The organism is Mycobacterium sp. P2_H7, assembly GCF_056403275.1.
On the sequence record NZ_JBFUFU010000006.1, the window covers coordinates 1 to 54,964 of the forward strand.

58 protein-coding genes and 1 pseudogene are annotated in these 54,964 nt (G+C 68.6%); 20 read left to right on the forward strand and 39 right to left on the reverse strand.

Annotated features, from left to right (window positions below):
* Nucleotides 1-143: 143 nt before the first annotated feature.
* On the reverse strand, nt 144-2,264 hold the full coding sequence (locus AC1DY7_RS08535) for an acyl-CoA dehydrogenase family protein (RefSeq protein WP_477493492.1): 2,121 nt from the start codon (nt 2,262-2,264) through the stop codon (nt 144-146).
* A gap of 275 nt (nt 2,265-2,539) precedes the next feature.
* Here AC1DY7_RS08535 and kstR point away from each other — a divergent pair, with 275 nt between their 5' ends.
* Together kstR and otsB are read left to right on the forward strand one after the other, a co-directional pair.
* Entirely contained in the window at nt 2,540-3,145 is a 606-nt protein-coding gene (gene kstR, locus AC1DY7_RS08540; RefSeq protein WP_170847140.1) for a cholesterol catabolism transcriptional regulator KstR, read from the forward strand.
* A 3-nt stretch (nt 3,146-3,148) separates the two neighbouring features.
* Nucleotides 3,149-3,883 carry a trehalose-phosphatase gene (gene otsB / locus AC1DY7_RS08545; protein WP_477493248.1) on the forward strand — a complete coding sequence of 245 codons (735 nt, stop codon included), beginning with the start codon at nt 3,149-3,151 and terminating at the stop codon, nt 3,881-3,883.
* A 15-nt stretch (nt 3,884-3,898) separates the two neighbouring features.
* Here otsB and AC1DY7_RS08550 read toward each other — a convergent pair whose 3' ends face one another.
* Genes AC1DY7_RS08550 through AC1DY7_RS08565 form a run of 4 tightly spaced genes read right to left on the reverse strand, consistent with a single transcriptional unit; the run spans nt 3,899 to nt 7,635 of the window.
* Nucleotides 3,899-4,999, reverse strand: a complete 1,101-nt coding sequence (locus AC1DY7_RS08550; protein ID WP_477493249.1) for a LacI family DNA-binding transcriptional regulator — start codon at nt 4,997-4,999, stop codon at nt 3,899-3,901.
* Nucleotides 5,000-5,010: 11 nt separating this feature from the next.
* Complete coding sequence (locus AC1DY7_RS08555; protein ID WP_477493250.1) at nt 5,011-5,901, reverse strand: metal ABC transporter permease; 891 nt, start codon at nt 5,899-5,901, stop codon at nt 5,011-5,013.
* Nucleotides 5,901-6,674 (reverse strand): metal ABC transporter ATP-binding protein, encoded by a 774-nt coding sequence (locus AC1DY7_RS08560; RefSeq protein ID WP_477493251.1) that lies wholly within the window; start codon nt 6,672-6,674, stop codon nt 5,901-5,903. Before AC1DY7_RS08560 ends, AC1DY7_RS08555 begins: the two co-directional genes overlap by 1 nt.
* Nucleotides 6,667-7,635: a metal ABC transporter solute-binding protein, Zn/Mn family gene (locus AC1DY7_RS08565; protein ID WP_477493252.1), complete on the reverse strand. Its 969-nt coding sequence runs from the start codon at nt 7,633-7,635 to the stop codon at nt 6,667-6,669. The genes AC1DY7_RS08560 and AC1DY7_RS08565 overlap by 8 nt, the downstream gene beginning before the upstream one ends.
* Before the next feature lie 80 nt (nt 7,636-7,715).
* On the opposite strand from AC1DY7_RS08565, the gene AC1DY7_RS08570 reads away from it, so the two are divergent.
* Nucleotides 7,716-8,780, forward strand: coding sequence for a GTP-binding protein (locus AC1DY7_RS08570; protein WP_477493253.1), 1,065 nt, complete (start codon nt 7,716-7,718; stop codon nt 8,778-8,780).
* Here the strand turns inward: AC1DY7_RS08570 and AC1DY7_RS08575 are convergent, their stop codons facing one another.
* The gene (locus AC1DY7_RS08575; RefSeq protein WP_477493254.1) at nt 8,781-9,593 is read right to left on the reverse strand and encodes a sulfurtransferase; all 813 of its coding nucleotides are present in this window, start codon (nt 9,591-9,593) and stop codon (nt 8,781-8,783) included.
* A 22-nt stretch (nt 9,594-9,615) separates the two neighbouring features.
* On the opposite strand from AC1DY7_RS08575, the gene bluB reads away from it, so the two are divergent.
* Both bluB and AC1DY7_RS08585 read left to right on the forward strand, forming a co-directional pair.
* Nucleotides 9,616-10,278 carry a 5,6-dimethylbenzimidazole synthase gene (gene bluB, locus AC1DY7_RS08580; protein WP_477493255.1) on the forward strand — a complete coding sequence of 221 codons (663 nt, stop codon included), beginning with the start codon at nt 9,616-9,618 and terminating at the stop codon, nt 10,276-10,278.
* A complete protein-coding gene (locus AC1DY7_RS08585) occupies nt 10,275-11,027 on the forward strand; it encodes a LamB/YcsF family protein (RefSeq protein WP_477493256.1) in 753 nt (250 codons plus the stop codon). The genes bluB and AC1DY7_RS08585 overlap by 4 nt, the downstream gene beginning before the upstream one ends.
* Here AC1DY7_RS08585 and rpsR read toward each other — a convergent pair.
* From rpsR to rpmB, 3 genes are read right to left on the reverse strand one after another with little or no spacing between them, the layout of a single operon-like run.
* Nucleotides 11,024-11,260, reverse strand: coding sequence for a 30S ribosomal protein S18 (gene rpsR, locus AC1DY7_RS08590; protein ID WP_477493257.1), 237 nt, complete (start codon nt 11,258-11,260; stop codon nt 11,024-11,026). The two genes, AC1DY7_RS08585 and rpsR, sit on opposite strands and share 4 nt — an antisense overlap.
* Nucleotides 11,257-11,421, reverse strand: coding sequence for a 50S ribosomal protein L33 (rpmG, locus tag AC1DY7_RS08595; RefSeq protein WP_477493258.1), 165 nt, complete (start codon nt 11,419-11,421; stop codon nt 11,257-11,259). Before rpmG ends, rpsR begins: the two co-directional genes overlap by 4 nt.
* Nucleotides 11,421-11,657: a 50S ribosomal protein L28 gene (rpmB, locus tag AC1DY7_RS08600; protein WP_477493259.1), complete on the reverse strand. Its 237-nt coding sequence runs from the start codon at nt 11,655-11,657 to the stop codon at nt 11,421-11,423. The genes rpmG and rpmB overlap by 1 nt, the downstream gene beginning before the upstream one ends.
* 109 nt (nt 11,658-11,766) lie before the next feature.
* On the opposite strand from rpmB, the gene mrf reads away from it, so the two are divergent.
* From mrf to AC1DY7_RS08620, 4 genes are read left to right on the forward strand one after another with little or no spacing between them, the layout of a single operon-like run.
* Nucleotides 11,767-12,921, forward strand: a complete 1,155-nt coding sequence (mrf, locus tag AC1DY7_RS08605) for a ribosome hibernation factor-recruiting GTPase MRF (RefSeq protein ID WP_477493260.1) — start codon at nt 11,767-11,769, stop codon at nt 12,919-12,921.
* A complete protein-coding gene (locus tag AC1DY7_RS08610; RefSeq protein ID WP_477493261.1) occupies nt 12,911-13,162 on the forward strand; it encodes a type B 50S ribosomal protein L31 in 252 nt (83 codons plus the stop codon). The genes mrf and AC1DY7_RS08610 overlap by 11 nt, the downstream gene beginning before the upstream one ends.
* A gap of 9 nt (nt 13,163-13,171) precedes the next feature.
* Nucleotides 13,172-14,083: an MBL fold metallo-hydrolase gene (locus AC1DY7_RS08615; protein WP_477493262.1), complete on the forward strand. Its 912-nt coding sequence runs from the start codon at nt 13,172-13,174 to the stop codon at nt 14,081-14,083.
* Between the two features lie 53 nt (nt 14,084-14,136).
* On the forward strand, nt 14,137-15,330 hold the full coding sequence (locus AC1DY7_RS08620) for an SLC13 family permease (protein ID WP_477493493.1): 1,194 nt from the start codon (nt 14,137-14,139) through the stop codon (nt 15,328-15,330).
* Here AC1DY7_RS08620 and rlmB read toward each other — a convergent pair.
* The 4 genes from rlmB to carD are packed head-to-tail and all read right to left on the reverse strand — an operon-like array spanning nt 15,327 to nt 18,673.
* Nucleotides 15,327-16,271, reverse strand: coding sequence for a 23S rRNA (guanosine(2251)-2'-O)-methyltransferase RlmB (gene rlmB, locus AC1DY7_RS08625; protein WP_477493263.1), 945 nt, complete (start codon nt 16,269-16,271; stop codon nt 15,327-15,329). The two genes, AC1DY7_RS08620 and rlmB, sit on opposite strands and share 4 nt — an antisense overlap.
* Nucleotides 16,272-17,672: a cysteine--tRNA ligase gene (gene cysS / locus AC1DY7_RS08630; RefSeq protein ID WP_477493264.1), complete on the reverse strand. Its 1,401-nt coding sequence runs from the start codon at nt 17,670-17,672 to the stop codon at nt 16,272-16,274.
* A 22-nt stretch (nt 17,673-17,694) separates the two neighbouring features.
* The gene (ispF, locus tag AC1DY7_RS08635; RefSeq protein WP_477493265.1) at nt 17,695-18,168 is read right to left on the reverse strand and encodes a 2-C-methyl-D-erythritol 2,4-cyclodiphosphate synthase; all 474 of its coding nucleotides are present in this window, start codon (nt 18,166-18,168) and stop codon (nt 17,695-17,697) included.
* 16 nt (nt 18,169-18,184) lie between these two features.
* Nucleotides 18,185-18,673: an RNA polymerase-binding transcription factor CarD gene (gene carD / locus AC1DY7_RS08640; protein ID WP_477493266.1), complete on the reverse strand. Its 489-nt coding sequence runs from the start codon at nt 18,671-18,673 to the stop codon at nt 18,185-18,187.
* Between the two features lie 279 nt (nt 18,674-18,952).
* On the opposite strand from carD, the gene AC1DY7_RS08645 reads away from it, so the two are divergent.
* From AC1DY7_RS08645 to disA, 3 genes are read left to right on the forward strand one after another with little or no spacing between them, the layout of a single operon-like run.
* The gene (locus AC1DY7_RS08645; RefSeq protein ID WP_477493267.1) at nt 18,953-19,564 is read left to right on the forward strand and encodes a copper chaperone PCu(A)C domain-containing protein; all 612 of its coding nucleotides are present in this window, start codon (nt 18,953-18,955) and stop codon (nt 19,562-19,564) included.
* A gap of 42 nt (nt 19,565-19,606) precedes the next feature.
* A complete protein-coding gene (radA, locus tag AC1DY7_RS08650) occupies nt 19,607-21,010 on the forward strand; it encodes a DNA repair protein RadA (protein ID WP_477493268.1) in 1,404 nt (467 codons plus the stop codon).
* Nucleotides 21,011-21,042: 32 nt separating this feature from the next.
* On the forward strand, nt 21,043-22,122 hold the full coding sequence (gene disA, locus AC1DY7_RS08655) for a DNA integrity scanning diadenylate cyclase DisA (RefSeq protein WP_477493494.1): 1,080 nt from the start codon (nt 21,043-21,045) through the stop codon (nt 22,120-22,122).
* Nucleotide 22,123: 1 nt separating this feature from the next.
* Here disA and AC1DY7_RS08660 read toward each other — a convergent pair whose 3' ends face one another.
* Both AC1DY7_RS08660 and AC1DY7_RS08665 read right to left on the reverse strand, forming a co-directional pair.
* Nucleotides 22,124-22,933: a hypothetical protein gene (locus AC1DY7_RS08660; protein ID WP_477493269.1), complete on the reverse strand. Its 810-nt coding sequence runs from the start codon at nt 22,931-22,933 to the stop codon at nt 22,124-22,126.
* 69 nt (nt 22,934-23,002) lie between these two features.
* Nucleotides 23,003-23,623, reverse strand: a complete 621-nt coding sequence (locus AC1DY7_RS08665; RefSeq protein ID WP_477493270.1) for a carbonic anhydrase — start codon at nt 23,621-23,623, stop codon at nt 23,003-23,005.
* Between AC1DY7_RS08665 and AC1DY7_RS08670 the strand changes: the two genes are divergently transcribed.
* A complete protein-coding gene (locus tag AC1DY7_RS08670) occupies nt 23,622-24,551 on the forward strand; it encodes an HhH-GPD family protein (protein ID WP_477493271.1) in 930 nt (309 codons plus the stop codon). The genes AC1DY7_RS08665 and AC1DY7_RS08670 overlap by 2 nt on opposite strands.
* On the opposite strand, the gene AC1DY7_RS08675 is transcribed toward AC1DY7_RS08670, so the two are convergent.
* Entirely contained in the window at nt 24,521-25,477 is a 957-nt protein-coding gene (locus AC1DY7_RS08675; RefSeq protein WP_477493272.1) for a GlxA family transcriptional regulator, read from the reverse strand. The genes AC1DY7_RS08670 and AC1DY7_RS08675 overlap by 31 nt on opposite strands.
* A 72-nt stretch (nt 25,478-25,549) precedes the next feature.
* On the opposite strand from AC1DY7_RS08675, the gene AC1DY7_RS08680 reads away from it, so the two are divergent.
* Nucleotides 25,550-25,798, forward strand: a complete 249-nt coding sequence (locus AC1DY7_RS08680; RefSeq protein ID WP_477493273.1) for a hypothetical protein — start codon at nt 25,550-25,552, stop codon at nt 25,796-25,798.
* Here AC1DY7_RS08680 and AC1DY7_RS08685 read toward each other — a convergent pair.
* The gene (locus tag AC1DY7_RS08685; RefSeq protein WP_477493274.1) at nt 25,772-26,554 is read right to left on the reverse strand and encodes an alpha/beta fold hydrolase; all 783 of its coding nucleotides are present in this window, start codon (nt 26,552-26,554) and stop codon (nt 25,772-25,774) included. The two genes, AC1DY7_RS08680 and AC1DY7_RS08685, sit on opposite strands and share 27 nt — an antisense overlap.
* A 41-nt stretch (nt 26,555-26,595) precedes the next feature.
* On the opposite strand from AC1DY7_RS08685, the gene mhuD reads away from it, so the two are divergent.
* Both mhuD and AC1DY7_RS08695 read left to right on the forward strand, forming a co-directional pair.
* A complete protein-coding gene (mhuD, locus tag AC1DY7_RS08690) occupies nt 26,596-26,913 on the forward strand; it encodes a mycobilin-forming heme oxygenase MhuD (RefSeq protein WP_477493275.1) in 318 nt (105 codons plus the stop codon).
* Nucleotides 26,888-28,252 (forward strand): serine hydrolase, encoded by a 1,365-nt coding sequence (locus AC1DY7_RS08695; protein WP_477493276.1) that lies wholly within the window; start codon nt 26,888-26,890, stop codon nt 28,250-28,252. The genes mhuD and AC1DY7_RS08695 overlap by 26 nt, the downstream gene beginning before the upstream one ends.
* On the opposite strand, the gene AC1DY7_RS08700 is transcribed toward AC1DY7_RS08695, so the two are convergent.
* Genes AC1DY7_RS08700 through AC1DY7_RS08710 form a run of 3 tightly spaced genes read right to left on the reverse strand, consistent with a single transcriptional unit; the run spans nt 28,249 to nt 29,843 of the window.
* Complete coding sequence (locus AC1DY7_RS08700) at nt 28,249-28,800, reverse strand: histidine phosphatase family protein (RefSeq protein WP_477493277.1); 552 nt, start codon at nt 28,798-28,800, stop codon at nt 28,249-28,251. The two genes, AC1DY7_RS08695 and AC1DY7_RS08700, sit on opposite strands and share 4 nt — an antisense overlap.
* The gene (locus AC1DY7_RS08705; protein WP_477493278.1) at nt 28,797-29,603 is read right to left on the reverse strand and encodes a CbtA family protein; all 807 of its coding nucleotides are present in this window, start codon (nt 29,601-29,603) and stop codon (nt 28,797-28,799) included. The genes AC1DY7_RS08700 and AC1DY7_RS08705 overlap by 4 nt, the downstream gene beginning before the upstream one ends.
* 24 nt (nt 29,604-29,627) lie before the next feature.
* Complete coding sequence (locus AC1DY7_RS08710) at nt 29,628-29,843, reverse strand: CbtB domain-containing protein (protein WP_477493279.1); 216 nt, start codon at nt 29,841-29,843, stop codon at nt 29,628-29,630.
* A 275-nt stretch (nt 29,844-30,118) separates the two neighbouring features.
* Between AC1DY7_RS08710 and AC1DY7_RS08715 the strand changes: the two genes are divergently transcribed.
* A complete protein-coding gene (locus tag AC1DY7_RS08715) occupies nt 30,119-31,099 on the forward strand; it encodes an alpha/beta hydrolase (RefSeq protein WP_477493280.1) in 981 nt (326 codons plus the stop codon).
* A gap of 57 nt (nt 31,100-31,156) precedes the next feature.
* Here the strand turns inward: AC1DY7_RS08715 and clpC1 are convergent, their stop codons facing one another.
* The 3 genes from clpC1 to lysS form a co-directional block, all read right to left on the reverse strand.
* A complete protein-coding gene (gene clpC1, locus AC1DY7_RS08720; RefSeq protein ID WP_477493281.1) occupies nt 31,157-33,679 on the reverse strand; it encodes an ATP-dependent protease ATP-binding subunit ClpC in 2,523 nt (840 codons plus the stop codon).
* Nucleotides 33,680-33,980: 301 nt separating this feature from the next.
* Nucleotides 33,981-34,322 (reverse strand): histone-like nucleoid-structuring protein Lsr2, encoded by a 342-nt coding sequence (lsr2, locus tag AC1DY7_RS08725; RefSeq protein WP_090354136.1) that lies wholly within the window; start codon nt 34,320-34,322, stop codon nt 33,981-33,983.
* Between the two features lie 108 nt (nt 34,323-34,430).
* Nucleotides 34,431-35,951 carry a lysine--tRNA ligase gene (lysS, locus tag AC1DY7_RS08730; RefSeq protein WP_477493282.1) on the reverse strand — a complete coding sequence of 507 codons (1,521 nt, stop codon included), beginning with the start codon at nt 35,949-35,951 and terminating at the stop codon, nt 34,431-34,433.
* A 23-nt stretch (nt 35,952-35,974) separates the two neighbouring features.
* Between lysS and AC1DY7_RS08735 the strand changes: the two genes are divergently transcribed.
* Nucleotides 35,975-37,183, forward strand: a complete 1,209-nt coding sequence (locus AC1DY7_RS08735) for an alanine racemase (RefSeq protein WP_477493283.1) — start codon at nt 35,975-35,977, stop codon at nt 37,181-37,183.
* Here the strand turns inward: AC1DY7_RS08735 and AC1DY7_RS08740 are convergent.
* The 11 genes and pseudogenes from AC1DY7_RS08740 to ftsH all read right to left on the reverse strand — a co-directional run bounded on the left by AC1DY7_RS08740 (nt 37,180) and on the right by ftsH (nt 46,745).
* Nucleotides 37,180-37,986 carry a type III pantothenate kinase gene (locus tag AC1DY7_RS08740; protein ID WP_477493284.1) on the reverse strand — a complete coding sequence of 269 codons (807 nt, stop codon included), beginning with the start codon at nt 37,984-37,986 and terminating at the stop codon, nt 37,180-37,182. The genes AC1DY7_RS08735 and AC1DY7_RS08740 overlap by 4 nt on opposite strands.
* Nucleotides 37,986-38,393 (reverse strand): aspartate 1-decarboxylase, encoded by a 408-nt coding sequence (gene panD, locus AC1DY7_RS08745; protein WP_477493285.1) that lies wholly within the window; start codon nt 38,391-38,393, stop codon nt 37,986-37,988. Before panD ends, AC1DY7_RS08740 begins: the two co-directional genes overlap by 1 nt.
* Nucleotides 38,394-39,329, reverse strand: a complete 936-nt coding sequence (gene panC, locus AC1DY7_RS08750) for a pantoate--beta-alanine ligase (protein ID WP_477493286.1) — start codon at nt 39,327-39,329, stop codon at nt 38,394-38,396.
* Nucleotides 39,326-40,282: a Rossmann-like and DUF2520 domain-containing protein gene (locus AC1DY7_RS08755; RefSeq protein WP_477493287.1), complete on the reverse strand. Its 957-nt coding sequence runs from the start codon at nt 40,280-40,282 to the stop codon at nt 39,326-39,328. The genes panC and AC1DY7_RS08755 overlap by 4 nt, the downstream gene beginning before the upstream one ends.
* A 79-nt stretch (nt 40,283-40,361) precedes the next feature.
* Nucleotides 40,362-41,636 (reverse strand): DUF6779 domain-containing protein, encoded by a 1,275-nt coding sequence (locus AC1DY7_RS08760; RefSeq protein ID WP_477493288.1) that lies wholly within the window; start codon nt 41,634-41,636, stop codon nt 40,362-40,364.
* A gap of 67 nt (nt 41,637-41,703) precedes the next feature.
* Nucleotides 41,704-42,177 (reverse strand): DUF3180 domain-containing protein, encoded by a 474-nt coding sequence (locus AC1DY7_RS08765; protein WP_477493289.1) that lies wholly within the window; start codon nt 42,175-42,177, stop codon nt 41,704-41,706.
* A complete protein-coding gene (gene folK, locus AC1DY7_RS08770; RefSeq protein WP_477493290.1) occupies nt 42,177-42,692 on the reverse strand; it encodes a 2-amino-4-hydroxy-6-hydroxymethyldihydropteridine diphosphokinase in 516 nt (171 codons plus the stop codon). Before folK ends, AC1DY7_RS08765 begins: the two co-directional genes overlap by 1 nt.
* 19 nt (nt 42,693-42,711) lie before the next feature.
* Nucleotides 42,712-43,044 (reverse strand): annotated as a pseudogene (gene folB / locus AC1DY7_RS08775) (dihydroneopterin aldolase); the annotation flags it as partial.
* Complete coding sequence (folP, locus tag AC1DY7_RS08780; RefSeq protein ID WP_477493495.1) at nt 43,037-43,840, reverse strand: dihydropteroate synthase; 804 nt, start codon at nt 43,838-43,840, stop codon at nt 43,037-43,039. The gene folP and the pseudogene folB, both read right to left, overlap by 8 nt.
* 32 nt (nt 43,841-43,872) lie before the next feature.
* Entirely contained in the window at nt 43,873-44,472 is a 600-nt protein-coding gene (folE, locus tag AC1DY7_RS08785; protein ID WP_477493291.1) for a GTP cyclohydrolase I FolE, read from the reverse strand.
* Complete coding sequence (ftsH, locus tag AC1DY7_RS08790) at nt 44,469-46,745, reverse strand: ATP-dependent zinc metalloprotease FtsH (protein WP_477493292.1); 2,277 nt, start codon at nt 46,743-46,745, stop codon at nt 44,469-44,471. The genes folE and ftsH overlap by 4 nt, the downstream gene beginning before the upstream one ends.
* A 130-nt stretch (nt 46,746-46,875) precedes the next feature.
* Between ftsH and AC1DY7_RS08795 the strand changes: the two genes are divergently transcribed.
* Nucleotides 46,876-47,799: an alpha/beta fold hydrolase gene (locus tag AC1DY7_RS08795; protein WP_477493496.1), complete on the forward strand. Its 924-nt coding sequence runs from the start codon at nt 46,876-46,878 to the stop codon at nt 47,797-47,799.
* A 39-nt stretch (nt 47,800-47,838) separates the two neighbouring features.
* A complete protein-coding gene (locus AC1DY7_RS08800) occupies nt 47,839-48,582 on the forward strand; it encodes an SIMPL domain-containing protein (RefSeq protein ID WP_477493293.1) in 744 nt (247 codons plus the stop codon).
* Here the strand turns inward: AC1DY7_RS08800 and AC1DY7_RS08805 are convergent.
* From AC1DY7_RS08805 to dacB, 5 genes are read right to left on the reverse strand one after another with little or no spacing between them, the layout of a single operon-like run.
* A complete protein-coding gene (locus AC1DY7_RS08805; protein ID WP_477493294.1) occupies nt 48,579-50,801 on the reverse strand; it encodes a molybdopterin-dependent oxidoreductase in 2,223 nt (740 codons plus the stop codon). The genes AC1DY7_RS08800 and AC1DY7_RS08805 overlap by 4 nt on opposite strands.
* Before the next feature lie 18 nt (nt 50,802-50,819).
* Nucleotides 50,820-51,410: a hypoxanthine phosphoribosyltransferase gene (gene hpt, locus AC1DY7_RS08810; RefSeq protein ID WP_477493295.1), complete on the reverse strand. Its 591-nt coding sequence runs from the start codon at nt 51,408-51,410 to the stop codon at nt 50,820-50,822.
* Nucleotides 51,411-51,469: 59 nt separating this feature from the next.
* Nucleotides 51,470-52,426 carry a tRNA lysidine(34) synthetase TilS gene (gene tilS, locus AC1DY7_RS08815; protein WP_477493296.1) on the reverse strand — a complete coding sequence of 319 codons (957 nt, stop codon included), beginning with the start codon at nt 52,424-52,426 and terminating at the stop codon, nt 51,470-51,472.
* Complete coding sequence (locus AC1DY7_RS08820) at nt 52,405-53,511, reverse strand: zinc-dependent metalloprotease (protein WP_477493297.1); 1,107 nt, start codon at nt 53,509-53,511, stop codon at nt 52,405-52,407. Before AC1DY7_RS08820 ends, tilS begins: the two co-directional genes overlap by 22 nt.
* Nucleotides 53,508-54,893: a D-alanyl-D-alanine carboxypeptidase/D-alanyl-D-alanine endopeptidase gene (gene dacB, locus AC1DY7_RS08825; RefSeq protein WP_477493298.1), complete on the reverse strand. Its 1,386-nt coding sequence runs from the start codon at nt 54,891-54,893 to the stop codon at nt 53,508-53,510. The genes AC1DY7_RS08820 and dacB overlap by 4 nt, the downstream gene beginning before the upstream one ends.
* Nucleotides 54,894-54,964: the final 71 nt, after the last annotated feature.

The following is a 54,964-nucleotide window of genomic DNA, read 5'->3' on the forward strand; positions in this document are numbered from 1 at the left end:
AGCATTCTGCACAGACACAACAACACCTCCGGGGTGTGTCAGGCGAACCTGAGCGCGCCAACGCTCAGGTCCTCGAAAGGAATCTTTGACAATCCCTTCCTGACACCCCCGGAGGCGTTTGTGAAGGACTAACTCAAGTCATATCAACGCGGTAGGCCCAGTAGTCGCTCCCCCGCCAGCGTGAGCAGGATCTGCTCGGTGCCACCGGCGATGGACAGGCAGCGGGTGTTCAGGAAGTACTTCACGTCCGCCGAATCGACGATGCCCGCACCGTCCAGGGAATCCATCACCGTCTCCGAAAGGCCTTGGCGGTAGCGGACACCGATGAGTTTGCGCACGCTGGACGGCGCACCCGGATCGTGGCCGCCGACGGCCAGCCGAGCGATCAACTGGTCCAGCAGCGAACCCACCTGCGCGGCGACGATCAGCGTGCCGAGCCGGTCCGCCTCGGCGCCGTCGAGGTCGCGACCGTCGAGCACCTCCAGCAGGTGTTCCATGCCCTTGTCCAGGGCGCCGCCGGTCGCGATGGCGACCCGCTCGTTGGCCAGCGTGGTGCGAGCCAGCGGCCAGCCGCCGTCGACCGCGCCGATCACCTGATCATCGGGGACGAACAGATCGTCGAAGAACACCTCGTTGAACAAGGCATCGCCGGTGATCTCGCGCAGCGGACGGATGTCGATGCCGGGGGCACTCATCTCGACCAGGAAATAGGTGATGCCCTTGTGCTTCGGCACATCCGGGTTGGTCCGCGCCAGGCAGATACCCCAGTTGGAGCGGTGCGCGTTGGACGTCCACACCTTCTGCCCGGTGAGCTTCCAACCACCTTCGACGCGAACGGCTTTGGTGCGCAGCGCGGCAAGGTCGGAGCCGGCGCCGGGCTCGGAGAACAGCTGGCACCAGTAGATGTCACCGGTGAGCGTGCCGGGGATGAACTTCTCGATCTGCTCGGGTGTGCCCGCCGACAGGATGGTCGGCGCCGCCCACCAGCCGATCGAGATGTCAGGGCGCGCCACATGGGCCGCGGCGAGTTCCTGGTCGATGACCAATTGTTCTGCGGGCGTGGCATTTCTGCCGTAGGGCTTGGGCCAGTGCGGGGCGAGCAGGCCCGACTCGGCCAGCGCACGCTGCCGTTCTTCCTCCGACAGGGCAGCGATATCGGCTGCCGCAGTGCTGATCTCGGCCCGGAAAGACCGAGCCTCTGCTGAATCTTCCTCGATATCGACGTGCAGTTGGCGCCGCACACCTGCCCGGGTCAGCTCTGCGATGCGCCGCAACCAGCGCGACCGGCCGCCGAGGAACTGGGACAGCGCGTAGGCGCGACGCAGATACAGGTGCGCGTCGTGTTCCCAGGTGATCCCGATACCGCCGAGCACCTGGATGCAGTCGCGGGCGTTCTCCTTGGCCGCGTCGATCCCCACCGCGGCGGCCACCGCGGCAGCGATGGACAACTGGTCCCCGTCGGGATCCTCGGCGGCCGACGCGGCGTCGTCCGCGGCCACCGCGGCCTGCTGACTGCGCAGCAGCATCTCGGCGCACATGTGCTTGACGGCCTGGAAGCTGCCGATCGGCTTGCCGAACTGTTCGCGCACCTTGGCGTACTCGGTGGCGGTGTTCAGCAGCCAGCGGGCCAGTCCGGCGGCCTCGGCGGCCAGCACCGTGGCCACCAGATCCTCGACGCGCTGGGCGGGGGCGGACAGCACTTGGGCGGGGGCCGATGTCAGCGTGACGCGGGCCAGGGGCCGGGAGAAGTCGGTGGCCGCGAGAGGCTCGACGTGTACCCCGTCGGCGGCGGCGTCGACCAGGATCCATTGCCCCCTGGCGGGGAGGACGAGAACGCCCGCCGGGTCGGCGCCCAGCACCCACTTCGCCGAGCCCGAGGCGGTGCCGTCGCCGAACGTGATGCCGGATTCCAACGCCAGGCCCGCGCTGCGTTCACCCGCGGCCAGCGCCTCCAACACGGCCGGGTCATCGATGACCAAGGTGGCCAACGCTGTGGTGGCGACCGGTCCGGGGACCAGGGCGGCGGCCGCCTCATCGATCATGCCGAGCAGATCTTCGACGGTGCTGCCCGCGCCCCCATGCTCCTCGGCGACCGCGACACCGAATGCCCCTAGTTGCGCAAAAGCGTCGTACGGAGCCTTCCAGGCGTCCGGGTCTCCGAGCTCCACATCGCGCACCGCGGTGATCGAATTCGAGCCGGCGGCCCAGCTCCGGACCAGTTCCCGGGCGGCAAACTGTTCGGACGTGTCGGTCCTCGACGACATCACGGACACGGGCAACTCCTCGCCATTGGGTGAGAAGGCCACGCTTCCCACTAGAACGTGTTCTAATAGTGCCAGCGTTCGAACGTCAAGTCGACCGCCATCACGGCAGGACACGCCGCTTGGCTCAGGCTTGTTCAAGGTGCTCGGAGGTGGGAAATTAGCTGTCGACATGCGTATCTTTTTTGTCAAGAACGCACTACGAAGGAGCAGTCCACCCAATGTCGTCACCAGCACAGCCCGGATCGGGTTCTGACTCACCCCGTCAGGTGACGACGGTGGCCGTCCTCGCCGAGTCCGAACTGGGGTCAGAAGCCCAGCGTGAGCGCCGCAAGCGCATCCTGGACGCCACCCTGGCGATCGCCTCCAAGGGCGGCTACGAGGCAGTGCAGATGCGGGCGGTCGCCGAGCGTGCCGACGTCGCGGTCGGCACCCTGTACCGCTACTTCCCGTCCAAGGTGCACCTGCTGGTGTCCGCGCTGGGCCGCGAGTTCGAACGCATCGACGCCAAGACCGACCGGGCGTCACTCACCGGCGGCACCCCGTACCAGCGGCTGAACATGATGGTCGGCCGGCTCAACCGGTCGATGCAGCGCAACCCGTTGCTCACCGAGGCCATGACCCGGGCCTTCGTCTTCGCGGATGCCTCCGCCGCAGGTGAGGTCGATCACGTCGGCAAGCTGATGGACTCGATGTTCGCCCGCGCGATGAGCGACGGCGAGCCGACCGAAGACCAGTACCACATCGCCCGCGTCATCTCCGATGTGTGGCTGTCCAACCTGCTCGCCTGGCTGACCCGACGGGCCTCGGCCACCGACGTCAGCAAACGCCTCGACCTGGCGGTCCGGTTGCTCATCGGTGATGGGGATCAGCCTAAGGTTTGAGAGGTGGATGACCTCCAGCGTGCCCTGACTGCCATCGCTGAAACCCCTCGCCTTCTCGTCACCTCCGATTTCGACGGCACCCTCGCGCCGATCGTCAACAACCCGACCGACGCGCGCGCCCTGCCGGCCGCGGCCGAGGCCCTGGTGGCACTCGCCGAGTTGCCCGACACCACCGCCGCACTCATCTCCGGCCGTGCGCGCAGCGTGCTGCGAGAACTGTCCGGGATGCCCGACGCGGTGGCGTTGGTGGGCAGCCACGGGGCGGAGTTCGACACCGGTTTTGTCCGTGAGATCGACACCGCGTTGCTGGACACCATGATCGCGACGCTGCGCGACATCGCCGAGGGCAGGCCCGGGGTGACCGTCGAGACCAAACCCGCCAGCGTCGCGCTGCACGTGCGTAATGCCGTTGCCGCCGATGGGGATTCGGCTCTGGCGGCGGCCCGCGCGGCCGCGGCCGACTGGGACGCGCACCTCACCACGGGCAAGGCGGTGCTGGAATTCGCGGTGATCGTCACCGACAAGGGCGAGGCAGTCGACACCTTGCGCGAACGGCACGGCGCCACCGCGGTGGTGTTCCTCGGGGACGACGTGACCGACGAGAAGGCCTTCAGCCGGATGCGGGACACCGACATCGGCGTGAAGGTGGGACCCGGTGAGTCCTTGGCGCGGTACCGGGTTTCGGCGCCCGACGACGCCGCCGAGGTGCTGCGATTCCTCGTGCGCGCGCGGCGTTGATCAAAACCGAGCCGATCAGGATGGCGGCCCCGCGGTGCGCCCGCGGATCAGTTCGGTGGCGAGCATGTCGATGACGGGCAGCCCGGAACGCGGCGGATTGTGCAGCAGCCGCCCGGCCCGTCGGCCCTTCTCCATGCTCGGCTGGACCACGGTCGTCAGCCCGCGGCGCAGCGCCTCGGGCACCCCGTCGAAACCCGTCACGGTCATCTGCCCGGGGACATAGATCCCGCGTGCCCGAAGGGAATCCATCGCCGAGAGGGCCAGCACGTCGGCAGTGCACACCAGCGCCGTGATGCGAGGGTTGCGCGCCAGCGCCACATCCGCCGCCAGCCCGCCCGAGGTGGGCAGGTGGTCATAACTCTCGACCACCGTCACCGACGCAGGGTCCAGTCCGGCCGCCGTCATCGCGTCGAACAGACCGTGTGCCCGTTCACGCTGCACATGGAAGTGCGGCGAGTTGAGCCGCTCCCGTTCGGCGACCGCGGGCACCGGGTCCGCGTGGGGCCAGTCCCGGCCCAACCGCATGGTGAGCAACCCGATCTCGCGGTGCCCAAGTCCCACAACGTGTTCGGCGAGCTGCCGCATGGCCGCGCGGTCGTCGATGCACACCCGGGAACTGCCGGGCACATCCTTGGGCTGGTCGACGACGACGACGGGAAGGTGGCGCTGCAGTACCACCGGCAGGTACGGGTCGTCATCGGAAGCCGAGTAGATGACGAACCCGTCCACCCCGGCCGACAACACCGCAGCCGAACCGTCGGCCACGCTGCGATTCGGCCCGGCCGCGACCAGTAGCAGTCCCTGCCCGGCCTCCTCGCACGACTCGGCAAGCCCGGCAACGAAATCCAGGGCCGCCGGGTCGCTGAACGAGAAGTCGAGCGGTTCGGTGAGCATCAGCCCGACGGCGCCGGCCTTACGGGTGCGCAGCGAACGCGCCACCGGGTCGGGCCCCGGGTAACCCATCTCCTTGGCGGCGGCCAGCACCCGTTCCCGAAGTTCGGTCGAAAGCTGGTCGGGGCGGTTGTAGGCGTTGGAGATGGTGGTCCGCGAAACCTTGAGTTCGGCGGCCAACGAAGCAAGTGTTGCCCGTCGCCTGGGTGCCGGGCTTCTGGACATGCTCTCCGAGGTTAGTGGACGTGCAGCCCGGAAGGGCCGTGTGACGGTGCGATTCGCCGATCCGTTCCGGTTCGCTGCGCCACCGCCCACACCACCAACCAGATCGCGCTGACGATCGTGACGATGACAAAACTCGGCGGAACGTTGAACATCGCCGACAGTGCGAGGCCCGTCCACACCGAGAAGACCGCCAGCAGGGTCGAGACCAGCATCGCCAGACCGGGCCGTGCGACCAGCATGATCGCCGTCGCGGCCGGGGTGACGACCAGGGCGAACAGCAGCAGGGTGCCCACCGCCTGCACCGCCATCGTCACCGCGAGCCCGAGCAGCGCCATGAACACCACCGACAGCACCCGCACGGGAACGCCTTTGGCCTCGGCAACCTCTGCGTTGATCGAAGCGAACAGCAGTGGCCGGTAAACGAACGCGATCACCACGGCCAGCACCACCACCGCCGCCCCGAAGGTCACGAGTTGTTCGTGAGTCACCGCAAGCAGATTCCCGAACAGCACATTGGTGACGGTGCTGCTGCTCTTGGTGGCCTGCGAACTGAAGAACAGTCCCAGACCGGTCGCCGCCGCGAGCACCGTGCCGGTCGCCACCTCACGCTCGTCGGCGCGTTTACCCAGTGCGCCGATAACCAGGGCGCCGCCGATGCAGAACGCGGCCAGGCCGACCGTGACCGGCAAACCCAGCAGCACCGCTCCCGTCGCGCCGGGAAAGCCGATGTGCGCCAGCGCATGCGCCGCGAAGGCGCTGTTGCGCACCACGATGAAGTAGCCGATCAAGCCGGCGGCCAGCGCCACCAGCGTGCCGCCGAGCAGCGCGTTGCGCATGAAGGCAGATGTCAGGATCTGCCACCAGTTGTCCTGGTAGCCCAGTGCCAGCACCGTGGTGTGCATCAGATGCTCCGCACGTACATGTCGCCCTGCGGGGTGTGCACCACCTGGATCGAGGTGCCGTACAGGTGGCTCAGCAGGTCCGCGTCCACCACCTCGTCGGTGGTGTCGAAATGCGCATGCCCGTCGAGCAGGTAGATGGCACCGTCGAGCACCGCCAGCAGCGGATTCAGATCGTGGGCGACCACCAGGATCGTCACGCCCAATTCGTCGCGGATCTTGCCGAGCAGCCGCACGATGTCGCGCTGGTTGCGGACGTCCAGTGCGGTCAACGGCTCGTCGAGGATGAGCAGCTGGGGTTCGGCGACCAATGCCTCGGCGATCGCGATGCGCTGCCGCTGCCCGCCGGAGAGCTGGGACAGCCGCCGATGCGCGAAGTCTGCTGCGTCGACGGCGTCGAGCACCTCGGCCACCCGCTGTCGTTCCGCGGCACTCGCCCGCCCGAATCCCCACCGGTTCCCGGTCAGGCCGAGAAGGACCGCGTCACACGCCCGGATGGCGTTGCCCGCGGCGACGGCATAGTTCTGCGGCACATAGCCGATCAGTCCGGTGGCGGCGCCAGGCGGCCGGCCGAGGACCCGGATGGTGCCCGATCCCACCGGGATCGTGCCGAGCACGGCGCGCAGCAGCGTCGTCTTACCCGATCCGCTGGAGCCGATGACGGCGAAGATCCCGCCGGCGGGCACGTCGAAGGTGCCCTCCGACCAGATCAGCTGACCGCCGCGGACGACGCTGACGTCATCGAAGGAGAGCGCGGGCGGTTCAGGGTCAGACACCGAGCGCCTTGGCGAGGGCAGTGAGTTGGTCCACCTGCCAAGCCTCGAACGATTTCGCTCCCGGCGCCACCGTTTCGGTCACGTTCACCACCGGAATGCCCGCGCTCTGCGCCGCGGTGCGGATCTGTTCGGGCACCGATCCCTCGGTCTGGGTGTTGTAGATGAGCACGTCGACACCTTTGCCATTCAACAGCTTCAGGAACGCATCCAGGTCGGCCGGGGACGGGTCGGTCTCGTTGTTGGCCGCGGCCTGGTACCCGGCGGGCGTCTTGTTCTGCAGTCCGACGGCTCCCGCCAGGTAGTCGAAGACACCTTCGGTGGCGGCATAGGACTTGCCCGTCGCACCGGCCTTGATCTTCGCGACGGTGTCGGTGTAGGTCTGCATCGACGCGGTGAACGCGGCTCGCTGAGTGCCGAAATAGTCTTTGGCCGCCGGGGAGAGATCGCCCAACTCGGCAGTTACGGCGTCCGCAACGTCGGTGACCGCGGCCGGGTCGTACCAGAGGTGCGGGTTCACCTCGCCGTGGTTGTGATCGGCCTCGGCGCCGTGAGCATCGTGCGCTTCCTGGCCGCTGACCACGGAGGCGTCGATCACCGGCGCGCCAGGCGCCGAGCTCGCGGCGAGCTTGGCCGCCCACTCGTCGTAGTGCGCACCGTTGACCACGACCAGTTGGGCGCCCTGGAACGTCGCGGCATCGGCCGGCGACGGCTCGTAGTCGTGCGGATCGACCGACGAACTGGCCAACAGGGTCGTGACGTGGGCGCAGCTGCCGCCGAGTTGCGAGACGATGTCGCCCCATTGGTCGACGCTCACCACGACGTCGACCGGCGTGGTGGGGCATTCACCGGCCGCGGTCGTCGACGTCGACGTGGTGCCCCCGCCCGAGCAGCCGGCCAGGGCGAACGGAGTGACAAGCAGGACGCCGGCGGCCAGGGCGCGGGCGGACGTGGACACGATCATGGCGATAACGATAACCGTTTGCATTAACGAACGCGCAACCGGATCATGCTTATTGAAAATCATTCTCATCAAGGAGGGTCATGTCGTCTGCGGATCTACTGCCGGTGACCGTGTTGTCCGGTTTCCTCGGCGCCGGGAAGACCACGCTGCTCAACCACATCCTGGCCAACCGCGACGGCCGTCGGGTCGCGGTCATCGTCAACGACATGAGCGAGGTGAACATCGATGCCGCGCTCATCAGGACAGACGAGAAGCTCGTCGAACTCAGCAACGGCTGCATCTGCTGCACCCTGCGCGAAGACCTGGTCGAGGCGGTCGCCGCGCTGGCCCGCCTGAACCGGTTCGACCAACTGGTCATCGAATCCACCGGGGTATCCGAACCGATGCCGGTGGCGGCGACCTTCGACTGGGAGTTCGAGGACGGTTTCCGCCTCGGCCACCTGGCCCGGCTGGACACCATGGTGACGGTGGTCGACGCGTCCACCTTCTTGGCCGAGCTGACGGGCGAGGTGGCCGAATTACTCAGCGATCAAGTGGAATTCGCCGATGTCCTGTTGCTCAACAAGACCGACCTCGTCAGCGCAGAGCAGTTGGGCGCGGTCGAGGCCGTGGTGCGCCGGCTCAATCCGACGGCGCGACTGCTGCACACCGATCATGGCGTGGTCCCCCTCGGCGAGGTGCTCGGCACCGGCCGATTCGATCCCGACGCGGCAGCCGACATCCCCGGCTGGGATGAGGAACTCGCGAACTCCCACACCCCGGAGACCGAGGAGTACGGGATCGGTTCGATGACGTTTCACGCCGATCGCCCGTTCCACCCGGGCCGCCTGGCCGCGGTCCTGGATCAGATGCGAGGACTGTTGCGCAGCAAGGGTTTCTGCTGGATCGCCAGCCGCCCCGCCCTGGCGGCGATCTGGTCGCAGGCGGGACCGAATCTGGCCATCGAGCCGGCCCAGTACTGGGCGTCGACCGAGATCGACCCCGGCCAGGAACTCGTCTTCATCGGAGTCCACCTCGACCGGGTCCGCATCGGCGCCCTGCTGCGCTCCGCGCTGCTCACCGACGCCGAGCTCGCGGGCGGCGAGGCGTCATGGGTGAACCTGCCCGATCCCCTACCTGATTGGGGTGTCACCCATAGGCATTGATCAATCCCCGGTGGCGACGGGAAGCGCCGGATCGGAACTCCACTGCGACCACGAACCCGGGAACAGCGCGGCGTCCACCCCCGCGGCCGCCAAGGCCGCGACGAGCACCGCGGCCGTCACACCGGAGCCGCAGTACGCACCGACCGGGCCCGTCACTGCGGGCAACCCGCCGAGGGCGAAGGTGCCGTCCTCGGCCAGCAGCGCCGTACTCGGCAGGTTTCGCGCCCCCGGGATGTGCCCGGCCACCGGGTCGGCGGGCTCGACCTCACCCCGGAAGCGCTCCGGGGCCCGCGCGTCGAGCAGCACCGGCGCCCGGGCGGCCTGCTCGGCGGTGAGGGTCGGCAAGCCACCTGCGTACAGGTCGTCATGTGCGACGGTCACGTCTCCCGGCTCGGCGGCCGACGGCCCGGGCTCCAGATCCCCGCGCCACGAGGCGAGCCCGCCGTCCAGGATGCGGACGTCGTCGATCCCGGCTGCGGTCAGCACCCACCAGGCGCGGGCCGAACCCGCCCGGTTCCAGTCGTCGTAGACCACCACCGGCACGCCCGCACGGACACCCCAGCGGCGCGCCGCCGCCTGGACGGCGGCACCCGAGGGCAGCGGGTGCCTGCCCCGGCCCGAAACGCTGTGGTCGGACAGCTCGTCCTCCAGCGAGACATACACCGCGCCCGGCAGGTGGCCCCGTTCGAAAGCCTCGCGGCCGTCGGGCTCGGCGAGCTGCCAGCGCACGTCCAGAATTGCCACGGGCGAACCTGATTCAACCCTTTCGGCTAGTTCTGCCGCGGATATCAGAACCTGCGCACGCGTGCTCACCCGACCAGCCTAGGCTTCCATCGTGACCGATCACGCGTTCAGCGACACCGACCGACAGGCCGTGTACCGGGCCATCGCCGAGCGCCGGGACATGCGCCGGTTCGTTCCGGGTGCGACTGTCCCCGCCGACGTGCTGGGACGCCTGCTGGCCGCGGCCCATGCCGCGCCCAGCGTCGGGCTGATGCAGCCGTGGCGCTTCATCCGGATCACCGATGCGGCCCTGCGGGTGCAGATGCACGACCTGGTGGACGAGGAGCGCCGGGAAACCGCCGCGGCCCTGGGTACCCGTAGCGAGGAGTTCCTCGAGCTCAAGGTCGAGGGCATCCTGGAGTGCGCCGAACTGTTCGTGGTCGCCCTCGGCGAAGGCAGACAGGCGCACGTGTTCGGCCGTCGCACCATGCCGCACATGGATCTGGCGTCGGTGTCCTGCGCCATCCAGAATCTCTGGCTTGCCGCGCGGGCCGAGGGTCTGGGAATGGGGTGGGTGTCCATCTTCGACCCGGCCCGGCTGGCGCAACTGCTGGACATGCCCGCCGATGCCGAGCCTGTCGCCATCCTGTGCCTGGGTCCCGTGCCCGATTTCCCCGAGCGACCGGCGCTGGAGATCGACAACTGGGCCTACGGCCGCCCGCTGCCCGAGTTCGTGTCGGAAAACCGTTGGCCGCGTGCCGAGTTGCTGACGTGAGCGTGGACCTGAATGCCGACCTCGGCGAGGGATTCGGGGTGTGGCGCCTGGGCGATGACGAGGCCATGCTCGATGTCGTGACGAGCGCGAACGTGGCGTGCGGTTTCCACGCCGGCGACCCGGCCGGGCTGGTGCGGACCTGCCGGGCCGCCGCCGAACGTGGGGTGCGCATCGGTGCGCAGGTCAGTTACCGCGATCTGGCCGGCTTCGGCCGGCGGTTCATCGATGCCGAACCCGAGGATCTGCGGGCTGATGTCATCTACCAGATCGGCGCGTTGCAGGCCATCGCACACACCGCGGGGGCTTCCGTGTCGTATGTGAAACCTCATGGTGCGCTGTACAACTCGATCGTGACACACCGTGAACAGGCCGCGGCGGTGGCCGCCGCGGTGCATGCCGTCGATCCTGGATTGCCGGTGCTGGGCCTGGCCGGTTCGGCGTTCTTCGACGCGGCAACCGAACTCGGGCTGCGCACCGTCGCGGAGGCCTTCGCCGACCGGGCCTATCGCGCCGACGGGCAGTTGGTGTCCCGCCGGGAACCCGGTGCGGTGCTGGACGATCCCGCCGAGATCGCCGACCGGGTGTCTGCAATGGTGCAGCACGGCCGGGTGAGCGCCGTCGACGGGACGACCATAGCGATCAACGCGGAATCGGTCTGCGTGCATGGCGATTCGCCGGGCGCGGTGCGAATCGCGCGAGCGGTCCGCGAGCGCCTGCACGCCGACGGCAGCGAATTGGCACCGTTTTAGGGCAGCAGCGCCATCTCCCTGGCGTTCTTGATGGCGACCGCGACCCGGCGCTGCTGTTGCGGGGTCAGCCCGGTGACACGACGCGACCGGATCTTGCCTCGTTCGGAGATGAACGTGCGCAGTACGGCCACGTCCTTGTAGTCGACGTGGGTGATACCGAGCGCCTTGAACCGATTGACTCTGGGCCGCTTCAGGTCCGGGGCGGGGGCGCGTTTGCGCTTGTCTGCCGTCATCGTTCCTCCCGGAAATCGACATGCCGACGCAGCACCGGGTCGTACTTGCGCAGCACCAACCGGTCCGGGTCGTTGCGCCGGTTCTTGCGGGTGACGTAGGTGTAGCCGGTACCCGCGGTAGACCGGAGCTTGACGATGGGCCGGATCTCATTGCGGGCCATCAGATCTTCTCCCCGTTGCGGCGCAGCCTCGCGACGACGGCCTCGATACCGTCCCGGTCGATGACCTTGATGCCCTTGGCGCTGACCCGCAGACTGATCCGCCGGCCCTCAGACGCCAGATAGTAGGTCTTGCGCTGGATATTGGGGTTCCAGCGGCGCCGGGTGCGCCGATGCGAATGAGACACCTGGCTACCGAAACCCGGTGCGCGGCCGGTGACTTGGCAGTGCGCCGACACGTGAACCTCCTTTGGTTGATGAAAATGATTTTCGACAAGTCGACGTCGGCACGGTAACGTACGAACCACGTTAATGGCAATCATTTCCAATAAGGATCCGGGAGGCGCGATGCGGACCCCAGTGGTATTGGTGGCCGGCCAGGGTGCGGCGGATGAGGTGGCGGACCGACTGATCCGCACACCAGGCACGATCAGCGTCAGTTATGTCCTCGAGGGGCATCTGGCCATCCGCCACATCGTCGAGATGCGGTCCGAGCGCAGGATCATCTCGGTATGGCCCATCGAGGTGACCGGCTGCCTGAACTGCGCCATCCGCGCCGACCTGTTGCCACTGCTGCGCCGCCTGCATCGCCGGGACGAGGTGAGCAGGATCGCCGTGCGCCTGCCCATTTGGGCTGACCCCGAATCACTCTGCACCGCAATCGAAAGCACCCCGTTGCACATCGGCCCGGGCTACATCGACGGACCGGCGGGCCGCGACGTGGTGATCGCGGCGGTGGTGACTGGTATCGACAGCGAAAGCTGGTTGACCCAGGCGCTCGGGGACGACGACCTCGATGACGCCCGCACCGTGGCGCAGGTCGTGGTGGGGCAGGCCGAGTTCGCCGACGTCCTGGTGCTCACCGGCCCGGACGCCCGCACCCTGGCGGTGCTGCGCCGGCTGGCCCCGCGGGCCCGGATCACCGTCGGCACCGACAATGTGGAACTGGCGCTGGCCAACCTCGATCCGCTGGCCCGCCGCGGCAGCTCCGACGATGCCCACGACCCGCTGCTGGCCGGCCAGCCACCGTTACGTCCCGAAGGGGAGGTGGAGCTGCTGGAATTCAACGCGCGCAGACCTTTTCACCCGCTGCGTCTACACCACGCGATCGACGACCTGCTCGACGGCGTGGTACGCATCCGTGGCCGCGCCTGGATCGCCAGCAGGCCCGACGCGGTCGTCTGGATCGAGTCCGCAGGCGGCGGACTCGGGGTGGCACACAGTGGAACCTGGTTGGCGGATATGGACACCACCGAACGTGCCTACATCGACCCGGAACGCGTCGCGCTGGCGGGCGCCATCTGGGACGACCGGTTCGCCGACCGGCACATCGCACTGACCGCACTGCTCTGCGGCGCCGATCGGGCGGTCATCAACGGCGCGTTGTCCGGGGCGCTGCTGACCGATGACGAACTGGCCCGCCCGCAGGACTGGGCGGCCTACCCCGATCCGTTCGGGGAGTGGCACCCGGAAACGAACAAGGAGCGCACCAATGAAGGTTGACATCCATCCCGAGTACCACCCCGTGGTGTTCGCCGACGCGTCCACCGGAACCATGTTCCTGACGCGCTCGACCGCGACCAGCGACCGTACAGTCGATTGGCAGGGCGCCACCTATCCGCTGATCGTCGTCGACGTCACCAGCGATTCCCACCCGTTCTGGACGGGATCGAACCGCCGCATCGACACCGCCGGCCAGGTCGAGAAGTTCCACCGCCGCTACGGGTCCCGGCCCGCCCCCTAAAGTAGGGGGATGCGCCTGAAACGCGGCCGCCCCGACCTCGGCGACTACGCGCGGTTCTTCGATCTGCCCGCTGCGGAGGCGGCGCCGTTGACCGTCACCTGGGCCGGCGTGACCACGCTGCTGGTCGACGATGGCACCTCGGCGATCATGACCGACGGATTCTTCAGCAGGCCCTCGCTGCTGCGCGTCGGGTTGGGCCGCATCACCCCATCGGCCCCGCGCATCGACGGCTGCCTCGCCCGCCTCGGCGTACGGCGACTCGACGCGGTGCTGCCCGTACACACCCACTTCGATCACGCGATGGATTCCGCGACGGTGGCCGAACGCACCGGCGCCACCCTGGTGGGCGGCAACTCGGCGGCCCATCTCGGACACGGCCTGGAATCTGAGCGGATGCTCGTCGCCCGGCCTGGTACCCCGATGTCGTTGGGCGCGTTCGACATCACCCTCATCGTCGGTGACCATTGCCCGCCCGACCGGTTCCCCGGCCCGATCACCGCGCCGGTGCGTCCGCCGGTGCGCACCTCGGCCTACCGGTGCGGTGAGGCATGGTCCACAGTGGTGCACCACCGGCCGTCGGACCGGCGTCTGCTGATCGTCGGCAGCGCCGGGTTCGTGCCCGGCGCCCTGACCGGGCAGCGCGCCGAGGTCGTCTACCTCGGGATCGGGCAGTTGGGTCTGCAGTCCGAGCGCTATCTGACCGATTACTGGGCCGAGACCGTGCGCACCGTCGGCGCCCGGCGGGTGGTGCTGATCCACTGGGATGACTTCTTCCGCCCGCTCGACGTGCCACTGCGCGCGCTGCCCTATGCCGGCGACGACCTCGATGTGTCGATGCGGGTGCTGACCCGGTTGGCCGGGCAGGATGGCGTCGGCTTGCACCTTCCGACCCTGTGGCAGCCGACGGATCCCTGGATGTGAACCTCTCGCTCGTCTTCTCGGCCACCCTGCTCGCGCTTGTCCTGATCTTCGCGATGGTGCGGCCACACCGCTGGCCGGAGGCCGCCGTGGCGGCACCCGCCGCCGGGCTGCTGCTGCTGACCGGTGTGGTCACCACCGACTCGGCGGCCAACGAGATCCGGGAACTGTTGCCGGTCACCGCTTTTCTGGGCGCGGTGCTCGTACTGGGCAAGCTCTGCGACGACGAAGGGCTGTTCCGCGCGGCGGGCACGACGATGGCGCGGATGAGCCGCGGTGATCCGCACCGACTGCTGGGTGGGGTGTTCCTGCTCGCCGCGGCGACGACGGCCGTACTCAGTCTCGACGCGACGGTGGTCCTGCTGACACCGGTCGTCCTGGCGACGGCGCGCACGCTGTCGGTGTCGCCGAAGCCGCACGCCTACGCCACCGCCCATCTGTCCAACAGCGCCTCGCTGCTGCTGCCGGTGTCCAACCTGACGAACCTGCTGGCTTTCGGCACGGCGGGCATCTCCTTCGCCATGTTCGCCGCCGTGATGGTGCTGCCCTGGCTGGTGGTGATCGCCGTCGAATACCTGCTGCTGCGTGTGCTTTTCAAGCGTGAACTGGCCGAGCGCTCACCGCACGACGAGCCGCCGCCGGCCGCCGACCCGCCGGTGTTCGTGCTCGTGGTCCTCGGGCTCACCCTGGCCGGTTTCGTGGTGACCTCCGCCCTCGACATCGCTCCCGCCTGGGCGGCCCTGGCCGGCGCGGTGGTGCTGGGCGTGCGCAGCCTGGCCCGGGGTCGCAGTACCGTCACCGGCATCGTCCAGGCCGTCGACGTACCGTTCCTGGTGTTCGTGCTCTGCCTGGGTGTCGTGGTCGACGCCGTGATGCGGCACGGCATCGGCGACTTCATGAAAGCCCATGTGCCGTTGGGCGACTCCCTGGGGGCACTCCTGGTGATCGCCGCGGTCGCCGCGCTGCTGGCCAACGTGGTGAACAACCTGCCCGCCGTGCTGGTCCTGCTCCCCGTGGTTGCCGCGGCGGGACCGGCCGCCGTGCTCGCGGTGCTCATCGGCGTCAACGTCGGGCCCAATGCCACCTACCCGGGCTCGTTGGCCAATCTGTTGTGGCGCAACATCATCCGCCGCGACGACATGTCCGCCGGATTCCTGGAGTTCAGCCGGGTGGGGTTGGTGACGACACCGCTGTGCCTGGTCGCCGGCGTGGTGGCGCTGTGGGCGGGAACGCGGGTGCTGGGGCTCTAACCGCGACGCTGCCGGGCGACCTCGGCGAGCACCACGCCGGCGGCCACGGACGCGTTGAGCGACTCGGTCGGACCGGCCATCGGGATGGACACGATGGCGTCGCAGTTCTCCCGCACCAGTCGGGACAGCCCCTTGCCCTCCGATCCGACCACGACGACCGTCGGCCCCGATGCATCCCATTCGTCCAATTCGGTGTCACCACCGGCGTCGAGCCCGACGATCTGCAGACCCGCGTCGGCCCAACTCTTGAGCGTCCGGTTCAGGTTCGTGGCCCTGGCCACCGGTAGCCGGGCGGCGGCACCGGCGCTGGTCCGCCACGCCACCGCGCTCACCGAGGCCGAACGACGCTGCGGGATCACGACTCCGTGCCCGCCGAACGCCGCCACCGAACGCACGATGGCACCGAGGTTCCGCGGGTCGGAGATGTTGTCCAGCGCGACCAGGAGGGCGGGCGTGCTGTCGCGCTGCGCCGCCTTCAACATGTCGTCCGGGTGCATGTACGAGTACGGCGGCACCTGCAGCGCAAGGCCCTGATGCAGCCCGTTGCTCGCGATGCGGTCCAGATCGTGCTTCTGGACCTCCAGGATGGAGATACCGGAATCGGCGGCGCGCTTCACCGATTCGGTGATCCGCTCGTCGGCGTCGACGCCGAGCATCACCCACAGTGCGGTGGCCGGGACACCGGCCCGCAGGCATTCGACGACGGGGTTACGGCCGAGGACGACCTCGACCTCATCGGTCTTGCGCTGTTGCCTGCCCTGATTCTGGCGCGCCACCTTGGCAGCCTTCTTGCCCGCGGGGTGGTGTGCTCGCTGGCTGGCGGGCGGCGTGGCGCCCTTGCCTTCCAGACCGCGCCTACGGACGCCACCGGACCCGACGACGGGGCCCTTCTTGGTGCCTTCTTTGCGAACGGCGCCTCGGCGCTGCGAATTGCCGGCCATCTATTTCGTGTCTCCCTCAAGCAGCGACCATTGCGGTCCATCGGCGGTGTCGGTGACGTCGACACCGGCCTCTTTCAGCCGGTCCCGGATCGCGTCCGCAGCCGCCCAGTCCTTATTCTCCCTGGCCTCGGCCCGACCCGCCAACGCCCAATGCACCAGCACGTCGACTGCGGCCAGCGCGGCCGACGTCTCATCGCGCGATTCCCAGCGTTCGTCGAGTGGGTCACAACCGAGGATGCCCATCATCGCTCGCACCGATTGTGCTGCGGCCATGGCATTTTCGTGATCACCGGCATCCAGCGCCCGGTTACCCTCGGCTCGGGTGGCATGCACCTCGGCCAGGGCGATCGGCACCGCCAGGTCGTCGTCGAGCGCGGCGCCGAACTTCTCGGTCCACGTGCCGGGCACCACCGCGCCGACGCGACCTCGCACCCGGTGCAGGAAATCCTCGACACCAGTGTAGGCCTTGGCGGCGTCGGTCAGGGCGTTCTCGGAGAACTCCAGCATGGACCGGTAGTGCGCGCTGCCCAGGTAGTAGCGCAGCTCGGCGGCCCGAACGCGTTGTAGCACAGCGGGAATCGCGAGCACATTGCCCAGCGATTTGCTCATCTTCTCGCCACCCATGGTGACCCAGCCGTTGTGCAGCCAGTACTGGGCGAAGCCGTCCCCGGCCGCCTTGGCCTGTGCGATCTCGTTTTCGTGATGCGGGAAGACCAGATCCATGCCGCCGGCGTGGATGTCGAACTGCGACCCCAGGTAGGACTCGCACATCGCGACGCACTCGGTGTGCCAACCGGGCCGGCCCGGGCCCCACGGGGTGGGCCAGGACGGCTCGCCCGGCTTGGCGCCCTTCCACAGCGTGAAGTCCCGCTGGTCACGCTTGCCGGTGGCCGCTCCCTCGCCCTGATGGACATCGTCGATGCGATGCCCCGACAGCGCGCCGTACTCGGAGTAGCTGTGCACGCTGAAGTACACGTCGCCCTGGGATGCGTACGCATGCCCACGCTCGATGAGCCGCTCGATCAGTTCCACCATCTGGGTGATGTGCCCGGTGGCCCGCGGTTCGGCCGACGGAGGCAGGACCCCCAGCGCGTCGTACGCCTGGCTGAAGGCCCGCTCGAACGTCGCCGCCCATTCCCACCACGGCCGACCGGCGTCGGCCGCCTTGTTCAGGATCTTGTCGTCGATATCGGTGACGTTGCGGATGAACGCGACGTCGAAGCCCTTTGCGGTCAGCCAGCGGCGCAGCACGTCGAACGCGACACCACTGCGGACGTGACCGATATGGGGTTGACCCTGGACCGTGGCGCCGCACAGGTAGATCGAAGCGTGGCCTGGTCGCAGCGGTACAAACTCACGAACGCCACCCGTGAGGGTGTCGTACAGCCGCAGTCCAGTCACGACGGGCCAGCTTACCGGCAGGTCAGACCGAAACCAGCAATGCCGTCGCAATCGCCGCGAGGCCCTCACCACGCCCGGTCAGTCCCAAACCGTCTGTGGTGGTGGCCGAGACCGACACCGGCGCGTCGAGTAGCCCGGAAAGTAGCCCTTGCGCCTCGGCGCGCCGCGGACCGATCTTGGGGCTGTTACCGATCACCTGGACGACCGCGTTGCCCACGCGAAAACCATGCTCAAGCAGCAGCTCGCGCACATGACGAAGCATGTCGGCTCCGGTTACTCCGCTCCATTGCGGCTGGTCCGTGCCGAACACGCTGCCCAGGTCGCCGAGACCGGCGGCACTGAGCAGCGCGTCACACAGAGCATGCGTGGCGACGTCACCGTCGGAATGACCGGCGCAACCATCTACGCCGTCAAAGAGCAGGCACAGCAGCCAGCATGGCCGACCGGCCTGAATGGGATGAACGTCGGTTCCCAGACCGACGCGCGGCAGTTCCACGTCGCAGTTCTACGACTCAGGAAGCTGCAGCCAGCACCTCGTCGAGAATGATGTCAGCCTTCTCCTGATCGGTGTTCTCGGCCAATGCGAGTTCACCCACCAAGATCTGACGCGCCTTGGCCAACATCCGCTTCTCGCCTGCGGACAGGCCGCGCTCCTGGTCCCTGCGCCACAGGTCGCGAACGACCTCGGCCACCTTGTTCACATCGCCCGATGCGAGCTTCTCCAGGTTTGCCTTGTACCGGCGCGACCAGTTGGTCGGCTCCTCGGTATGCGGGGCGCGCAGCACCTGGAAAACCTTGTCGAGGCCTTCCTGGCCCACAACGTCGCGCACACCCACGTATTCGGCATTATCAGCTGGGACTCGAACGGTGAGATCACCCTGAGCGACCTTCAAGACGAGGTACTCGCGCTGCTCGCCTTTGATGGTCCGGGATTCGATCGCCTCGATCAACGCAGCACCGTGGTGTGGATAGACGACGGTGTCTCCGACCTTGAAAATCATCAGATTAGAGCCCCTTTCACATTTCAATCTTAGCACGGGGCCACCACACACGCGGATCAACTATGCAGGTCAGGGGCATAGCAGGTGAAGACTAGGGGTTGACACGGTGATCATTACGTGCAACGGCACAACGGTTTTCGGACGCCACAACAAGCTGTGACCCGCCTCTCTGGAGCGCCATGGACGCCGGGGAGAGGCAGTCCCCAGCCCTCCGCTACCGCCACCAAAGCCGACCTACTACTGTGCATAGTTGAAATCCCCGCCGACCAGGAGGCTCCCGTGGCTGCAAAAGCTTTCAAGGCGTCCGTCATCGGACTCGCCGCATGCGCAGCGGTGGCCAGCGTCGCCCTGACCGGCTGCGGCGCCGGGCAGTCGTCCCAGACCGCCACCCAAGAACCGGCCGTCAACGGGTCGGCCGCATCCGCGGGCAACATCGCCCTGCGCAACGTGCACCTGCGCGCCCCGCAGACCACCGACTACGTCCAGCCCGGCAGCGATGTCGAACTGCTGTTGGTCGCCGCGAACAACTCCCCGGACGTCAACGACAAACTCGTGTCGATCACCTCCGATGTCGGCGAGGTGACCTTGACCGGTGACGGCACCGTCCCGGCCGGCGGAGTGCTGGTGATCGGCGAACCCGACGGCCAACTCAAGGCACTGGACGCGGCCGAGCGCGCCGATGCGGTCAAGGCCGAGGTGGGGCTGACCAAGCCGATCACCAACGGGCTGACCTACCAGTTCACCTTCACCTTCGAGAAGTCCGGCCAGACCACGGTCGCCGTGCCGATCTCGGCCGGTGAGACCCCCCGTCGCGACGGCGAGCCCAACGCGGGCTCCGAGGCAGCCGAAGGTGCAGAGGGCGCCGAATCCGACACGGGTGGGCACCACTGACGATCTGACGGATCTGTCGCCCCGGGCGGCTACCGTTTGAACGTGCCTTCGAAAGTACGTTCGCAATTCCGCTGTTCCGAATGCCAGTACGTCACCGCAAAATGGGTCGGCCGGTGCCCGGATTGCAGTACCTGGGGCACGGTCAACGAGGTCGCCGCACTCACCTCGCTCGACGGGAAGTCGATCCGCCGCGCGGTCACCCCCACCTCGCCCGCGGTCCCCATCACCTCCATCGATCCCGGTGTGACGCGCCACCTCCCGACCGGTGTCAGCGAGCTGGACCGGGTCCTGGGCGGTGGCCTGGTGCCCGGCTCGGTGACGCTGCTGGCCGGCGATCCCGGCGTCGGCAAGTCCACGCTGCTACTGGAGGTGGCACACCGCTGGGCCTGCGAGGGCAAGCGGGCGCTCTACCTGTCCGGCGAGGAGTCGGCGGGCCAGATCCGGCTGCGGGCCGAGCGGACCGGCTGCACGCACGACGAGATGTACCTGGCGTCCGAGTCCGATCTGCAGATCTCGCTCGGCCACATCGAGGCGGTCCGGCCCAGCCTGGTCGTGGTGGACTCGGTGCAGACCATGTCGACCACCGAGGCCGAGGGCGTGACCGGCGGTGTCACCCAGGTCCGCGCGGTCACCACCGCGCTGACCTCCTATGCGAAGTCTGCCGGGCCGGATGGCCTGTCCCTGCTGCTCGTCGGTCACGTCACCAAGGACGGGGCCATCGCGGGCCCGCGTTCCCTGGAGCACCTGGTGGACGTGGTGCTGCACTTCGAGGGTGACCGGGCGTCGGCGCTGCGCATGGTGCGTGGTGTGAAGAACCGCTTCGGCGCCTCCGACGAGGTTGGTTGTTTTCTGTTGCGCGACAACGGAATCGAATGCGTGGCCGACCCGTCCGGATTGTTCCGGGATCAGCGGCCCGCACCGGTGCCGGGTACCGCGGTGACGGTCACCATGGATGGCAAGCGGCCGCTGCTCGGCGAGGTCCAGGCGCTGATCGGCAATGAGGCCCAGGGCAACCCGCGCCGCGCCGTCAGCGGAATCGACTCGGCGCGCGCCGCGATGATCACCGCGGTCCTGGAGAAGCGGGCCGGGTTACGGCTGGCGGGCAGGGACATCTACCTGTCCACCGTCGGCGGGATGCGGCTCACGGACCCGTCCTCGGACCTGGCGGTCGCACTCGCCATCGCCTCGGCCCAGATCGACCGGCCCGTCCCGTCCTCGGTGGTCGCCATCGGGGAAGTGGGTCTGGCCGGTGACCTACGCCGCGTCACCGGCATGGAACGCCGACTGGCCGAGGCGGCCCGGCTGGGCTTCCGGCAGGCCGTGGTCCCGCCCGGCGTCACCGATGTGCCGGCCGGACTGCGTATCAGTACGGCGGCCAACATCGGTGAGGCATTGCGGGTTCTGAAGTCCATCACGGACAATGGCGGCCAATCCAAGGAGGCGTGATGGTGGTGAAGCCCAGATCCGGCCGCACGGTGGTGCATCTGGCGCGGCCGACGCTGCGCGAAACCCTGGGACGGCTGGCGCCCGGCACCGATCTGCGCGACGGCCTGGAGCGGATCCTGCGCGGCCGCACCGGCGCACTCATCCTGCTCGGATACGACGACAGCGTGGAAGCGATCTGCGACGGCGGATTCTCGCTCGATGTCCGCTATGCGCCGACGCGACTGCGCGAACTTTCCAAGATGGACGGCGCCGTGGTGCTGTCCAGTGACGGCACCCGCATCCTGCGCGCCAACGTCCAACTGGTCCCGGATCCGTCCATCCCCACCGAGGAGTCCGGCACCCGGCATCGCTCCGCGGAGCGCACCGCGGTGCAGACCGGCTACCCGGTGATCTCGGTCAGCCACTCGATGAGCATCGTGACGGTGTACGTCGCCGGCGAACGCCACGTCGTCCCCGACACCCCGACCATCCTGTCGCGCGCCAATCAGACCATCGCCACCCTGGAGCGCTACAAGTCGCGCCTCGACGAGGTGAACCGCCAGCTCTCGACGGCCGAGATCGAGGACTTCGTCACGCTGCGCGATGTGATGACGGTGGTCCAGCGCCTGGAGATGGTCCGCCGGATCAGCCTGGAGATCGACGCCGACGTCGTCGAACTCGGCACCGACGGCAGGCAGCTACAGCTCCAGCTGGAGGAGTTGGTCGGCGACAACGGCACCGCCCGGGAACTCATCGTGCGCGACTACCACGCCAATCCGGACCCGCCGAGTGCCGCCCAGGTGTCCGCGACCATGGAAGAACTCGACGCGCTCTCCGATAACGAGCTACTCGACTTCACCGCTCTGGCAAGGGTTTTCGGCTATCCGTCGACCGTCGAGGCACAGGACTCGGCGATGAGCTCACGCGGGTACCGTGCGATGGCCGGGATCCCACGGCTGCAGTTCGCCCATGTCGACCTGCTGGTCCGGTCCTTCGGATCACTGCAGGGCGTACTCGCGGCCAGCGCCAGCGACCTTCAGTCCGTCGACGGCATCGGCTCGATGTGGGCCCGCCACATCCGGGAGGGCCTGTCCGCGCTGGCCGAGTCGACCATCGCCGACCAGCTGGCCTGAGTTATCCCGGCGGGGCCGGTGCGGGTGCTTGATCGCCTGCGGGCGCGGGCTCGGCCGGGGGCGCCGCCGGATCGGCCGGCGGGGCCGCCGGGTCGGCGGGCCTCGACTCGGCCAGGATGAACGGCACCGGCGCCGAACGCAGATTCCCCAGCTGCACCAGCAGGTTGTAGGTGCCCGGGCCGATCGGTTCGCGCGGCAGCGGGCAGTTCGCGGCGGAGCCCATTCCGGTCCAGGTGACCTCGGTGGTCACCTGCTCACCCGGGTTGAAGGTCTTCACCAGGGTTTCGTTGGACGGGGCGCAGTCCAGGTTGGACCACAGCCGCTTGTTGTCCAGCGAATAGACGTAGGCGGAGAGCACCGCTGCGCCCACATCGCGCTTGCAGGCCACCAGTCCGATGTTGGTCACGACCATGGTGAACTTCGGCTGGTCGCCCATCACGTAATCCGGCGCGCTGGTGATGCCCTTGACCGCCAGGGTCGAATCCGGGCAGTCGTCGCCCTCTTTGAGGACGGGCGGTGGCGCGACTGCCGCGGTAGGCGTCGGCGTCTGCGGCGGGGCCTGCTCGGCGGGCACGACCGGCGTCTTCACCCCCGGCGTCTCACCGGGCAGGGGCGGGATCGCCTGGGCGTCGCCCGTGGCTGCGGTCTTGTCCGCGGTCGGCGTTCCTGAGCTGGTGCTGTTTGCCACCACGATCGCCACGATGCCGATGACCACGGCGAGCACGACGACCCCGATACCGATCGCCGCGATCCTGCGCCGCCGGTAGATCTGGTCCGGCGTGGGGCCACCCTGGGGTTCTACATCTAGCACGAACTCAACGGTAAGCCGGGGTCACGTTCTGCTGTCCGAGGCGACCCGGCGTGTCGGTCTCAGGCTTTCTCAGGCTTCGCCGATATCGCCCAGGTGATCACGCAGCACCACCCGGCCGTCGGACAGGTGATAGGTGAGGCCGACGATTGCCAGGGTGCCCGCATTCACCCGCTCGGCGATGGCGGTGGAACGTGCCATCAACTGCGCGCCGGTCTCGGTGACATGTCGCGCCTCGAACTCGTCCACCCTGGTCAGTCCGTCGCGCCGGCCCAGCAGGATCGACGGAATGACGCGCTCGACGATGTCGCGGATGTAGCCGCCGGGGACCACACCCTCGTCCAGCGCAGACAGCGTGGCCTTCACCGCACCGCAACTGTCGTGGCCCAGCACCGCGATCAGCGGGACGTTGAGCACCGCGACCGCGTACTCGATGGACCCCAGCACCGCCGAGTCGATCACATGGCCTGCGGTGCGGACGACGAACATGTCGCCGAGGCCCTGATCGAAGATGAGCTCCGCGGCCACCCGGCTGTCCCCGCAGCCGAACACCACGGCGGTCGGCTTCTGCGCGGCGGCCAGGCTCTCGCGGTGCTCGATGCCCTGGCTGGGATGCTCGGGCTCACCAGCGACGAAGCGCTCGTTACCCTCTTTGAGTGCCTTCCATGCGGATATCGGGTTCGAGTTCGGCATGACCGACATTGTGCCCGAGCCACTGCAGGCCATCGACCCGGGCGAGCTGATCACCTGGTTCGACCACGCCGAGCGGGACCTGCCGTGGCGCCGGCCGGGCGTGACGGCGTGGCAGATCCTGGTCAGCGAATTCATGTTGCAGCAGACGCCGGTGTCGCGGGTTCAGCCGATCTGGCTGGACTGGATCGCGCGCTGGCCGACTCCGTCGGCCACGGCGGCCGCGGGCCCGGCCGATGTGCTGCGGGCCTGGGGCAAGCTGGGTTATCCGCGCCGGGCCAAGCGCCTGCACGAGTGCGCGTCGACCATCGCCGACGAGCACGGCGACGTGGTGCCCGATGATGTGGAGACGCTGTTGACGCTTCCCGGCGTGGGCGCCTACACCGCAAGGGCGGTGGCGTGTTTCGCGTACGGCAAGCGGGTACCGGTGGTCGACACCAATGTCCGCCGGGTGCTGTCGCGGGCCGTGCACGGGCGGGACGAGGCGCCGGCCCGCGCCCGCGACCTCGACGACGTGGCAGCCCTGCTGCCCGCAGAAGATGGCCCGGCCCAACGCTTTTCGGCCGCGCTGATGGAGCTGGGCGCCATCGTCTGCACGGCCAGGAACCCCAAATGCGGACTGTGCCCGCTGAGCGTCTGCGGGTGGCGCGCCGCCGGGTACCCCGCCGCGCAGACCCCCGCCCGCAAGGTGCAGAAATACGCGGGCACCGACCGCCAGGTCCGGGGCCGGCTTCTCGACGTGTTGCGGGCCAGCACCCGGCCGGTCACCCGGGCCGAGTTGGACGTCGTATGGCTGTCCGACACCGCACAACGTGACCGAGCGCTGGATTCGCTGCTGGTCGACGGGTTGGTGGAGCAGACGGACGCGGGACTGTTCGCCCTGGCCGGCGAGGGCGAGAGTCAGGAAGCGGTCGCGAAGCTGCGCCGGTAGTCCGACGGCGTGACACCGATGACGCGGCGGAAGTGGTGGCGCAGCAGCGTCGCCGTGCCGAAACCCGACCGATCGGCGACGCGGTCGATGTCCAGGTCGGTCTCCTCCAGCAGTCGCCGGGCGAAGAGCACGCGCTGATCGGTGACCCACTGCATCGGGGTGGTGCCGGTCTCCTCGACGAAGCGACGGGCGAACGTGCGTGCCGACATGCTGGCGCGGGCCGCTAGGGTGCCGACGGTGTGCGGCTGCTTGAGGTTGGCGAGGATCCAATCCAGTTGCGGAGCAAAGCCTTCCGAACATCGGATCGGGATCGGCTGGTCGATGTACTGACGCTGGCCGCCGTCACGCTGAGGCGGTACCACCATCCGGCGCGCGATCGTGTTGGTGACCTCGCTGCCCATCTCGCGCCGGACCAGGTGCAGGCAGGCGTCGATGCCTGCGGCCGTGCCCGCGCTGGTGATCAGGTTGCCGTCGTCGACGAAGAGCACGTTGCGGTCCACCCGCGCGGTGGGATACTTCCGCGCTAGTTCGTCGGCATGCATCCAGTGCGTCGTGCACGGCCGTCCGTCGAGCAGGCCTGCCGCGCCGACGACGAAGGCGCCGGAGCACACCGTCAGGATGATCGAGCCGGCCGCCTCTGCCGCGCGCAGGGCCTCCAACGCCTCTTCGGGGTAGGCGCCGTACTGGGTGCTGACGGCGGGGACCGCGACCAGGTCGGCGCCGACGAGGGCCGAGAAGTCGTGATCGGGGGTGATCTGGGCACCCACCGAGGTGCGCAGCGGTTGACCAGCAACCGGCCCACAAATCTTGAAGTCGAAGTTGGGGACGCCGTCGGCGGACCGGTCGATACCGAAGACCTCGCAGATCACGCCGAACTCAAAAACCGCCAGCCCGTCCAGCACCATCGCCGATACGCTTTTAATCATGGCAGCATCTTATCCAACTGGGGCAGTGCTGCCACTGTTCGGCGGGATATTGCTTCGCGAAGAATTACTGCCATGACCATCGCCCTCGCCATCCTCATCCTGTTGGCCCCGTTCGCCCTCGCCATCGCGCTCGGCTGGGTGGCCAACCGTTCCCACACCCTGCGTCTGCATCTCGATCAGTTCCGGGTCCCCGCCTCGGCGTGGGACAGAATCATCGACCCCGACGCCAACCGCATGCAGCACGACCTGGACGCAGTCCGCACCCGCTTCGAGCAGTCGCCCGCGTGGCCGTCCTCAGGCGTGCTGGGCGAACGTCGTTAAGAACGACTCCACTGCGGCGCGGTATTCCTGTGGTGCGTCGTCGTGGATCAGATGACCGGCACCGGGCACCCGCAGGTAGCTCGCCCGATGGCCGGTCTGGGCCATCCGTTGCATCTGACCCGGCGGGGCGACGGTGCCCTCGGCCTCCAGCAGCAGAACCGGCACCCGGACAGCGCGCCACTGCTCCCAGTAGTCGCGGGTGCCCCACTGGGCTGCGATCTCGATCCACCGCGCGGTGTGGCCGTGCAAGCGCCAGCCCGTCGCCGTCCGGTCGAAGGCATCGAGGAAGTACTGACCGGCCACCGGACCGAACTCGTTGCAGACCTGCTCTCTGGAGGTGAACTCGACCGGCAGGGCGTGCAGCCACGGCTCCCACGCTCCGGTGGTCTGCCCCCTGAAGTCCGGCGCCATGTCCTCCACCACCACCGCGGTCACCAGATCCGGGCGCTCGGCGGCCAGACACCACGAGTGCAGCCCACCCATCGAGTGCCCGATCAGCGTCGCCGGCCTGCCGAGTTCGGCCACCGCGTCGGCCAGGTCCGCCACGAACCGTTCGGTGCTCACCGGGTGCGGGTCGTCGACATCGCGACCCCGGTGCCACGGGGCGTCGTAGCTGTACACCGGCCCCAGCCGGGTCAGCCACGGCAGCTGGCGAGACCAGGTGCTGCCGCGCCCCATCAGACCGTGCACCAGTACCAACGGCTCCCCTGTCCCATCGGCCGGGCCGCCCCTGGGAGTCAGAAGTGCGGTGCGCATGCCGTCATCTTGCCGCGTGGGCACCGAGGTAGCCTGAGCGCATGCCCGTCGTGAAGATCAACGCCATCGAGGTCCCGCCCGACGCCGGCCCGGAGTTGGAGAAGCGGTTCGCGCACCGCGCGCACGCCGTGGACAACCAGCCCGGCTTTCTCGGCTTCCAGCTGCTGCGCCCGGTCAAGGGCGAGAACCGCTACTTCGTGGTGACGCAGTGGGAGTCGGACGAGGCATTCCAGGCATGGGCCAACGGCCCCGCCGTCGAAGCCCATGCCGGCCAGCAGAAGAATCCGGTGGCCACCGGCGCGTCTCTTTTGGAGTTCGAGGTTGTGTTGGACGTTGCGGGGACCGGCACCCAGGCCTGACGGTGCCGGGGCGGCACGCCGATTCGCAGCGCTGATCGGCACCCTCGTCCTCGCCACCGCGACGCTCAACGGCTGCGCCCCCGCCGGTACGCCGCCCGCCAACGCGGGTGACGCCATGATCAACACCAACACCCCACCGGGTGTGCGGGCCAAGCAGTTGATGGACATGCTCAACTCGAACTGGCCGATCGGTCCGGTGGGCGTGAAAACACTTGCCGTGCCTGCTCAGGTCGACGACATCGGCACCACGATGGACATGATGTGGTACGACCGGCCCTACACGCTGGCCGGCGTCGACATCGGTGCCGGAGCCGCCACGCTGCACGTGGTGACGTCCTACGGTGCGCGCCAGGACATCGAACTGCGCACCGACGACACCAGCTTCCTGGTCGACCGGATGACCGTCACCAATCAACCTCTGGCCCTGCACAATTGGGCCGATGTCGATGCCGTGCTGGCCAAGACCGGCGCACGCTACGCCTACCAACTGTCCAAGGTCGACGACGGCAAGTGCGTGAAGGTGGCCGGCACCAACACCACCGAATCCCTGCCGCTGGCATCGATATTCAAGTTGTACGTGCTCTACGCGGTGGCCGACGCCGTGAAGGCGGGCACCGTGCGCTGGGATGACCAGTTGACCATCACCGCCGAAGCCAAGAAGCTCGGCTCGTCGGGCTTCGACAAACTGCCGCCGGGCGCGCAGATCTCGGTGCGCGACGCGGCCGGCAAGATGATCGCCACCAGCGACAACATGGCCACCGATCTGCTGATCGGGCGGCTGGGCCCGGGTGCGGTGGAACGCGCCCTGGCCGAGGCCGGGCATCACGATCCGGCGAGCATGACCCCGTTCCCGACCATGCACGAGATCTTCTCGATCGGCTGGGGCGAACCCGACCTGCGCGCGCAGTGGCAGCACGCCGATTCCGCGGGCCGCGCGAAACTGTTGCAGCAGACCAGTGCCGCGCCCTACGAACCGGATCCCCAGCGGACCCATTCCCCCGCGTCGGCGTACGGCGCCGAATGGTATGCCAGCGCGGAGGACATCTGCCGGGTGCACGCCGCCCTGCAGTCCGCGGCCGTCGGGGCCGCCGCACCCATCCGCGACATCATGTCCTACATCCCGGGCATCGATCTGGACCGCGACCAGTGGCCGTACATCGGCGCCAAGGCAGGCAACCTGCCCGGTGAACTCACCTTCAGCTGGTACGCCGTGGACCGCGCCGGTCAGGCCTGGGTGCTGAGCCTGCAGACCAATTGGCCCCGCTTCTACAGCGTGCGTACCGCGGGCTGGCTGATGACCGTCATCAAGCAGATGTGGGCGCTGGCGCACCAGAGCTAGGGTTGCGACCGCACGGTCCAGGCGTGCCCACGGAAATGCATGACGGTACGGCTCACCGGGGCGATATCGATGCGCCAGAACGACTTCGGGGGCGCGTCGAGCGCGTTGAGGATCGCCGCCCTGATGACGGCGGGATGCGTGACGGCGACCACCCGGGCGTGGGTGGCGGTCAGCGTGTCCAGCCAGGTCCGCACCCGCGCGATCAGTTCGACGACCGATTCGCCGCCGTGTGGTGCGCGGGCGGGGTCGGTGAGCCACACGGCGAGATCGGCCGGATCGACCCCACTGAGCACATCACCGCGCCACCGGCCGCAATCCAGGTCGGCGAGCGCCGATTCGGTGCCGGCCCGCAATCCCAGAAGCTCGGCAGTGCGCACCGCCCGTTGTTCCGGGCCGCTCAGCGCGAGATCGACCGGGCCGAGTTCGATGGCGGCATCGACCTGACGCTGCCCGCGGGCATTCAGCGGCTCGTCGGTGGGGAATCGTCCGGCTGCCATGGCATCGGTCATGGCGTGTGACACCAGGGTCAGCCGGACGACCTCACTCACGGGGAGAGAACTGCCCCTTGGACAGCATCGCGCTTACCCTCGAGCAGCCGCGACGCCAGTGCGCCGAACACCAACCCGATGGTCGCCCACATGACCACCTGCGTACCGAGCGAATACAGCCGGAACTCGTAGAGGTCGTCGGCAGAGAAGCCAGGGAAGATGATCGTGCCCGCGGCGTCGGTCACCGGCCCGGGAATCTCGTCGATCGTCGGCAGGATGAGGAACACGACCGCCATCGAGACGATGTAGTCGGCGGCTCCGATCAGCGTGGCGTTCCAGGCTCCGAACCTGGGTGCCAGCCGCCGGCCGAGCAACACCGATCCGACGAACAGACCGGCCGACAACACGACCATCAAGAGGTAGAGCAGCGTGCGCTGTTTGATCGTCTCGTCCAGGCTGGTCGCCGGCGGACTCGGCGGGTACTTCAGCGCGGGCACCACCCACACCGACAGCAGCATCCCACCGGCGATCAGTGCCGACAACGCACGGGCGGACAGATTGCCCACCCGGCCGTAGGTCAGGCAGAAGACGACCGCGAGCAGGGCACCCATGGCCAGCCCGAAGGCCAGCACGCCGAAGCCCATGCCGATATTCGACTGGATGCCGCGGGTGAACAGTTCGACACCGTGTTCGTGGCCGCCGTGCGAATGGCCCTCCACCGACTCGCGGGCGGCTCCGACACCGTCTTCGAAGTCGATGGCCCGGCCGATCACCGGTTCGATGAAGATCTTTGCGAAGAGAAAGGCGAACACGCCTGCCAGGGCGCCGGCCAGCAGGCCACGCCCGATGATGTGTTTTTCCATCGGTTTATCCTGTGTTGCCCTGAATCAGTGGCAGGGGAAGCCGAGCAGGTGCCGGGCGTCGTGCACGAACTCGTGCACATAGGTGTTGCTGCCGAACACCGAGGTGGCACCCTGGTCCATACCGACGAAGTACAGCACCAGCAGAGCCAGGAAAGCCGTCGCCGACAGCCACACCACCGCGCTCACGGCGGAGAGATCGATCGCGGGGACCCGTGTCTTGGGGGCCTCTGCAGAAGTCATGTCCAGTCCTTTCGGGATGTTGCGTCCCAGCTTCAAGGCAAAAACGGAGTCGGGTCTGACTTTCACAGTGGCGCGACCGTTCTGGATTTGCACCAGATTCCTCGTCCGTCGATTACAACATGCATGGTAGGCGCCATGCCCGGGTTCGGTGCACCCGGTACGGGAATTGCCGTGCACATCGGCACCCACCTGGTTGTTTGACCAAGCAAAGACCTGCCCCGCCACACCGAAACTGGGTGTTGCCTATGAATTAGAGCAACCACATAATTCTCCCCGTGACCCAACTCATACGTCGTGTCCGCACGTGTGCCATCGCACTTCTGGTCGTGCTGCCCTTCATCGCAGCGCCCACCGCGGCCGCCGACGCGCCGCGCATCACCGACATCCAGCATGTCAACGACCGCTGGGACAAGGTCTCGGTGTTCTCGCCCGCCATGAACAAGGTCGTCGTCAACGACGTGTTCAAAGCGCGGTCCTCGGGGGCGCCGACGTTCTACCTGCTGCCCGGCATCGACGGCGGTGACAATCTGGATCCCGGCGGCAACTTCGCTCCCGGTGCCAAGTCCTGGTTCGGCATGACCGACATCGCGGGCTTCTTCGGCAACAAGAACGTGAACGTGGTGTCCCCGTTGGGCGGCCAGTTCAGTTGGTGGACCAACTGGGTCAACGATGCCGACAAGCAGTATCAGACCTACATGACTTCCGAGCTGCCGCCGTTGATCAACAAGCAGTACAACACCAACGGCCGCAACGCCGTCGGCGGACTGTCCAGCACCGGCGGCACAGCCGTCGACTACGCCGTGCAGGCTCCCGGTCTGTTCCGCGCGGTCGCCTCCTACAGCGGCATGCTCAACCCGTCGGCCGATCCCGGGCAGGTGGGCATGACGATGATGGGCGGCGGCCTGAGCGCCGACAACATGTGGGGACCCGGCGGCGGACCGCTGTGGATCCAGCACGACCCGACACGCAACGTCGGCGCACTGAAGGGCACCGCCATCTATGTCGCCGCGTCCGGATCGGGCAATGTCGGCTCGGTGGACCGGCTGCCGGAAGGCTTCGGCCCGAATTTCACCGGCGGTCTGATCGAGCGCATCGTGGCAGACAGCACCAGGGCTTTCGCCGATGCCGCGGGTGCGGCCGGCGTGCCGGTCACCTACGTCGTGCGTCCCGACGGATCCCACACCTGGGGTCTGTTCGAGTCCGAGATGCAGGAATCCTGGAACACCACCGTCGGCCCCGCCTTGGGCGTCCGCTGAGTCGCCGCACGAGAATGGCCCCCCGCTCTCGCGGGGGGCCATTCTTTTCGAGCTCGGTTATTCGGCTGCCGTGGCGGCCAGGTCGGCCTCGGCCGGCCCCGTCTCCTTCGGGCGGCCGACGAACGTGAACTTCGCGTTCTCGCCCTGGCCTTCGCCGTCCCAGCCTTCGACGTCGACGGTGACGATCTGACCCGGCCCGACCTCGTCGAACAGGATCTTCTCGCTCAGCGCATCCTCGATCTCACGCTGGATGGTGCGACGCAGCGGGCGCGCACCGAGCACCGGGTCGAAGCCACGCTTGGCCAGCAGCGCCTTCGCCTGATCGGTGAGCTCCATGGCCATGTCCTTGGCCTTGAGCTGCTTGCCGACCCGGCCGATCATCAGTTCCACCATCTGGACGATCTCGTCCTGGGTGAGCTGGTGGAACACGATGATGTCGTCGATCCGGTTCAGGAACTCCGGGCGGAAGTGCTTCTTGAGCTCGTCGTTGACCTTGAGCTTCATCCGCTCGTAGTTGTTCTCACCGCCACCGGAGGTGAAGCCCAGACCCACCGCCTTGGAGATGTCGGAGGTTCCCAGGTTCGAGGTGAAGATCAGCACGGTGTTCTTGAAGTCGACCGTGCGGCCCTGACCGTCGGTGAGACGGCCGTCTTCGAGCACCTGCAGCAGGGTGTTGTAGATCTCCTGGTGCGCCTTCTCGATCTCGTCGAACAGCACCACGGAGAACGGCTTGCGGCGCACCTTCTCGGTGAGCTGGCCGCCTTCTTCGTAGCCGACGTAGCCGGGAGGGGCACCGAACAGCCGCGACGCGGTGAAGCGGTCGTGGAACTCGCCCATGTCGATCTGGATGAGCGCGTCGTCGTCACCGAAGAGGAACTCGGCCAGCGCCTTGGACAGCTCCGTCTTACCGACACCGGACGGGCCGGCGAAGATGAACGAGCCCGACGGGCGCTTCGGGTCCTTCAGGCCGGCGCGGGTACGCCGGATCGCCTTGGAGACGGCCCTGACGGCGTCTTCCTGGCCGATGATCCGCTTGTGCAGCTCGTCTTCCATGCGCAGCAGACGGGTGGTCTCGGCCTCGGTCAGCTTGAACACCGGGATGCCGGTCCAGTTGCCGAGCACCTCGGCGATCTGCTCGTCGTCGACCTCCGCGACCACGTCGAGATCACCTGAGCGCCACTGCTTTTCACGCTCGGCACGCTGAGCGACGAGCTGCTTCTCCGAGTCGCGCAGCCGGGCTGCCTTCTCGAAGTCCTGCGCGTCGATCGCCGATTCCTTCTCCCGGCGCGCGTCGGCGATCTTCTCGTCGAACTCACGCAGGTCCGGCGGCGCGGTCATCCGGCGGATACGCATCCGCGCGCCCGCCTCGTCGATCAGGTCGATCGCCTTGTCCGGCAGGAACCGGTCGTTGATGTAGCGGTCGGCCAGCGTCGCCGCGGCGACGAGTGCGCCGTCGGTGATGGAGACGCGGTGGTGCGCCTCGTAGCGGTCGCGCAGACCCTTGAGGATCTCGATGGTGTGTTCGACCGTCGGCTCGCCCACTTGCACCGGCTGGAACCGGCGCTCCAGGGCGGCGTCCTTCTCGATGTACTTGCGGTACTCGTCGAGGGTGGTGGCACCGATGGTCTGCAGCTCGCCACGGGCCAGCTTCGGCTTGAGGATCGACGCGGCGTCGATGGCACCCTCGGCGGCACCCGCGCCGACGAGCGTGTGCAGCTCGTCGATGAACAGGATGATGTCGCCGCGGGTGTTGATCTCCTTGAGCACCTTCTTCAGGCGCTCCTCGAAGTCACCGCGGTAACGGCTGCCTGCGACCAGCGAGCCCAGGTCGAGCGTGTAGAGCTGCTTGTCCTTCAGCGTCTCGGGGACCTCGCCGTGCACGATGGCCTGGGCCAGACCCTCGACGACGGCGGTCTTACCGACGCCGGGCTCACCGATCAGCACCGGGTTGTTCTTGGTGCGGCGGCTCAGCACCTGCATGACCCGCTCGATTTCCTTCTCGCGGCCGATGACGGGGTCGAGCTTGCCCTCCATGGCGGCGGCGGTCAGGTTGCGGCCGAACTGGTCGAGGACCAGCGAGGTCGACGGGTTACCCGACTCACCTCCGCGGCCTCCGGTACCGGCCTCGGCGGCTTCCTTGCCCTGGTAGCCGCTCAGCAGCTGGATGACCTGCTGGCGCACCCGGGTCAGCTCGGCGCCCAGCTTCACCAGCACCTGAGCGGCAACGCCTTCACCCTCACGGATCAGGCCGAGCAGAATGTGCTCGGTGCCGATGTAGTTGTGGCCCAGTTGCAGCGCCTCGCGCAGGGACAGCTCGAGCACCTTCTTGGCGCGCGGGGTGAAGGGAATATGTCCCGACGGGGCCTGCTGGCCCTGGCCGATGATCTCTTCGACCTGGCTGCGCACACCCTCCAGCGAGATGCCGAGAGATTCCAGGGACTTGGCTGCGACGCCTTCACCCTCGTGGATGAGGCCCAGCAGGATGTGCTCGGTGCCGATGTAGTTGTGGTTGAGCATCCGGGCTTCTTCTTGCGCCAGGACGACGACCCTGCGGGCACGGTCGGTAAATCTCTCGAACATCGGTGCTTACCTGCTCTTCCTGCTAAGGCCTTCTCACGAGACGCGGCTTGAGCTACCACCCACACGTCGCTTGCCGTCCACTCTAATGGGCCGTTGCGACGGGTGCGTGGCCTTGGTTGCGCTTCCAGAGAACCTCGACGCACCGGAAACCCAACCTGCACGCCCTGTACGACTGCGTGTTCTTGTGTAAACGCGCACGGAGTACCCGGTGTTACCCGGCCGGAGCGGGATTCCGCTTCGCCGTTAGCGAAAGGCCGTCCGACGGGATCTGCGGGCGTTATGACCTATTGGCAATCGCCGCCTATGTTGCTGCGTGGAAGGCGTCGATCACCTCGGCCGGGATGCGGCCGCGGGTCGACACATTGTGTCCGTTGCGGCGCGCCCATTCCCGAATGGCGGCGCTCTGCTCCCGGTCGATCGCGGCGCGACCTCGGCCGGACCCCGCGGAACGGCCGCGGCGGCGGCCACCGACGCGACGGCCGGCCTCCACCCACTGCTTGAGATCGTTGCGAAGCTTCGCGGCGTTCTTCGAGGAAAGGTCGATCTCGTAACTCACCCCGTCGATGGCGAATTCGACGGTCTCATCTGCCGCCGCTTCTCCGTCGAAATCATCGACAAGCGTGACAGTTACTTTCTTCGCCATTAGCTCACACTGACCCTTCGGTGGCTGTTGTTGTTCGATCCCGTCCCCAACGCAATATTTGCATAGGATCGGAATCCGAACAACAACTCACGCACCGCGTCGGAGCAGTTATCCCTGCCGGCGCACAATCGGGAACAAAACGGTCTCCCGAATCGACAGTCCCGTCAATGCCATCAGCAACCGGTCGATTCCCATTCCGGTGCCCGTGGTGGGCGGCATCGCATACTCCAATGCGGCAAGAAAGTCCTCGTCCAAGCGCATTGCCTCGTCATCGCCCGCGGCGGCAGCACGAGCCTGGTCTTCGAATCGCTCCCGCTGAATCACCGGGTCGATCAGTTCGGAGTAACCCGTCGCCAATTCGAATTTACGGATGTAGAGATCCCATTTCTCGGTCACTCCCGGAATACTGCGGTGTGCCCGCGTCAGCGGGGTGGTCTCCACAGGAAAGTCCCGCACGAACGTCGGCGCCCACAGGTGGTCTCCGACGGCGTGCTCCCACAGTTCCTCGATCAGCTTGCCGTGCCCGTATCCGCGATCGGTGGGAATCTCCAGACCTAGCCGATCGGCAATGGCCCACAAGTGCTCGACGGTCGTTTCCGGCGTGATCTCTTCACCCAGCGCCTCGGACAGCGACGGATACATTTGCAGCGTCTGCCATTCGCCGTCGAGGTCATAGGTACTGCCATCAGGCAATGGCACCAGCCGCGTGCCGATCGCCTCGTCGGCGACTTCCTGAATGATTTCGCGAGTCACCCGCGCAGAATCGTCGTAGGTGCCGTAGGCCTGATATGTCTCCAGCATCGCGAATTCCGGCGAATGGGTGGAATCCGCACCTTCGTTGCGGAAGTTGCGATTCAACTCGAAGACCTTCTCGAAACCACCCACGAGGCACCGTTTGAGGAACAACTCCGGGGCGATGCGCAGATACAGATCGGCGTCCAGCGCATTCGAGTGCGTCACGAACGGCCGGGCCGCCGCACCGCCGGCCAGGGTCTGCAACATCGGCGTCTCGACCTCGAGGAAGTCGCGGCGCTCCAGGGCAGACCGCACCGCTCGCACCACCGCGACACGCTGCCGGGCGATGGTTCGGGCCTCCGGCCGGACGATCAGGTCGACATAACGCTGCCGGACCCTGGTCTCCTCGCTCATTTCCTTGTGCGCCACCGGCAGCGGCCGCAACGCCTTCGACACGATTTGCCAGGAATCGGCGAGCACAGACAGTTCGCCACGGCGGGAACTGATCACCTGACCGTGCACGAACACGATGTCGCCCAGGTCGACGTCGGCCTTCCACGCGTCCAGCGATTCCTGGCCTACCTCGGCCAGGCTGATCATGGCCTGCAGCTGGGTGCCGTCGCCGTCCTGGAGGGTGGCGAAGCAGAGCTTCCCCGAGTTACGGGCGAACACCACCCGCGCGGCGACCCCGACCACGTCACCGGTCTGGGTGTCCACCTCAAGGTCGGGATAGGCCGCGCGCAACTCCGTCAGGGAGTGGGTGCGCGCCACCTCCACCGGGTACGGGTCGCGACCGTCGGCGAGCAGGCGCGCGCGCTTGGCCTGACGGATCCGGTACTGCTCCGGAAGGTCATCGGACTCGGTCGCGTCAGGGCGAGGCGCATCAGAACTCACGACGTGCCAGCTTAAATGAATTCGTGAGCCCGTCGTCGCACCCTGCCACCGAGGCCCTCCACCGGGAACGGCTGGACTGGCGTTTCAAGGGCATTCCGGTGGCCTGGCAGGACGTCACCGCCGCCGAGGTGCTGGCGGAAGCACCGCGTCTGTTCGACGCCGGGCCCACCGGGCCGGTCTGTGTGCTGCGGGACACCGCGCTGCGGCACAACGTCGACGTCATGGCGGCGTGGTGCCGGGACCGCGGTGTGCTGTTGGCCCCGCACGGCAAGACCCACATGTCACCCCAGCTGTTCTCCCGGCAGGCCGCCGCAGGCGCCTGCGCGGTGACGGTGGCCACCATCAGCCAGGCCCGGGTGTATCGGGCGTTCGGGGTGGCGGCCATCATTCTGGCCAACGAACTGGTCGACGCGCCCGGGCTGCGCTGGCTGGGCGCCGAGCTCGACGCCGACCCCGCCTTCAGCGCGGTGTGCTGGGTGGATTCGGTGCGCGGCGTGCGGCTGATGACCGACGCACTCTCCGGTGCCCACAGGCAGGTGGACGTCTGCGTCGAGGTCGGCATGCCGGGCGGCCGGACCGGCTGCCGCACCCCGGCCGAGGTGGACGAAGTGGCCCGCGCCGCGGCGGCGTCACCGCGGCTGCGGTTGGTCGGGGTGGCCGGTTACGAGGCCTCCCGCTCTCAGGACGTGAGCGTGGAGGCTGTCACGCAGGTGCGGGCCTACCTGGCCGGGATGCGGGCCACCGTGGCGCGGCTGGGGGCCCTGTTCCAGACGGACGAGGTGATCCTGACCGCGGGCGGCAGCACCTACCCCGATGTGGTCGCCGACGAACTGGCCGGGGCGGCGCCGCGGGTGCTGCTGCGCAGCGGCTGCTATCTGACACACGACGACGGGCTGTACGCCGCGACGTCACCGCTGGCGCTGCGACCGGCCCTGCAGGTGTGGGCGCCGGTGGTGTCCCGGCCGGAGTCCGGCCTCGCGCTGGTCACCATGGGCCGGCGAGACGTGTCGTTCGACGCCGGCATGCCGGTCCCCCTGCACCTTCCGGGGGCGACGGTCACCAAACTCAACGACCAGCACGCGTTCCTGGCGCCGGCCGGGCACGCGGCCGACGTCGGCGACTGGCTGGCGTTCGGGGTCTCGCACCCGTGCACGACGTTCGACAAATGGCCGTTGATCCCGGTGCTCGACGACGAGGACCGGGTGGTGGACCTGGTCCGGACGTTCTTCTAGGTCGCCCGGCGCGCCCGGATGTCCCGGTTGCGTTCGTAGACCAGCCGCAGGCCGTCCAGGGTCAGGTTCGGTTCGTAGTGCTCCACGGTGCGCAGGTCCGGCAGTACCAGTGGCGCGGAGTGTCCCGTCGCCACCACCGCGACGTCGCTGCCCCCGAATCCTTCGACATCGGAACGGACCCGGCTCACCAGTCCGTCGACCAGCCCGGCGAACCCGAACACGGCGCCGGCCTGCATGCACTCCACGGTGTTCTTGCCGATCACCGATCGCGGCCGGGTCAGCTCCACGCGGCGCAGTGCGGCCGAGCGGGCGGCGGCGGCATCCGAGGACACCTGCACGCCGGGGGCGATGGCACCGCCGAGGAACTCCCCCTTGGCCGACACCACGTCGACACAGATCGACGAACCGAAGTCGACCACGATCGCCGCGGAGCCGTACTTCTGAAAGGTGGCCAGGCAGTTGACGATACGGTCGGCCCCGACCTCCTTGGGGTTGTCGACCAGCAGCGGGATCCCGGTGCGCACACCGGGTTCGATCAGCACGTGCGGGACCGCGGGCCAGTACTGCTCGAGCATGAGCCGTATCTCATGCAGCACCGAGGGCACCGTGGACAGAGCGGTGGCACCGGTCAACTGCTCGGTGGCATCGCCGATCAGCCCGTCGATGGTGAGCGCCAGTTCGTCTGCGGTGACTTCGGATTCGGTCCTGATCCGCCAGGTCTGCGTCACCTTGGCGTGGTCACCGGAGCCGGACATCAACCCGACCACCGTGTGGGTGTTGCGGACGTCGATCGCGAGCAGCATCAGCGCGGCGACAGCAGGCCGGAGGCGTCGGCCGGCACGTAGGCGGGATCGCAGCCCAGATCGATCTGGCGATTGTCGGCGTCGACGAACACGATCCGGGGCTGGTACTCCCGGGACTGCGCATCCTCCATGGCGCCGTAGGCGATCAGGATCACCAGATCGCCGGGATGCACCAGATGCGCTGCCGCGCCGTTGATCCCGATCACACCGCTGCCCCGCGCACCGGTGATGGCGTAGGTCACCAACCGGTTGCCGTTGTCGATGTCGACGATGGTCACCTGCTCGCCTTCGAGCAGATCGGCGGCCTCCATCAGATCCTCGTCGATGGTCACCGACCCGACATAGTGCAAGTCGGCCTGCGTCACCGTGGCGCGATGGATCTTGGACTTGAGCATGGTGCGCAACATTCAGTTCCTCCAGGGCAATTCGTGTTCGTCGTACTCGACGTCGGGGCCGGGTCCCGATGGCGCACCGATGTCGATGGCGATGTTGTCCAGCAACCGGGTACCGCCGAGCCGGCCCGCCACCAGCATCCGGGCCCGGCCACGCTCCGGGGCAGGACCCAGCCAGACGTCGCGCACCTCGAGATACTCGACCTCGATGGCAGGCACCTCGTCGAGCACGGCGCGCGCGGCGTCCAGCGCCGACTCGACACCCTCACCCGCACCGTACATTCCGGCCAACAGTGCCGCCGACAACGCACTGGCCTGTTCGCGGTCACCGGCACCGAGATACCGGTTGCGTGACGACATGGCCAGCCCGTCCGCCTCACGCACGATCGGCACCCCGGTGATGCGGGTGCCGAGGTTGAGATCGTCGGCCATCTGCCGGATCAGTACCAGCTGCTGATAGTCCTTCTCGCCGAAATACGCACGGTCGGGCGAAACGATCTGCAGCAGTTTCATGACCACCGTCAGCATGCCGGCGAAATGTGTTGGCCGCGAAGCGCCTTCGAGCTCCGATCCGAGCGGTCCCGGGTGCACCGAGGTGCGTGGTCCGGCGGGATACATCTCGGCGGCACTCGGGGTGAACACCACGTCGACGCCCTCGCCGCGCAGCGCCTCGAGGTCGGCGTCCAATGTGCGCGGGTAGGCGTCGAGGTCCTCGCCGGCACCGAACTGCAACGGGTTCACGAAGATCGACACCACCACCACCGAGCCCGGCACCTGCTTGGCCGTCCGGACCAGGCTCAGATGTCCCTCGTGCAGCGCCCCCATGGTGGGTACCAGCGTCACCCGTCGCCCGGTGGTCCGCAGCGCCCGGCTGAGGTCGGCCACGTCGGCGGGGCGGGTGTAGACGTTGAGTTCACCCGCCGTGAAACGCGGCGGTTTGGGCGCTGTCACTGCTGATCGTCCTTCGTGAGCACGTCGAACACATCCTTCGGTGCGTGCGACCGCTGGGCGGTGCGCAGTGAGTTGGCCCGATAAGCTTGTGCCAGTTCGGGATCGGTCTCCAAGAGCGAGAGCAGGTGGCCGGCCACCGCGGCCGCGTCACCCCGGGCCACCGGTCCGGTGAGGGCCGACTGCCCACGCTGCAGCGCGTTGTCCAACGATGCCCGCGCCAGGGGACCGACGATCCGTTCGGCCAGCCCTCCGGGTGCGTCGCCGACCAGTTCCTGACCGAGCAACTCCTGACCGCGCAACGCATTGCGCAGTGCGGCAAGGGAGTCCAGAACCACGGTGACGAGGTGATTGCTGGCGTGCGCCAACGACGCGTGATACAGCGTGCGGGCGTCCTCGCGCACCCGGAAGGGTTCGCCGCCGATCTCCAGCACCAGCGCCTGCGCGACGGCATACCCGATCTCGTCGGCCGCGGTGACACCGAAGCAGGTGTCGGGCAACCGGGCGATGTCCTCGTCGGATCCGGTGAACGTCATCGCCGGGTGGATGGCCAGCGGGATGCAACCCTGTTCGGTCAGTGGCGCCAACACCGCGACACCGTTGGCGCCCGACGTATGGGCGACGATGGTGCCCGGCCGGACCGATTCGGTGGCGGCCAAGCCCGAGACCACCGTCGCCAGTTCCGAGTCCGGGACGGCGAGCAGCAGCAGTTCGGCGCGGGCCGCGACATCATGGACGGGCACCACCGCGGTGTCGGGCAACCGCCGGGCCGCCCGGTCCAGGGACGCCTGCGATATGGCGCTGCACGCGACCACGACGTGGCCGGCCCGCTCGAGTGCCACGCCGAGCGCCGACCCGACCCGGCCGGCGGACACCACCCCGACCGTCAGCCGCGCCGGGCGCAGCCCATCGGGGCGATCCCATGCGGGCTCCGACGCCGAAGGGGACTGCACCATCGCAGTGACCTCGCAAATGTCTCAGAAATTTCGTTCCGGTCCTGCTCTGCAGGTACCGGACGGTCGCCAAGAGCGTAGCTCACTCCTCGCGGCGGCGACGCCGCCCACCTTCGGTACTACCCGTCTGCAACCGCGACAGCAGCTCCGACACGGGCTGACCACCCGCGTGCTGGCCGACCGGCTCCTCGGGCGCCTCCTGCTCGGGTGGCTGGGGGTCGTCGGCGCTACGGTGCCGGGCCGAGCGCCGTGGCTCCGGCGGGGCCGGCGGCGGCGGTGACGTGGCCAGCGTGGGCGCCGGGGCGGGGTCGGCCGGTGCGGGCTGACGCGCGGCCCACGGCGGGACCTCGGGGTCGGTTCCGGAATGCCGGCCGCGACGGGTCTGCACCGGCGGCGGGGTCATCGCGGGCCCGGGATGGACGGGTGCCGCCGGCGGCGGCGCGACAGGCTGCGGCGTGACAGGCGGCGGCGTGACAGGAGGCGGGGTCGGGGCGGGCTGGACGGGCGGGGCCACCCAGTTGCTGCCCGGGGCACCGGCCGGGATGAAGACGCCCTCGGCGGGCACCGGTTGCCAGTCGGCCGCCGGCTGACGTGGCGCCGGCGGCGGGGGTGGCGGCGGGCTCCACGCCGGCTGGGGTTGGCTCGGAGGCGGAGGCGGGGGCGGCACCGGCGTGGGCTGAATCGGGGGCTGCCACACCGACTCTCGCGCGGGTGCGGGCTGCTCTGCCTCGCCCGCCCTGCGGTGTGCACCGCCGACGGGTTGCGACTGGCCCCATTGATACTCCGGCACAGGGGGTTCGACGGGCACGTCGATGATCGGGCTTTCCTCGGTGCGCGGATCCGTCTCCCGGCGGTGCTCGACGTCGATGCGGCTGGCGATGACCCGCCCGGCCGGGCGATCGGTCTCCAGAGCGGGCCGCTGATCGAGATCGGTGTCGAACAGGATCTCCAGATTGTTGCGCAGGGCCGCCAACTCGGCTCGCAGCGCGGCCACCTCGTCGGCGGCCTGGGCGCGCAACTCGGCGGCCAGTTCCCGGCGCAGCTGGGACTCCACCGCGAGCTCGTACTCCCGGCGAGCCGAGATCTCCCGATCCAGCTGAAGGTCGTAGACGAGTTTGAGATCACGCACCTTGGCCTGATCGACATCGCTCTGCCTGCGGTAGATCACTGAGACGAAAGCGGCGACCACCGCGGCCCACAACGCCAGCACGACTGCGAGTTTGAGCAACTCGACCCGATTGGTGAACACCAGCACCGAGCTGGCGACGATGGCCAGCACCAGCAACACCGACAGCAGGATCCATCCCGGCCTGCGGGAAACGCGCCGAGCGCGCATGCCGCGGGACGGATCGGTCATGGGCTGACTGTACCGGTCACAGTTCACATCGCGTGTCGACCCATGCGGCGATTCGGCGGCGATTCGACTACTCCGGGGCCGCGTCCCACGGCTCCTCAGGGTCGTCCGGGGACTTGCAGCAATGCTCCAACCACAACGCCGCGACCACCAGCGCCAGCGCGCACAGCGCGGCGACCCCGGCACCCGGGATGTCCTCGTGCGGGATCCGGACTCCCCAGCGCGGCACCAGATAACCCAGAACGCCCAGCCACCAGCCGAACACCAGCGCACCCAGCCAGGCGGACGCTTTCGCGATCACCACCGAACGGGCCACGGCGAGCGGGTGCAGTCTTCCGCCGCCCACCCCGATCAGTCCATCGCGGATCCGGGCCCGCACCACGTACGCCCAGCCGGCTTCCGCACCGGCCATCGCGAGCAAGGACACCCCGGTCCACAACGTGATCGGAGGGAACCACCGGTACAGCCAGACCACCAACAGGTATCCGATGATGGCCGCCGCCACCGCGGCGTACAGCAGATCGCGCCGCCGGGTCGGGCCCATCAGGCGCTCAGCACCAGGTCGGTGGGCCGGACCCCGGCACGTTCTTCTGGGTCCAGTCCGTCGAGCAGGTCGGCCAGCGGGCGGTCGATCCCCGACACCCACAGCCGGGCCGCCGGGTCCGCGGCCAGCCATGGAATCAGCACGAATGCGCGCTGATGGGCGTACGGGTGCGGCAGCGTGAGCTCGGGATCCGTACTGCGCACCTGGGCCTGCCCGTCCCGGCAGGTGATCACGTCGACATCGAGGGTGCGTGGGCCCCAGTGGATTTCGCGTACCCGACCGGACGCAGTCTCCAGGTCCTGCCCGCGCCGCAGCCAGTCGATCGGGGCGGCGCCGGCGTCTTCGGCAATGACCACCGCGTTGAGGAACGGGCCCTGCTCGACCCCACCCCAGGCGTCGGTCTCATACACCGGGGACACCGCGGCCACGGCCGTGCCCAGACCGTCGACCACCGACTGCAGATGCGCGAGCCGATCCCCCAGGTTGGATCCGATGGACAGCACGGCGCGGGTCACTGCCGCTCCCGCGCCGCGCGCCGCGCCCCGCCCGCCCCCCCCGCGGGGCACCGGGTTTGTGCACCACGACCTCGACGGCGTGCACCCGGGCGTCGGTCATCACATCGTCGGCGATCTCGGCCGACACCGTCTCGATCAGATTGCGCGGCGGCCCGGCCACGATGTCGGCGGCCCGCTGGGCCAGCGCACCGTAATCCAGCGTGTCGGCCAGGTCGTCACTGGCGGCGGCCGCCGCGAGGTCCACCCAGACGGTCAGGTCGACGACGAAGTCCTGCCCATCCCGGCGCTCGTGCTCGAACACCCCGTGATGTCCACGGACGGTCAAGCCGCGCAGTTCGATTCGATCAGCCATCGTGCCCTCCCCAAGCCTCCACTACCTTCAGCGCATCGACCGAGGCCCGCACATCGTGCACCCGGACTCCCCAGGCGCCGTCGCGGGCGGCCAGCGCGGAGATCACCGCGGTCGCGGTTTCGCGGCCCGCGGGGGGCCGAGGTTCGGCGTCGGCGCCGGCCAGCAGGGTCCCCAGGAAGCGCTTGCGGGACGCGCCGACGAGCACCGGGATGCCGGTGCCGACGAACTCCGGCAGCGCCCGCAACAGTGCCCAATTGTGTTGGGCGGTCTTGGCGAAACCCAGACCCGGGTCGATGATGAGGTTGCCCACCTCGACGCCGGCCGCCACCGCCGCGTCGACGCTGCGCATCAGTTCGTCGCGCACCTGCGCCACCACATCGGTGTAGCGGGGCACCTCATGGGGCCGGTCCGCCCCGACGGAGCGCCAGTGCATCAGGATCCACGGCACCTGGGCCTGCGCGATCAGGCCGGCCATCGCCGGATCGGCCCGGCCGCCGGACACATCGTTGACGATCTGGGCGCCCGCGGCCAGCGCCGCTTCGGCCACCGCGGCGTGCATGGTATCGATACTGAGTGTGATGCCTTGCGCGGCAAGCTCTTTGATGACGGGCACTACCCGGCCGATCTCGACGGCCGCATCCACCCGGGTGGCCCCGGGCCGGGTCGATTCGCCACCGACATCGATGACAGCGGCCCCGTCGGACACCAGTTGCAGCGCGTGGGCGACGGCTCGGTTCCGGTCGAGGAACTGCCCACCGTCGGAGAACGAGTCGTCGGTGACGTTGACGACACCCATCACAACCGGGGCGACGAGATCACGACCGGCGTTCACTTGCGCAGGATCAGTTCCAGTGCCTCGGCCCGGGACGCCTTGTCCGTCTTGAACTGTCCGCGGACCGCAGACGTCGTGGTGACCGCACCGGGTTTGCGCACCCCGCGCATCGCCATGCACAGGTGCTCGGCTTCGACGACGACGATCGCCCCGCGCGGGTCGAGCTTGCGCATCAGCGCGTCGGCGATCTGGGCGGTCAGCCGCTCCTGAACCTGCGGGCGCTTGGCGTAGAGGTCGACCAGACGGGCGATCTTGGACAGCCCGGTGACCCGGCCGTCCAGGCCCGGGATGTAGCCGACATGCGCCACCCCGTGGAAGGACACCAGATGGTGCTCGCAGGTGGAGTACATCGGGATCTGCTTCACGAGGACGAGTTCGTCGTGCTGCTCGTCGAAAGTGGTGTTGAGCACCGCGTCGGGATCGGTGTACAGCCCGGCGAAGATCTCCCGGTAGGCCCGGGCCACCCGCGCCGGAGTGTCGATCAGACCGTGCCGATCGGGGTCCTCGCCGACGGCGAGCAGCAGTTCACGTACGGCGGCCTCGGCGCGTGGCTGGTCGAAATCACGCTTGGCAGCGGTGACGTCGCTCGCCGTCATCGGCGCTCCTCGGGGGCCTGTTCTCCGTGTGTGGGCGGGTACTGCGGATACGGCTGCTGCTGCGGGGGCGGCGGGTAGCCGGGCTGCTGATGCTGCTGCGGCGGTCCCGGGGGATACCAGTGACCCTGCTGCTGCGGGGGCTGGTCGCGGGGCGGCCAGCCGGGGGCGTGCCAGCCCGCGGGTGCGCCGTAGTTGGGCTGCGCGCCGTTGGGAACGCCGTTGGTTCCGTTGGTCCCGTTGGTGTGACCGGCGCCGTTGGCGTTGCCGTTCTGTGCCGCGGCCTCCGCGGCTTTGGCGCTGGCCGCGGCGATTGCCGCCTTGAACGCCGGCTCCTGGACCGGGGGCGGCCATGGCTCGCCACGCTCGATGGCGATCTCGCCTGGGGTCTTGATCGGCGGCTTCTCCGACGGGATGCGCCCCCCGAAGTCGTCGAACATGGTGAGACGAGGCCGCTTCTTCACGTCGACGAGGATTCGCTCCAGGTCGGGGCGGTGCAGCGTTTCCTTCTCCAGCAGTTCGAGCGCGAGGATGTCGAGCACATCGCGGTACTCGGTGAGCACCTCCCACGCCTCGGTGTGTGCGGCCTCGATGAGCTTGCGGACCTCGTCGTCGATGTCGCGGGCGACCTCGTGGCCGAAATCGCTCTGGGTGCCCATGGTGCGGCCGAGGAACGGGTCGCCGTGTTCGGTGCCGTAGCGCACCGCACCCAGCTTGGGGCTCATCCCGTGTTCGGTGACCATGGCGCGGGCGACCTTCGTCGCGTTCTCGATGTCGGACACCGCACCGGTGGTCGGCTCCCGGAAGATCAGTTCTTCGGCGGCACGGCCGCCGATGGCCATCACGAGGCGCGCGATCAACTCGGAGCGCGTCTGCAGTCCCTTGTCGTCATCGGGGACGGCCACCGCGTGCCCGCCGGTGCGGCCGCGGGCCAGGATGGTGACCTTGTACACGGGATCCAGGTGCGGCATCGCCCAGCCGGCCAGGGTGTGCCCGGCCTCGTGGTAGGCGGTGATCTTCTTCTCGAACTCGCTGATGATGCGGCCCTTGCGGCGCGGTCCACCGATCACCCGGTCGACGGCCTCTTCCAGGGCCGGGCCGGTGATGACGGTGCCGTTCTCGCGGGCGGTGAGCAGCGCGGCCTCGTTGATGACGTTGGCCAGGTCGGCGCCGGAGAACCCGACGGTGCGCTTGGCCAGCCCTTCCAGGTCGGCATCGGGAGCGATCGGCTTGCCCGCCGAGTGCACCTTGAGCACCGCGCGGCGGCCGGCCAGGTCCGGGCTGGAAACCGGGATCTGGCGGTCGAAGCGGCCGGGACGCAGCAGCGCCGGATCGAGGATGTCGGGCCGGTTGGTGGCCGCGATCAGGATGACGCCCTGGCGTTCACCGAAGCCGTCCATCTCGACGAGCAGCTGGTTGAGGGTCTGCTCGCGCTCGTCGTGCCCGCCGCCGAGGCCCGCGCCACGCTGGCGGCCGACGGCGTCGATCTCGTCGACGAAGATGATGCACGGGCTGTTCTGCTTGGCCTGTTCGAACAGGTCGCGCACCCGGGAGGCGCCGACGCCGACGAACATCTCGACGAAGTCGGAACCCGAAATCGTGAAGAACGGAACTCCCGCTTCGCCGGCCACGGCGCGCGCCAGCAGGGTCTTGCCGGTGCCGGGCGGACCGAACAGCAGCACGCCCTTGGGGATCTTGGCCCCGAGCGCCTGGTAGCGGCTGGGGTTCTGCAGGAAGTCCTTGATCTCGTACAGCTCTTCGACGGCCTCGTCCACACCGGCCACGTCGGCGAAGGTGGTCTTGGGCATGTCCTTGCCGAGCTGCTTGGCCTTCGACTTGCCGAAACCGAAGCCCATCCGGCCGCCGGTCTGCATGCGGGAGAACATCACGAACAGGCCGACCAGCAGCAGCAGCGGCAGCATGTAGATCAGCAGCGAGCTGAGCAGGCTGCTCTGGTTGACCACCGTGTTGGTCTTCGCGTTCTTCGCGGTCAGCGCGTTGAACAGGTCGACACCGAACCCGTTGGGGTACTTGGTGATGATCTTGTCGCTGTTCTCGGTGTCGCCGTTGCCCGACTTCAGCTCCAGACGGACCTGCTGTTCGCGGTCGTCGATCTGGGCGCTCTTGACGTTGTCGGCGCTGATCTGCGCCATCGCCACCGATGTGTCGACGGGTTTATACCCGCGGGTGTCATCGCTGAAGTAGAAGAAGGACCAACCCAGCAGCAACACCACCGCGATCGCGGTGAGGGTGCGGATCACGTTTTTTCGGTTCATCGATGTCATTCGCCGGCAGGTGCGAGCCGGCCCGGTCCTTCCAATGAGCGCAGTTGAGAACTTTCAGGCTACCGCTATGCCAACGATCAGCAGTTCCCACCGTGAGATCCGCGTGTGCTTTGGTGGATCGGTGCTCACCCCGACCCTGCGGTCAGTCCGAACCAACGGCGTCACCCTGCGGATTCTCGAGGCCGGCGAGCGGGGTGCACCCGTCGTGGTGCTGGCCCACGGCTTCCCGGAACTCGCGTATTCGTGGCGCCACCAGATCCCGGCGCTGGCGGCGGCCGGCTATCACGTCATCGCCCCTGACCAGCGCGGCTATGGCGGCTCGTCGCGCCCCGGTGCCATCGAGGACTACGACATCGTGGCGCTGACGGGTGACCTCGCGGGCCTGCTGGATGACGTCGGCGCCGAACGCGCGGTGATGATCGGCCACGACTGGGGTTCGCCGGTGGTGTGCAACTTCGCGCTGCTGCACCCGGACCGGGTGGCGGCGGTGGCCGCGCTGAGCGTGCCTCCGGTGCCGCGGGCGACCGAACCGCCGACCCGGATCTGGCGCCGGCTGGTCGGGGACGGGTTCTTCTACATCCTGCATTTCCAGGAACCCGGGGTGGCCGACGGGCAGATGGCCCGCGACGTCCGCGACACCATGGCGCGGATGGTCGTCATGCAGGGAATCACCGCGCCGGCCACCGAGTTGGCCGACCAGCCGCTGCCGCCGCTGCCGGACTGGATCAGTTCCGAGGAGTTCGACCACTACGTGGCGGCGTTCGAGCGGACCGGGTTCACCGGCCCGCTGAACTGGTACCGGAATTTCGACCGGAACTGGGAACTCACGGAGGTGACCCCGGCCACGACCATCGCCGTGCCAACCCTGTTCCTGGCCGGCAGCGCCGACCCGGTGCTGACGTTCACACCGCGCCACCGCGTGCACGACGTGGTCACCGGCGACTACCGCGAGGTGCTGCTCGACGGCGCCGGGCACTGGTTGCAGCAGGAGCGCGCGCAAGAGGTCAATGCGGTGCTACTGGAATTCCTGGCCGGACTGAACTGATCTAGCTGGGCGAACCAAGGCAGCCGCTAGGGTGCGAACATGCCCCTTGCACACCGTGCACCGGTCCGGATCTGCCTCGCCGCGATCGCTGCGGCACTTGCCCTGGGTGTCACCGCGTGTGACTCCACGCCGCCGTCCCCGAAGTCCTCCGACGCCGGCGCGACACGGCAGGTGACGGTGGTCGGGAGCGGCAAGGTCCAGGGCACCCCCGACACCTTGACGGTGTCGGCGTCCATGGAGGCGACGGCGCCCGACATCACCGCGGCGCTGAACCAGACCAGCCAGCGTCAGCAGGCGGTCATCAACGCCCTCGGTGGTGCCGGCATCGACAAGAAGGACATCAGCACCTCGCAGGTGTCGCTGCAACCGCAGTACAACATCGACGGCTCCACCATCTCCGGGTACCGGGCCGGCAATTCCATCGACGTGAAGATCCGCAAGGTCGACACGGCGTCGAACATCTTGGCGCTCATCACCAACAACGGCGGTGACGCCACCCGGATCAACTCCGTCACCTACTCGATCGAGGACGATTCGCAGTTGGTGAAGGACGCCCGCGCACGTGCCTTCAACGACGCGAAGGACCGCGCCGATCAGTACGCGCAACTGTCCGGACTGTCGCTGGGCAAGGTCATCTCCATCTCCGAAGTTTCAGGGTCCCCGGGCCCCAACCCACCCACCCCGACACCGATGCCACGCGCCGCGATGGCCGAGGCCGTGCCGCTGGAACCCGGTCAGCAGACCGTCGGGTTCTCCGTGACGGTGGTCTGGGAGCTGACCTAACCCGCGGGTGCGATGTCGACCGGGATGCCGTTGAGCACCGCGGTGCCCGACAACGGATCCAGCGCGCGGCCGTCGTTGAGCTGATTGACGTTCACCCCGGGCTCGGCCCCCGCGACACCCAGCCGGGTGCCCCCGCGGTCATGACCCCAGCCGTGCGGCAGCGACACGACACCGCGGCGCATGCCCGCCGTCACCTCCACCGGCGCGATCAGTTCACCACCGGGCCCGCGCACCTTCGCGGAATCGGTCAGGCCGAGCTCGGCGGCATCGTCGGGGTGCACCTGCAGCGTGCACCGGTTGGAGCCGCCGGTCAGCGTAGCGACGTTGTGCATCCAGCTGTTGTTGGACCGCAGGTGACGGCGACCGATGAGCACGTACGCCTCCGCGGGACGGTCCAGCGCCGCCCGTAACCGGGCGGTGTCGGCGACCAACGCCTGCGGCGCCAGCTCCACCTTTCCCGACGGAGTCGAAATCACCTGCGCCAAGCGGGGTTTCAGAGGTCCCAGGTCGATTCCGTGCGGTGACGCCTGCAGCCGGGCCAGGGTGAGGCCGTCAGCGTCGGCGCCGAACCCGTCGCCGTACGGGCCGAGGCGCAGCATCATGTCGAGCCGGCGTTCGTAGCCACGCGTCCCGGTCAGCGCAGCGGTCAGTTCCGCTACCGGCCTGCCGTGCACCGCCGAGTTCGGGTCGGCGGTCGCCTTGGCCAGCGCCCCGGCGATCACCTGGTCATCGACCAGACCGGGATCGCCGTGCGGGCCCACCCCGTACAGGATCAGCGCCACCCGGGACAGGATCTCGGCCTCGTCGGGCCGCCCGTCGGCGGCCGGCAGCACGGGCGGGGTGTAGCGCGCGTTGTTGCGCACCGCCAGGTTGTTCAGCGCGAAATCGAAATGCGGGCTGGCCGAGGGCGGTGGCGGGGGCAGGATGACGTCGGCGTGCCGGGTGGTCTCGTTGAGGTACGGGTCGACCGACAGCATGAACCCGATACCCGACAGCGCGCGATCGAGCCGGGCGCCGTCGGGCGCCGACAGCACCGGATTGCCTGCGATCGTGATGAGCGCCTTGAGTTGGCCGTCCCCGGGGGTGTCGATCTCCTCGGCCAGGGCCGCGGCGGGCAGTTCGGAGAGCGTCTCGGGATGCCCGGAGACCCTGCTGTGCCACCGGCCGGTGACGAATCCGCGGCCGGGCCCCGGCTTCTTCGGCGCGGGCGCGGCGGCACCGAGGGGGAACATCGCGCCACCGGGTGCGTCGAGATTGCCGGTCAGGATGTTCACGACGTCCACGAGCCAGCTGCCCATGGTCCCGAATTCGACTGTGGACGTGCCGATTCGGCCGTAGACGGCGGCCGACGGCGCCGTCGCGATGTCGCGGGCCAGCTCCCGGATATCGGCGGCCGGTACGCCGCAGTGCTCGGCGACGGTCTCCGGCGCGAAATCCGCGGCCAGTGCGCGGACCTCGTCGACACCGTTCACCAGTGCGGCGATCTCCCCGAGATCGGCGAGTCCCTCGTCGAACAGCACGTGCACGACGGCGAACAGCAGCGCCGCGTCGGTGCCGGGTCGGGGCGCGATGTGCCGGTCCGCGAGCGCGGCGGTTCGGGTGCGGGCCGGGTCGATGACGGTGAGCCTGCCGCCGCGTTTGCGCAGGGCCCGCAGCTTGCCGGGGAAGTCGGCGGCGGTGGCCAGCGAGCCGTTGGACACCATGGGGTTGGCGCCGATGACCACCAGATGATCGGTGCGATCGATGTCGGGCACCGTGAATGCGACCGGGCTGCCGAACATGAAGCCCAGCGACACGTGTTTGGGCATCTGGTCCAGCGTGCTCGCGGAGAACACCTGCCGGGTTCCCAGCGCCTTGACGATCACCGGGGCGTACAGCGACCCGGCCACGGTGTGCGCGTTCGGATTACCCAGGTACACACCGACCGATGCCCCGCCATGGGCGGCGACGGCACCACCGAGGCCGGCGGCGACCGCGTCGAACGCCTCGTCCCAGGTGGCGTCGACCAGTTCCCCGTCGCGTCGGATAAGGGGGCCGCTCAACCGGTCCGGGTCGTTGTCCAGGCCGGGCAGGCTGGCCCCTTTGGGGCAGATGAAGCCGGCACTGAACACGTCGTCGGCGTCACCGCGGGCGTGGGTGACCTTGCCGTCCTCGATGGTCAGCACCAACCCGCAGGTGGCTTCGCACAAGGGGCAGATCCGAAGGGCTGATTCGGTCATGACCGCATTCTGCGCCGTTTACGGGTGCTCGTACACCTTGGGTTCGAGAGTGCCGATGAACGGCAGGTCCCGGTAGCGCTCGGCGTAGTCCAGGCCGTACCCGACGACGAACTCGTTGGGGATGTCGAACCCGATGTGCGGGATGTCCACGTCGGCGCGCACCGCATCGGGCTTGCGCAGCAGCGCGCACACGCTCAGCGAGCGCGGCCGCCGGGTCGCCAGGTTGCGCAACAGCCACGACAGGGTCAGCCCGGAATCGACGATGTCCTCGACGATCAGCACGTGCCGGTCGTTGATGTCGCGGTCGAGGTCCTTGAGAATGCGGACCACCCCCGAGGACGAGGTGGACGACCCGTACGAGCTGACGGCCATGAACTCCAGCTGGGTGGGCAGCGGGATGGCGCGGGCCAGGTCGGTGACGAACATCACCGCACCTTTGAGGACCGTCACCAGCAGCAGATCGTCCCCGCCCTCGACGAGCGGGCCGTAATGGGCGGCGAGGTCGGCCGCGAGTTCGGCGGTGCGCGTCTGGATCTGCTCTTCGGTGTACAGCACCGACTTGATGTCACCGGGATACAACTCGGCAGCGGAATGCGCAGGCACGCCCACAGCGTGCCACGTCGAGCCGTTGTGTTCCAACAAATCCCCGTCGCTGCGCTCGTGCCGGATCAGACCGGCTCGGTGTGCATCGTCAGCACTCCGTCGCGGCGGGATGCGAACAGCCGGGCGTGGCGCAGGTCCGACCCGACGGCCACCCCACCCTGCCCGCGCCAGGCGGTGACCAGCGCGTCCACCCCGTGGATCTGGATTGCGCTCAGGTCTACGGCGCCTTGTTCGAGCAGCCACAGCCGGATCACCCGTCGGCGCACCGCGGCAGGCAGCGCGGCCAGCGCGCCGGCCACCAGGCCGTCGTCGCGTGCCATGTCCGGCAGCGCCCGCTCGGCGAGGGTGTCCAGTGCCTCGGTGTCCTCGCGCAGCGCGGCGGCGGTGCGGGACAGCGCGCCGGCGACCCCGCCGCCGAGTACCTCCTCCAGCAGCGGCAGCACCTCGGTGCGCAACCGGACCCTGGTGTAGCGGGGATCGGCGTTGTGCGGGTCCTCCCACGGCGTGAGTCCGAGCTCGGCGCATGCGGCCCTGGTGCGCTCGCGCCGCACCCCGAGCAGCGGGCGCGCCCACGGGTCGTCGAACGCCCGCATGCCTGCGATCGATCTCGCGCCCGACCCACGTCCCAGCCCGAGCAGCACCGTCTCGGCCTGGTCGTCGAGGGTGTGCGCCAGCAGGACCGGCAGCCCGTCGCGCGCGTCGTCCAGGGCCTGATATCTGGCCGTCCTGGCCGCGCCCTCCGGGCCGCCCGCGGTACCGACTTCGACGCCGAGCACTTGTGCGGCAACACATCCCAACGCCAGGGCCTGTTCTTGGGCGGCGCGCGCGACGGCGGCCGATCCGGGCTGTAGGCCGTGGTCGACGATCAGCGCGACGGTGGGACGCAGCGCCGCCGCCACGGCGGTCAGAGCCAACGAGTCGGCGCCACCGGACAGTCCGACGCACCAGCGCTCGGGTCCGTGCGCCGATGCGAACGCCCGGACCACGGCGCGCAGCTCGGCTACAGCACCCGGTCGATCCACCGTTGCGGCTCTTCGATTTCCGGGGGTAGGGGCAGCGTCTCGGCGTTGGTCCAGATGGTGTTGAACCGGGACATCCCGACCCGACCCACCACCTCGTCGACGAAGGCCTTGCCGCGGGTGTACTGGTTCATCTTCGCGTCGAAGCCCAGCAGGGCCCGGACGATCCGTTGCAGCGGAGGCTGTTTGCGTTGCCGCCGGTCATCGAAGCGCGCGCGGATGGTGGTCACCGACGGCACCACCGCGGGCCCGACGGCATCCATCACGTGTTCGGCATGGCCTTCCAGCAGAGTGCCCAGCACCAGTAACCGGTCCAGGGCCTGGCGCTGCGGTTCGGCCTGTACGGCGCGCAGCAGTCCCACCACGCCACCCGAGTTCTTTTCGGCCGCATCGCCTTTGCGTTGCTCGCGGACGTAGCCGGCAAGCCGGCCGACGATCTCGCCGACCTGTTCGCCGGCATCCTGGGTCAGCGTCGCCAGCGAGGACGACATGTGTTCGGCCAGCCACGGGTTGGCTTTGAACTGGACGCGGTGGGTCACCTCGTGCAGGCACACCCAGAACCGGAAGTCGGTGGGGTCGACCCGCAACTGCCGCTCCACCGCAATGACATTCGGGTAGACCAGCAGCAGTACGCCCGCGGCGTCATTCCCCGAGTCGCTACGCTCCAGCCCGCCGGTGCTGAAGGGGTCGTACTGCCCCAGGATGCCCGCCGAGATGAACCCGAGCACCGCGCCGGTCTGCGCGCCGGCGAGCTTCGACGTGAGGAATCCGCCCGGCGTATCGGTGCCGCCGGTCATCACGCGCATCGACTTCGTGGCCGCCCGCACCCATTCGGGGCGGTCCACCACACGCGCCTCCGCGATGTCGGCGCCCTCGTTGAGTCCGGTCACCTCGCGCACGGGAAGCTCTGCGCGGCGGGCCAATTCGGCGAGTTGGGCGACCGCCTGGTCGCGGGTGTAATCGGAGGTGACCGGGGCGGGGCGGGCCAGCTTCGCGCCGACATTGGCCGCGAACTCCCAGTCGACGGCGCCGCCCACAGTGCGGATTCCCCGGTCGCTCCGCTCCTGCCCGCCGGTTGAAGGGCTCATCCGCCGCACCCGCACGACCGCAGCACCGCAGCCAGTGCATCCAGCGAGGTCCGCCCGGTCGGTCCGGCGTTGTTGGACATCAGCGCGAAGGTCAGCACCCGCCCGCTCTCGTCGGTGACGATGCCGGCCAGCGTGTTCACCGCGGTCAGCGAGCCGGTCTTGGCGCGCAGCCAGCCCGCGGCGGCCTTGCCGGCGTCGGTGTCCAGATAGCGGTTGGACAGCGTGCCGCTGCCACCGGCGATCGGCAGCACGTCCACCAGCGGGCGCAGCCGGGGGTGATCCCCGCTGACCGCGGCGGCGACCGCGCCGTCCAGCGTGTTCGCGGTCAACCGGTCATCGAGCGACAGCCCGCTGGAATCCACCAGCGTCGCGCCCGCGGTGTCGACGCCGACACCCCGCAACTGGGTCAGCACCGACTGCACGGCGCCGTCGAAGCTCTGCGGGCGGTTCAGTGCCGCGGCGACCTCGCGGCCCGTCGATTCGGCCATCACGTTGTCGGATTCGTTCATCATCTGCCGCAGCCGCTCCAGCAGCGGCGGCGACGTGACCGAGGCGAGCTCCCTGGCGTCGGGCACCGGCCCGGACGCGACGGTCACGGTCGCCGGATCGACACCCAGCGCCGCGGCCAGTGCGCGGCCGGCATCCAGACCCGGTGTGGTGGACCGGCGCGATTCGACGGACACCGGCTGGGTCCGGCCGCCGTCGAGCATGACCGACTCCATCGGGGCGATGTCACCGCCGTCGATGTCGGCGGGATCCCAGCCCGGCGCCATGGTGGGTCCGCTGTACGCGGAGAGGTCGACCTGCACGGCGGTCGTACTGGTGCCGCTGCGCTTCACCTGATCGGCCAGATCGCTGATCCGGGCCGCGCCCTTGTACCAGGTGGGCTTGCCCGCGGGGGCCGCCGACAACGTCTGGTCACCGCCGCCGTGCAGCACCACCACACCGGGCGTGGCGCCGGCCAGAACCGTGGTGGTCAGCGTCGCGTCGCGGTCCAGGGTGGCCAGCGCGGCGACGGTGGTGAGCACCTTGTTGGTCGAGGCAGGCAGCATCGGGATGGTCGCACCCTGGGTCCAGAGCTCGGCCCCGGTGTCGGCATCGGTCACCCGGCCGGTCAGTGCACCGAGGTTGGGGTCGGCCAGGGGGCCCGCCAAGGCTGCCGCCAGGCCCGAGGCGGACGGATCGTCGGTGCGATGCCCCAGGGCCTGCACGCCCGGCGCCGCGGTCGCCGCGGCAGGTTGGGGACGGATCGCGTCGTTGTTGCGGGCCGAGGTGTCGCCCGAGGTCATCACGGCGGCCACCCCGACGACGGCAGCGACGAGCATCAATACCACCAAGCCGATCACCAGGTGGGTGGATCGGCGCCACCGAGCGGGCCGCATATAGAGCAGGGTATCGGTACCTCTAGGGTGGACCCGCGTCGTCACGTGGCGACCTGCAGACACCAGTCCCT

What these genes read in the sequence shown, in the direction of transcription:
- AC1DY7_RS08670 (WP_477493271.1), top strand. Translation starts at nt 23,622, where the DNA reads ATGACCGACATTGTGCCCGAGCCACTGCAGGCCATCGACCCGGGCGAG.
- AC1DY7_RS08610 (WP_477493261.1), top strand. Translation starts at nt 12,911, where the DNA reads ATGAAGGTTGACATCCATCCCGAGTACCACCCCGTGGTGTTCGCCGAC.
- AC1DY7_RS08570 (WP_477493253.1), top strand. Translation starts at nt 7,716, where the DNA reads ATGTCGTCTGCGGATCTACTGCCGGTGACCGTGTTGTCCGGTTTCCTC.
- mrf (WP_477493260.1), top strand. Translation starts at nt 11,767, where the DNA reads ATGCGGACCCCAGTGGTATTGGTGGCCGGCCAGGGTGCGGCGGATGAG.
- AC1DY7_RS08555 (WP_477493250.1), bottom strand. Translation starts at nt 5,901, where the DNA reads ATGCACACCACGGTGCTGGCACTGGGCTACCAGGACAACTGGTGGCAG.
- AC1DY7_RS08760 (WP_477493288.1), bottom strand. Translation starts at nt 41,636, where the DNA reads ATGACCGATCCGTCCCGCGGCATGCGCGCTCGGCGCGTTTCCCGCAGG.
- rlmB (WP_477493263.1), bottom strand. Translation starts at nt 16,271, where the DNA reads ATGGCCGGCAATTCGCAGCGCCGAGGCGCCGTTCGCAAAGAAGGCACC.
- AC1DY7_RS08620 (WP_477493493.1), top strand. Translation starts at nt 14,137, where the DNA reads ATGGTGCGGCCACACCGCTGGCCGGAGGCCGCCGTGGCGGCACCCGCC.
- AC1DY7_RS08805 (WP_477493294.1), bottom strand. Translation starts at nt 50,801, where the DNA reads ATGACCGAATCAGCCCTTCGGATCTGCCCCTTGTGCGAAGCCACCTGC.
- clpC1 (WP_477493281.1), bottom strand. Translation starts at nt 33,679, where the DNA reads ATGTTCGAGAGATTTACCGACCGTGCCCGCAGGGTCGTCGTCCTGGCG.
- mhuD (WP_477493275.1), top strand. Translation starts at nt 26,596, where the DNA reads ATGCCCGTCGTGAAGATCAACGCCATCGAGGTCCCGCCCGACGCCGGC.
- dacB (WP_477493298.1), bottom strand. Translation starts at nt 54,893, where the DNA reads ATGCGGCCCGCTCGGTGGCGCCGATCCACCCACCTGGTGATCGGCTTG.
- AC1DY7_RS08550 (WP_477493249.1), bottom strand. Translation starts at nt 4,999, where the DNA reads ATGTCCAGAAGCCCGGCACCCAGGCGACGGGCAACACTTGCTTCGTTG.
- AC1DY7_RS08800 (WP_477493293.1), top strand. Translation starts at nt 47,839, where the DNA reads ATGCCCCTTGCACACCGTGCACCGGTCCGGATCTGCCTCGCCGCGATC.
- AC1DY7_RS08675 (WP_477493272.1), bottom strand. Translation starts at nt 25,477, where the DNA reads ATGATTAAAAGCGTATCGGCGATGGTGCTGGACGGGCTGGCGGTTTTT.
- panD (WP_477493285.1), bottom strand. Translation starts at nt 38,393, where the DNA reads ATGTTGCGCACCATGCTCAAGTCCAAGATCCATCGCGCCACGGTGACG.
- AC1DY7_RS08765 (WP_477493289.1), bottom strand. Translation starts at nt 42,177, where the DNA reads ATGGGCCCGACCCGGCGGCGCGATCTGCTGTACGCCGCGGTGGCGGCG.
- AC1DY7_RS08665 (WP_477493270.1), bottom strand. Translation starts at nt 23,623, where the DNA reads ATGCCGAACTCGAACCCGATATCCGCATGGAAGGCACTCAAAGAGGGT.
- AC1DY7_RS08740 (WP_477493284.1), bottom strand. Translation starts at nt 37,986, where the DNA reads ATGCTGCTCGCGATCGACGTCCGCAACACCCACACGGTGGTCGGGTTG.
- AC1DY7_RS08685 (WP_477493274.1), bottom strand. Translation starts at nt 26,554, where the DNA reads ATGCGCACCGCACTTCTGACTCCCAGGGGCGGCCCGGCCGATGGGACA.
- ftsH (WP_477493292.1), bottom strand. Translation starts at nt 46,745, where the DNA reads ATGAACCGAAAAAACGTGATCCGCACCCTCACCGCGATCGCGGTGGTG.
- AC1DY7_RS08710 (WP_477493279.1), bottom strand. Translation starts at nt 29,843, where the DNA reads ATGACTTCTGCAGAGGCCCCCAAGACACGGGTCCCCGCGATCGATCTC.
- rpsR (WP_477493257.1), bottom strand. Translation starts at nt 11,260, where the DNA reads ATGACGGCAGACAAGCGCAAACGCGCCCCCGCCCCGGACCTGAAGCGG.
- lsr2 (WP_090354136.1), bottom strand. Translation starts at nt 34,322, where the DNA reads ATGGCGAAGAAAGTAACTGTCACGCTTGTCGATGATTTCGACGGAGAA.
- AC1DY7_RS08680 (WP_477493273.1), top strand. Translation starts at nt 25,550, where the DNA reads ATGACCATCGCCCTCGCCATCCTCATCCTGTTGGCCCCGTTCGCCCTC.
- folE (WP_477493291.1), bottom strand. Translation starts at nt 44,472, where the DNA reads ATGACGGCGAGCGACGTCACCGCTGCCAAGCGTGATTTCGACCAGCCA.
- carD (WP_477493266.1), bottom strand. Translation starts at nt 18,673, where the DNA reads ATGATTTTCAAGGTCGGAGACACCGTCGTCTATCCACACCACGGTGCT.
- AC1DY7_RS08820 (WP_477493297.1), bottom strand. Translation starts at nt 53,511, where the DNA reads ATGAGCCCTTCAACCGGCGGGCAGGAGCGGAGCGACCGGGGAATCCGC.
- folP (WP_477493495.1), bottom strand. Translation starts at nt 43,840, where the DNA reads ATGGGTGTCGTCAACGTCACCGACGACTCGTTCTCCGACGGTGGGCAG.
- rpmG (WP_477493258.1), bottom strand. Translation starts at nt 11,421, where the DNA reads ATGGCCCGCAATGAGATCCGGCCCATCGTCAAGCTCCGGTCTACCGCG.
- AC1DY7_RS08535 (WP_477493492.1), bottom strand. Translation starts at nt 2,264, where the DNA reads ATGTCGTCGAGGACCGACACGTCCGAACAGTTTGCCGCCCGGGAACTG.
- AC1DY7_RS08565 (WP_477493252.1), bottom strand. Translation starts at nt 7,635, where the DNA reads ATGATCGTGTCCACGTCCGCCCGCGCCCTGGCCGCCGGCGTCCTGCTT.
- AC1DY7_RS08755 (WP_477493287.1), bottom strand. Translation starts at nt 40,282, where the DNA reads ATGGTGCAGTCCCCTTCGGCGTCGGAGCCCGCATGGGATCGCCCCGAT.
- AC1DY7_RS08705 (WP_477493278.1), bottom strand. Translation starts at nt 29,603, where the DNA reads ATGGAAAAACACATCATCGGGCGTGGCCTGCTGGCCGGCGCCCTGGCA.
- AC1DY7_RS08615 (WP_477493262.1), top strand. Translation starts at nt 13,172, where the DNA reads ATGCGCCTGAAACGCGGCCGCCCCGACCTCGGCGACTACGCGCGGTTC.